Origin of the sequence: Amycolatopsis sp., assembly GCF_036008905.1 — a bacterium.
Lineage (GTDB): Bacteria > Actinomycetota > Actinomycetes > Mycobacteriales > Pseudonocardiaceae > Amycolatopsis.
Genome location: NZ_DASYMU010000144.1, coordinates 1 through 56705, shown reverse-complemented (window position 1 = coordinate 56705; position 56705 = coordinate 1). Strand labels below are relative to the sequence as shown.

Sequence of the window (56705 nt, the reverse complement as noted above, 5' to 3'; positions counted from 1 at the left end):
CGGGACGCCAACGCGCTCGCGGAGAAGCTCGAAGCGGTCGAGGGCTCGATCAGCCTTGAACATCAGGACGTGCTCGCCGAGCTGAGCAAGCTGCGCGAGGAGTTCGAGGACGTCAAAACGCGGTGGAAGGATCTCAACCGGGAGCTGCACTCGCTGTCGACGAAACTGGGGTCGCTCGACACCCAGCGCTCCATCGACGAGGAGAACCGGAAAGCCGCGGTGGCCGCCCGGAACGAGGCCGCGTCCCGCTTCCGGCACCTCTCGGCCGGCAGCTTCCCCGCGGACTCCGGCATCGACCTGGTTCCCGGCGAAGGAATCAAGGCGAGCCTGGAAGGTGCGAAGGCGGTCGCGGCGAAATGGCCGAACCTCCCGCACGGCAACAAAAACCTCGGGGACGCCCTGCACCGGCTGACCGAAGAGGTCTACAACTGCCGGGACATCCTGAGCGACCGCGCGGATCTGGACCTCGAAACCGACGGCGATGTCGGCGTTTTCAGCGCGACAGTCAACGGAATGCGCGTCGGTGCCTCGGAACTGCTCGACCTCCTGCGCGCCGAAGCCGAGCGCAGCCGCGGTGAGATCAGCGGCGCCGAACGCGACCTCTTCGACCAGACCCTGACCGGCAACACTCGCCGTCACCTGGCCTCCCGCATCCGCCAGGCAGGCGGGCTCGTCGACACCATGAACGAACGCCTTGCCCAGGTCAGGACGGCGTCGAACGTCGCCGTGCGGCTGGTCTGGCAGGTTCGCGACGACCTTCCGACCGGTACCAAGGCCGCGCGCGAACTGCTGCTCAAGGACCCGGTCCGGCTCAGCGACACCGACCGCGAGTCGCTGCACCTCTTCTTCCGCGACCGCATCGAGGAAGCGAAAGCCGACGACACCGCGACCAGCTGGGAACAGCAGCTCGCGCAGGTCTTCGACTACACCAGCTGGCACCAGTTCGTGGTCAAGATCGACCGTGCGAACGGCGCCGGCTGGCAGCTGCTCACCAAGAAACTGCACGGCGCTCTGTCCGGTGGCGAAAAGGCGATCGCACTGCACCTGCCGCTGTTCGCCGCCGTCGCCGCGCACTACCAAGCCGTCGCCAAAGCACCGCGGATCATCCTGCTGGACGAGGTCTTCGTCGGCGTCGACACCGCGAACCGCGGGCAGATCTTCGGGCTGCTGGCGTCACTCGATCTTGATTTGCTGCTGACGTCCGATCACGAATGGTGCGATTACCAGGAGCTGCCCGGGATCGCGATCCACAAGCTCATCACCGGCGGCGACGGCGACGACGCCGTCACCACCGTGAGGTTCGTCTGGGACGGAGCCGACCTGCTGGCCGACGACGCCTGAGCTACTCGGGTACGTAACCCTTCTCAGCCAAGGCGACCATCGGCCCGATCAGGTCTTCGGGGAGCTTCGAGTTCTCGCCGAGCCAGCGAATCCATTTGGGCAGCAACAACTTCGCCTCGATGGTCGCCTGGTCTTCGTCGACCCAGTCGGTCATCAGGCCGAGGATGACGCTAACCCGGCCAGGCGAAACGCCGAACCAGGTTTCGGGAAGGTGGCCTTCCATCCAGTCCTCGGCGAGGCCGTCGACCGCTTCCAGGAACGGCACGGAACCGTAGGTGTCTTCGTGCCACTTCATGAACGGATCAGCCATGGTGGCGGTGTTGAACTCGTACAGCCATTGCCTTTGTGGCAACTTCACCACGACGTCCAGGTCCTGAACCCGGCGCCGGGCGCGGAACAAGTTGTCCATCAGGTTCCGTGATTCGTCACCCACGACAGTGCGTTCGTCGTAGGTGAACTGCGCCAGCTCCTCCAGCTCCGCGGAGTCTTCGACGCGCACCAGCTCCGCGTCGCCCGCGGTCTTCCGCCAAGCGTCCGCAGCCTGCTCCACGCCGTCGTAGACACCCGCTCCGGCGAAAGCCGGGATACCGGACAGGTCCAGGTCGAACAGGAATACCTCGGAGGTTGTACGTTTCGGATAAGCGAAACCCGCGATCACCGCGACGCGATGCCCGTAGACGTCACGAAGCCTCCATACCTCACCGGTGGCCACGACTCGCTGGTCCAGCCACTCGGGTGCCTGCGCGGGCACCCGGCGCAACCACTTGGCCGCGCGGGTGATGCCGGTTTTTGCCGCGGCCTCGATGGTGGGCGTGCCCAGCGCGTTCAACCCGTGCAGAAGCCGTAGTGGAGCTTCCCAAGTGTCGTCTTGATCGGCCGCGGCCTTCTTGATCCGAGCCGTCGCGGCGCTCGCGACGTCTTCGGCGAACTCGTGGAAAGCCAGCCCTCCGGCCTCGTGCTCGAGTCGGTAAGCCAGCTCAGCACCCAGCAACTCGGCCGTCGCCTGCTCGAGTTCACGCGGCCCGTTCGCCGCCATGAGCACCGAAGCCCCGTCGAGGGCGGCCGGGATCGCCTCGTCGAACCATCCCGGCCGCGCTTTGTCTGGTTGCCTGGCCGCTTTCTTCTTGTTGTTCTTGGGCTTACGGGTGCGAGAAACCGGCGACATGCGACGCAGAGTAACGCGTCGGAGTGCTACTCGCAGCCGACGCCGTCGCCATCGCGGTCAAGCTTGCGACTGTAGCCGGGTTGCCCCACGTGGATCGGGTCCTTGCCTGCGGCTCTGACCGCGTCGCAGTTCGCGTAGTACGCGCTGCCGGTGTCAGGGGCGGGCGGTGCTTTGGTCGTGGTCTTCGGCGGCGCCGGGGCTTTCGTGGTCGACTTCTGCACGGGAGCAGGCGGAGGCTCGACCGGGACCGCCGGGACGTCGACCTGCGCCGGGGCGTCGATGTTGCCCTTGCACGGCTCACCCCAGAGCCCGATACCCGCGTTGCTCGCCAACGATTCGGCGGATTGGAGTGCCGCGCCCGCTGAACTGAGTACGCCTTCGACCGAGTACTTGGCGTATCCGGCCTTCAACGCCGAAGTCGAATAGTCGTCACCGTTCGCCAGTTTCACGTAGGCGAGGACGGTGCCTGCCTGGTCGGCCATGTTCTGGAGCGTGACCTTCTGGCCGGTCAGGATCTGCGTGGCCCACGCCATCGTCTCGGTCGAGAAACAGCTGGGCCCGCTCTGCGGCGCGGTCCGGATTCCCAGCACCCGAACGGTTTTCTCGAGACCGGCGCTGATCACCTTGACCGTGTTGCCGTCCACGACACCGACCACGGTGTACGTGTCGACCGGCGGAGCCGTTGTCGTCGTGCTCGTCGTCGTCGCCGAGGTCGAGGTCGGCGCGGCCGCGACCGGCTGCGGGGTTTTCTCCGGTGACTTACCGAAAATCGCACCCAAGACGAACAGCACCCCGAACACACTCAAGGTGATCTTCAGCCATTTCGGAAATCGCCGTCTTTGGGCAGGCTGATACGCGGGAACAGCGTTCATGGGGTGCTTCCTCGAAGCTCGGTGCGCCATGGACGGCGCTCTTGTGCACCCTTCTCGCTAAGTCGCTTCGCAGTGTTACCGACAGGAGACAGGAATTTTCGTTCATCACTCTTTCGGGCTATAGAGTTTATTTGGTAAATCACGGACTGGCCACGAACGTGAGTCGAATGGGCCGCGCAAGCGCCAGAGGTGTCACGTTTTTCACGGCGATCCGATGCATCGACCATGGCTGACTTGTTCGACACCCTGACCCTGTCCCGAGACGGCCAGGTGTCCGCCGCCTCGCTCGAGTTCACCGCCATCGACTTCAAGACCTCCGGCCTGTACCCGGGGCATATCGTCGAGTTGGCCGCGGTACGGGTCCGCGCGGACGGAACAGTGCTGCGCGAGCTGTCCACACTGGTCAGACCGAGCGGTGAGGTCGATGCCGGACATATTCGCATGCACCATCTCACGCCCGACCAGATCGCCGCCGCGCCACCACTTGACGAAATACTCGGCCACTTCGTCGAATTGTGCCGAAACAGCGTGATCGTCGCCCATAATTTGCCGTTCGAAGGTCGTTTTCTCACCGAGGAATTGGCGCGGCTCGGTGTCCGTATGCCGCAACTTCCCGGAATCTGCATGCTCGCCTCGGCGAAACAGGCCCTGCGATTGCCGAACTACCGCCTCGCCACGGTCGCGGGTGCATTGGGTATCGCCGATTTCCCCGCCCACCTCGCTTTGGCGGACGCGCGAGTGTGTGCCCGCATCGCGGCGACGCTGGTCACGACCCACGGCTTCGGCCTCACCAGCCAGCCGCGTTTCCCCAAACTGCCGCGCCTGCGCGACACCGGCCGCCCGCTTCCCCGCCCCGAGGCCGCCCCGTCCGGCTCCACCAGCTGGATGGCGGGCTTGGTCGACCGCATGCCGGCGGCCGGCGTCGGCGCCCTCGAAGACGCCTACCTCGAAATGCTCAGCGACGCCCTGTCCGACCGGAAGATCTCCGAACAGGAGTCACACGCCCTGGCGTTGCTCGCCGCGAAAGCGGGCATGTCGAAGGACGACGTCCGGCGCGTCCACAAAGGTTTCGTCATGGCACTGCGCGCCGTCGCCGAAAACGACGGCATCGTCACCGTCGACGAAGAAAGCGACGTCCGCCGGGTCGCCGACGCCCTCGGTGTCCCCGAAGTGGCCCACGACCTGCGAGCCACCAACGCCCCCGCCCGCCCGGCGTCGACCCGGGTCCTCGTCCTCGGCCACACCGCCTACGCCGACGAACTACGGGCGGCGGTCCTCAGCTCTGGAATCCAGCTCGCCAAGAAACTCACCGCTTCGGTCACACACCTGGTCGTCGACCACACCGTGCCCGCCAACGAACCCCGCCTGGCCCGCGCCCGTGAACTCGGCATCCCCAGCCTCGACATCGAGTCCGCCCAAGTCGCGCTGGGCTTCGTCGAACCCCCGGACGTTGTCCCCTTCGACGAGCCGACGGAGGTCTTCCGGCCTGTTGCCCCGGTCCCGCCGCCCGCTCCACTCGTGCCCGCCGCTCGCGACGCCCGCTTTTGGGTGAGCCACGGCCTCATGGGCGTCGGCCTGTTCCTGATGTTCATCGCCGTTATCGCCCAGTTCGGCGGCTCCGGCTTCGGTGCGGCCCTGTTCATGGCCATCCTGGGCCTCGGCAGCCTGCTCGGCGGCTGGTACGCCTCCCACGACCCCGCCGCGACCATGTCGTCGCGCCACTAGCGATTCAAGTTTATGGTGTTAAACTTGAATCGCTGTCTGATTGATGCAAGGAAATCAGCTATCTGCGCTGCCTTCGTCACCCCTGGGGTCCGGCGGGCACGGCGCGGAGGGGCTTTGACTTGAGGGTGTCCCAGTGAGCGCTGGCCAGGGCACGTTCGGCGAACGTGAGCAGCTCAAAGACCTCGGTGGCCAGGTAGGCGGTTGTTCCTCGATCCACCTGCTTGCGGCTGAGTATCTTCGCCTCGGCCAGTTCTTCCAAGGCTGCTCGGGCCGACGTGAACGACACACTGACCGCGTTTTCGGCAGTACGAGCGGTCAGAACAGGGATCTCGGGAAGCGCCAGCAGCAACTTTGCCTGTGCTGAGTCCGCTCGAGGTTGACTGCGAATGTTGTGACCCTGCCGGTAGGCGGCCAGGCGGTCGTGCCACTGCTCCGTGAGTTCTTCGACGACGTGGCTGAACTGATCGGCCTGTTCGGTCGCGACGGACACGGCGTCCAAAAAAGCAGCCAGCCAGGCTGATACGCCGTCGCGGGCGTCCGAGGAGGTGGATGAGCCCAGGTAGCGATACGCGGTGAGCCCGTCGACGTACTCCTGAGAGCGCGTCAACAGGACCATACTGATGGGAAGGATGGCTGCCGGAGTTAGCCCCCGCTTCACCAGGACTGTGTGAATGAGTGCTCGTCCGACTCGGCCATTTCCGTCCGCGTACGGGTGGATGGTCTCAAACTGCGCGTGAACCAGCGCTGCTTGGACAAGGGGTGCATGGACGCCACCGCACAGATAGGCGCAGAGATCGTCCATCAAGGGTTGCACATGATCGACGGGCGGCGGCACGAACTCGGCATCGAGCGGATTCCAGTTGTTGCCGCCAATCCAGTTCTGGACCTTGCGGAGTCCCTGGTACTTGTCTTCGGGAAGCAGCGCTTTGTGCAGGCCGTCGATGCTGGAGACGCCGATGGCGGTCGAGCCGGCCAACGCCGTGGTTGCCTGCCTCAGCGTGGCTATGTTGTTGGCGACCAGCGCTGCGTTCTTGGTGAATCCCCTGGTCACCGAAGCATCGTTGTCAGCCAGTTCGGCTAGGGCGACGTGCTGTGCGGACACTTGAAGGCCTTCGATCTTGGACGACGCCAAGGCCTCTGACCGAAGGAGAAAACGAGCCAGCCCCGCCAGGCTGCGCGAGCGTGGCGACGTCGCCAGCAGCCGGACTTTTGTCTCAACCTCGTGGGCGTGACGAGACAGTTCGGGGGCGATCGTCAGTGGGCGATCCGCGAGCATGTCGGGAAGATAGGGGTGAAAACGACCGCCTCGCCGCGAACGGACGCCAGTTGACCAGTTGCGCGTGCTTCGCTGGGTAATGGGAAGTTGAGGGACGGACTTTGACGGTCGACGAATCGGCTCTTGCCGACGCGAAAGCCAAGATCGGCGCCGAAGCACGCCGCACGATGTCGAGCCTGTCGATGCTGCGAGCGCGAGCGCAGGCGTTGATGGCCGCGCCCGCGCAGCTGCGCGAACTGGCTCGCGAGCGGACGGCGGGACTGACCGACAGCCAGGTCAGGCTGCGCCTTCGGGCCATGCCGGTGTCGTCCCTGCGTGAGGTCATGGGCAGAGGCGCCCGGCTGGGCCAGCTCGAAACCGCCGGTTACACCACTGTCGATGCCGTGGCGTCGACGACGTTGACGCAGTTGCTGGCGATTCCCGGTGTCGGACCGTCCAGTGCCCAGCAGATCGCGACGGCCGCCGAGGCGCTGCGGCAACGGGTAGCCGCCGATACGCAGGTCCGATTCGACGCCGATCGCCGGTCTTCAGGTCAGGCCGAACTGCTCGCCATCCTCAGTGCCATCAAGCAGGCGGACAGCGTCACCTCGTCGATCAGGGAACCGCTCGAGCGGCTCGACGCCGAGGTGACCCCGCTGCTCGACGACGCCAAGCGGGCGGGCAGCCGGTGGTCGATGACGTTCGCCGGGCGGGCGAAGAAGCGGGCCGCGTTGTCGGCGCTGGCCAGGCTCGACGCGATCCTCGCGCAGACCGGATCGCTGCGGAAGATCCTGGAACAAGGCACGAAGGCCGCGGACCCGGCGAGCTATCGGTCGGAGCGGCTCTGGCAGGACTACCGCACTGATGCCGCGACTTTCAACGCACTGCTGTCGACGGTCGGTGGCGCCGGGGAAAGCAAGGACAAGGAAGCGGTCCAAGGGTTTGTCTCCGAAGACCTGCGGAAGAAGATCTCCGAGACCCCGCTCGACACCAGCCTGCTGACCGCGACTCTGCGGGGCTACCAGGTTTTCGGTGCGCAGTACGCGATCCATCAGCGGCGGTCGATCCTCGGCGACGAAATGGGGCTGGGCAAGACAGTCCAAGCGCTCGCGGTCCTGACACATCTGGCGGCGAACGGGCAGAACCGGTTTCTCGTGGTGTGCCCCGCGAGCGTGCAGATCAACTGGCTCAACGAGATCGCCAAGCACACCAAGCTCGCCGCACACAGCCTGCACGGCACAGACCGCGATGCCGCCGCGGCTCGGTGGAATCGCGACGGCGGAATCGCGGTGACGACCTTCGGCACGGTCGCCAAACTCAGCCTGGCCGCGCCCACGTGCGTCATCGTCGACGAGGCCCACTACGTCAAAAACCCTGGGGCGAAACGGTCCCAGGTGGTCAAGTCCCTGACCGACCAGGCGCCGCGGGTGCTGTTCCTCACCGGTACCCCGATGGAAAACCGGGTCGGCGAATTCCGGAACCTGGTCGGCTATCTCCAGCCCCAACTGACCGGGCGGGTGGTCGCGAGCGACGCGCTGGTCGGCGCCACGGCGTTTCGCCGCGTGGTCGCGTCGGTCTATCTCCGGCGCAACCAGGAGGACGTGCTTCGGGAACTGCCGGACAAGATCGAAGTCGAAGACTGGGTCCAACTGAGCCCTCGGGACTACGTCGAATATCGCCGGGCGGTCGAGTCGGGCAACCTGATGAAGGTGCGGCAAGCCGCCTTCGCGTCCGAGCAGTCCACGAAACTGGAGCGGCTGCACGAAATCGTCACCGAAGCGGGTCAGGACGGCCTGAAGGTGTTGGTGTTCTCCAACTTCCTCGGCGTGCTGAACACGATCAGCGAACGAATCGGCGAAGCGGTCGTCGGCCAGATCAACGGCTCTGTCGCGCCTGCCGCACGGCAGAACCTGATCAACACGTTCACGAGTCACCAAGGCCACGCGGTGCTGCTCAGCCAGATCGAGGCAGGCGGCGTCGGCCTGAACGTGCAGGCCGCGTCCGTGGTCATCCTGGCCGAGCCGCAATGGAAACCGAGCACGGAAGAACAGGCCATCGCCCGCTCACACCGGATGGGCCAGACCCGCAAGGTCCAGGTACACCGCCTGCTCGCCAAGGACAGCGTCGACGAACGCATCCGCGAGATCCAAGAGGGCAAAACCCTGCTGTTCGACGAGTTCGCGCGCAAGAGCGACGCCAAGCACGTGGACGGCCGCGCGATGGACCCCGCCGAGCACCGGCCGGAAGGCCTGGAACAGCGGGTCATGGAAGCCGAACGAACCCGTCTCGGGCTATAGGCGTCGTGCCGACTTTGCCGCGGCCTGCGGAGTGGCCCAGCCGAGGTGGTTTGAAGGACTACTCCGCGGTGGTCCTCGCCGTGCTGCTCGGTGTCGTCTCGATTCCGATTGGATTCGGGTTCGTCGCCATCGGAAAACCAGGCGGCTTGAAGTACGCCCTGCTGTTCGCCGCCATCCTCTTGCTCACCGCCGTACTCGGCTACCGCACGAAATTCCGGCATGGCGGTGACATCAGGACAGTACGGGTCGACGGCAAGCCTGGCACTGAGGTCCGGTACTCGGTGTTCGCGTTCTGGGCCCAGGTCGTTCTGATCGCGCTCCTCGCCGCTGTCTTCCTGCTCGCTGCTTTCGACTTCTATCTCAGCATCCCCCGCGGCGACGTCACGGCTCCGCAGGCGGCGGCGATCGTTTTCGGATTGATCGGATTGGGCCTGGCAAGCCTCCCGGTTTTGGTCGCGGCTGGACGGTTACGCCGAGGCAAGTTGGTGTTGTCCCAAGAAGGCATCCACCAGCGGGGTTGGGCCTTTTCGTCGTTCCTGCCGTGGGAGAGCTTCGCCGGAGTCAAGGCTGTCTACAACGGGCGCCCGTACGTTTTGGTCATCGCGTACTCGAACGCGCCATGGGAGCGGCGGCAGATCGTCAAGTTCTGGAAGGTTGACAAACTGCCTCCCGCGCCGATGATCGAGGTCAACTGCCTGTCGATGGCGATCGACCCGAACCTCCTGTACTGGCTTCTGAAGTTCTACGTCGAGAACCCTGCTGCCCGTGCTGAATTGGGCACCGAAGCGGTGATCCAGCGGGCACAATCGGGTGTGTTCTCCTAATTTTCTGGGACCAGTCGGAGCTTCTGTCAGTCCGGAAGACGGCCAAGACCACGGGCGGCGAAGATGTTTTCGCGGGGTACAACCAGCGCCAGACCGAGGCCAGCTACTCGTGGGTCGCGCAGTTCAACGCTGGTCGGGGCGACTCAGCGGGTCGGCTCCAGCACCGAGACGGCGTGGATTCGCTACTACGCGGAGATCAAGGATCTCATCGCGACGCTGAACCGCGCTGGCTTCGACACCTGGGTCGTGTCGGCGTCGCCCAAGGAGTTCGCGGACGTCTGGGGCTCTGAGATGGGGGGATCCGCCGAGCCGCACGCTCGGGATCGAGTCGCTGATCACGCGCGGCCGTATCATTGGCCATCTCGAAGGCTGCGGCGGCATCCCCGACGGCGCGGACGCGATCATGACCTACATCGACGGCAAACGGTGCTTCATCAACAAGAAGATCTTCGGTATCAAGGGTGCCTCGCAGCTCGAAGCCGCTCCTGCGTCCAAGCGGCAGGCACTCTCCGGCGGTGACGCGACCACTGAGGTCACCATGCTGAAGGACGCGACCGGCGTGCACATCGCGCTCAACCGCAACAAGGACGAGTTGATGTGCCACGCCTACGACAACGCGGACGGCAAGTGGGTGGTCAATCCGATGTTCATCCAGCCACTGCCCAAGCTGAACCGCTCCTACCCGTGCTCGACCGCGGCGTACGAGAACGCCGATGGCTCAACCGGGCCGGTGCTGCGTGACAACGGCTCGGTCATCCCGGACCAACAGGACACCATCCACGGCTGAGCACCGTAGATTCCTCAGCGTCGGCTGTCGTCGTCAGCTACTTAGGATTCGCCGGTGGGTCGGCGCTTGCCCAATGCATCGCGCAGTTGATCCATCCTGTTATCGCTAAAGTGCGTCTGCCATGAGTTCAGGAGTGACTGGCGCATGTCCTGCCTGGCGAAGTCATCGGCTTCATTCATCATTTGATTCACGGCATGGCGAAGCGGATCCTCGCTGCTCAACGCCGCCCGTCCGATGGGGATCTCGTTGGTCCGGACGTAATTCAAGACTTTCTCGACGTCTGCTTTGTTGTTGCTCAGCATCATGGCCAGCAGGTTCACATGGCCCGACTGGATCACGTCTGCGTAGAAGTTGATTCGTTCTTCATCCATACTCCGCTGTTCCCGGTCGACGATTCGGGCTCGGCGGATGGATTCGAGGGAATGTCGATGTAACGCTCCCAGCCCGGTGAGACGGAACAGGGCTTCTCCCTCGCCCCACGAGATAGCTCCCTCTGACAGTGGCCGCCAAGGTGCGAGCGCGATGTCTCCCTTCTCGTCGAGAGTTTCAACCGTCTCGACGGTTACGCGACTGATGATGGGTCGCAAAATGTCCTCAGCGGCCTCGCGGATCGCTGTCAGATGATCGAACCGCGCTCTGGTGAGCAACGCGACGGGATCGCTGACTCGCCATAGTGCGAAGATCTCGCCTTCTACGACAGCGCCCTCGGCATCCGTCTCGAAGAAACTGGAGAAGCGCAGTCGACGCGCTGAAACATCCACCTCGTACAACCGCTTGATGCCTCGCGCCAATGCGGTGCTGAGGGTCAGACGTTGAACCTGCCTGGTCGAACCCAACTCGATCCTGGTGCTGGCCCACAAGCCGTCGTGGCGTTCGGCGACAAGCGCGATGTCGTTGGTTCTGCGTGCCATATGGCGCAGGATCGCTCGCACGTGTGCCGCACGTTGACGTACCGGCCACGAAATGTTGCTGCCTGAGTGGTTAGTACTCATTGTTCTCCTCAAACGCTCTGACCAGAATTTCTTCCAGTGGGGTCGCATCGGTTCGAGTCTCGATCGCCTTGTGAAGGCAGAAGCTCAGACGGTTGACAAAGTTTCTATCGGTACTGGCGAGCAGTGTGCGGAGGAGCGCAGTCAATCCTGCGTCAGCCTTGGGGTCTGTTTCGGCTCGTCGTGCCCATTCGACGAGCTTGTCGATCACTCGGACTTGCTTAGCCTGATCCAGGACGAGTGCCGCGATCAGTGCTCGGAACAACTCCTGTTCGCCTTCGTCAAGCTCTAGGGGGAGGCCTTGATTACCGAGGGTGTCGATCGCGCTGTCTCGCGCGATTCGTTGAGCTGTCGGTGAACCGGTTTTGATCAGTTCTACGAGAAAATCCCAGACCAGGGAGCGATTTCGTGGTTCCTTAATTAAGGTTCGAATAATTTTCGAGAGCTGCCCTTTAAGAACAACGTCAGGATTTTTTGCTAGTTTGCGCACTTGGCTGAGAACAAAGACGGGATCCTCTTCGGCGAATTTTCCTTGGCAGATCAACGCTGCAGTTGTTCGCAAGGTGAGGGGGTGTGTTGGCCTGCTCCAGGCTATCAAATATGCGCGAACCTGTGGCAGAAAAGCTTTATTTTTGGTTAATCCGTTCAGTGTCATTGCGGCCATTGACTGGCGGTTAAAAGAGTCGCTTCTTGCCCAGTCTCGTACCCAATCAATCGTGTCGATCTCGGCGGAATCGGCAAGCAGCGCGCCGAATCGCGTCATTGCCCTGTCGCGACTTTCTCTTGTGATGATATCTTGTTCCGCCAAGTCGCTGAGCCATGTTTGCAAGATTGGTCTAATTCGTTCGTATTCTTTCCAGGTGTAGCGCAGAAGTCTTTCTCCCCAGGTCGGTCTCGTGAACAGCACCAGTTCTGGGTCGATGCGACCCTCGTTCAAGTCTTCGTTTACTTTTAGTTTTGCGGTAGCAAGGTTCAGTCGATCCGTTCGGGTGTACTCGAAAAAGTTGGGTGGATCATACGGCCAGATGTCTCCGTTTTCCGGATTATCGAGGATATCCTCAAGCATTTTTGCGGCTTCTGAAACCCTTCCATAAGAACTGAACTCCAAAAACGCGATCGCGATGGCCAGTGCCCGCACTGTGATGTCTTCAATTGTGCTGAACCACTCTTCTACATCGTCGTCTGCCCTCTGTTGTAGATCTGCCTTGATATCGGCGAATTCGTATCCGTTGCCGACCTTCAGGAGGAGCTTGGCCACTTGAGCTCCTCGTTGTGGTGCGGTATAGTCCAATAGAGTCTGCTTCATGTCGATTTTGTTCAGTAAGTCTTCGCTCCTTTGATTGGTGGGATCTGCAGCGAGATGTGCTCGTGCCACGGCTTCTGTCGAAGGTGCGAAGAGCTCCACGGAATATGGCTGAGTCGATCCTCGAAGTACGTCTCGATTTTCGGCCGTCACGACGAGAAATGCTTCGCTCTTTCTTAAGGAATCATCCAGCTGATCCAGGTCGCTGTTGCTCATTTCCTTGAGTCTTGGACTGGAAATTCGATCCCATAGATAGCCAGTCTTCGGGACTACCTCTTCGGGCAGAATTTTGTCGATCGGTCTGGAGAAGTCGAGAATCTGAAGATGATCCACTCTCTTGTCTATAAGTAAACGAACCGCTGCGAGTGTTCGTCCTGAGCCGGGTCCGCAAAGAATTAGTAAGTTGAATTTCGTGAATATCAGTGAAGCTTTGTTAAAATCTCCTGGAGGTGCGAAAGCGTACATCGCATCATTGCGCATCCTATCCGGAACGGGACGATCACTGTATATTCTTATCTCTTTGTCTGAGACCCACATATTTTCGACATGGCTAATCATTTCGCCGTTGTTGTCTCGGCCTGCGTTATTTCCTTGAAAATCAGGTCGCTCGGGCTCAGTCATGGTCGACGATCCGACTCTCCGAACCGGGCTACCATCGAACCCGAGTTGTCGCCGCCGACCGAGTTTCCTTGGAAATAGCCCGGCGTCGACGGTGGCGTCGGTCGTGCGCCTGTGGGTTTGTCGATCACAGGGTCAGGGTGGGACAACTCCCTGACCCGCTCACGGTCGATCCCCGGCACGTGGACCCAGCACCGTTCGTTGAACTCCTTGTTGGCGATTTCCACGTCGCCGAAGTTGTGCGACCGAAGGCGTTCGGTGTAGCCGCCCAGCACTGCGACACGGTAAGCCTGATCGGAAAGGATCACCGCGACGGTCGACGGTGCGAATCGGTCCATCCTGCGGACGATCTCCTTGAATGTGCTCGCGTCGAGACCGCGGGCAAGTTCGATCGTCCGCCGTTGAAAGGTTTCTTCGTCGGAGATGCGTACAGGACCGGTATGAATCGATACGCGTAGGCGCACCGGAGGCAGGTACCTGCGGTTGTGACCGTGCAACTTCCCGTCGAGGTGGTAGGTCGCGTCGATCAACTGCGGCAGGCTTGTCTCCGGATAGCAGGCCAGTGCACCGTCGCCGGTCGGTGAGTAGTTGGTCCTGTCGTTCACTTCGACTTTGGCCAGATCGAGCGCCTCAGTGACGTATTTGGCCGCGTAAGCGCGTACTTCGTCGAGTTTGTCGTCGTCGTTGGCTGACGAGCCGATCACGTCGTAGCCGAACATGGCCTTGGTAGTCGGCATCTGATTCATGCCTGAATTCCTCTCCCCGTTGGATCATTTTGGGGAGAGTGTTGGGTTTTTCGTTGCGTCGCACACCCGGAAATCCGGTAGACAGCTCAGCGACGAGATTTCTCGAGTATCCAGCTGCTCAAGCGTCCGGGATCGACAAGATGGAACAGTTGGCGACCTGTCTTGAGCAGACCTGCGTTACTCACGCTGGTCAGTACGTCGTCGACAGTCTTCTCCGAGGCCGCGACGCTCTGTGCGAGCTCCTTGCGGGTAAAGTTGTGGATCTTGATGCTTCCGTCGGCGTGTTTATCGCCATACTTGGCTCCCCAGTCGAGCAAGGTGCGCCCCACGCGGACACTTACGTCGTCGGATAGATAGGACAGTCGAGCTTGATCGGCGCGTCGCAGCCTGAGTTGGACGATGCTCAGCACGTGCGTCATCGCGGCCGGCGTTCGCCCGACAAATGCCCGGAAGGCATCACCACGGATCTCCGTGACGCAGCCGCCTCGACGTGCCCGTCCACTTGCAGACTTGGGCTCCCGCCCCAGCGCGCTCATCTCACACAGCAACTCACCTTTGCCGTAAATGCCGAGGATGAGTTCCTTGCCCTGCTCAGCCGTGACGAAGACGTTCACGATTCCGGATTCGACCAGGAGTACGTTGCCGTCCGGTTCGCCCTCCATGAAGAGCAAATCTCCGGGCTTGAACCTCTTGCGCGTTCCGGCTGCTCGTAGTTGGCTCAGCGCCTCAGGACCGATGCTCGCGCCGAAGGACGTTTCGGCGATGTAGTTCACGCCGTCGAGTATCACTTGCACAGCGTGATTCGTGTATCGGCCAACCGGTGACTAGTGAGTCCGAGTGAACGCCCTGAGCAGCGACAACGGCATATGAACGGCAGTCCAGTTACGGCTCTCGGTTGATGGCGCCTTGGTTGGTCAGCCGCGGGAACCGGTGTTCGTTCCGGTCGATCTTCGCGTTGGCCGCGGCCAGCAGGTCCAGCCCCAGCACGTCCGACAGCCGCACCAGGTACAGCATCACGTCGGCGATCTCGTCGAGGACGTTCGCCTCCAGGGTGCCGTCTTCGCGCCAGGCGGCGCACTGTTCCGGGGTCAGCCATTGGAACAGCGAAATCAGCTCGCCGACCTCGCCGGACAGGGCCATGACCAGGTTCTTCGGGGTGTGGAACGACTCCCAGTCGCGGGCGGCGGCGAAGTCGCGCAGGCGCTGGATCAGCTCTTCGAGGGTCACTCGGCCAGTATGTCGTGGCGGTTTGGGACGATGACGCGGTGAGTCCAGTGAGCCGAGGTCGCAAGAAGAAGAGCAAGTCTGGACGTCCGCAGCGCAACGTCTTCGAGGACGTGTTGCGCGGGTTCGAGGCCTTTGGCGGGGTGTCGGATCCGTTGCTGGCCGAGGTCAGCGTGGCCGGGACACTGGAGGTATTGGCGGCGGAGCAGGTGATCGAGTACGCCGGGGGCAAAGCGGATCCGGTGTCGCTCGCGTTCCTGCGCGCGCTCGAAGCCGTCGGGACCGGCGAAGCGCGGGTGGTCGCGGATCGGCTGGCGGAGGCTGGGGTCGCCGAGCCCGAGTGGGTCGGGGCGCGGGTGAGCTTGGGGGAGTGCTGGGAGTTCTCCGACGCGCAGAGCAAGGCAACGATCACCGTCGTGATGTTCGAGCGGGCCGGGGTGCGGCACGCGGTGGTGGCGTCGGGTGGCTCGGTGGACGTGGCGCAGGAGCCCGAGTTGCTGCTCGCCGGGTTGCAGGCCCGGGCGGCGGAGGGCGAGCGGTACACGCTTCGTGAGGTCTCGCCGGGGCGGGCCCGGCGGCTGGTCGAGGAGAGCCTCGGCGACACGGACGGGCAGTTCCTGGTCAAGGCGCGGTTGCGGTTGATGCCCGCGATGCAGCCGTATCTCCAGGGGCTGATGCCGGGCGCCAGCCAATCAGAGATCGTCGACACGCTGGCGCGACGCAGGTTCGCGAGGCCGGGGGACGACGATTCGGCGGATCCGGTGGTGGCGGCGCGGCTGTGGGACAACGAGCCGCCGGAGCTCTGGGAAGTGGCGAAGCGGATGCTCGACGACGGGCAGGATCGGCAGACGATCTTCGCCGAGCTGGGCAGGTTGTAGCGCCCGGCACCCACGGGGGGTACCGGGCGCGTCACAAACTAGCCGGTTACCAGGCCCAAGCCGTAGACCTGCAGGATCTCGTTGACCGGCTGGAACCAGGTCCGGCCGCCGCCGCTGCAGTTGCCGTACCCACCGGACGTGACGCCCTGCGCCTGGTCGCCGGTGATGAACGAGCCGCCCGAGTCACCGGGTTCGGCGCAGACGCTGGTGCCGGTCATCTGGTACACCGCGCCCTGGGCGTAGTTCACGGTTTCGTTCTGGCCCTGCACGACCCCGCAGTGCCAGTGGGTCGTCGAGCCCGAGCGGCACACCGACGTCCCGACGGGCGCGACCCAGGAGCCGCGCACGATCGAGTCGCTCACGGTGCCCCAGCCGAGGACGACCGGTGCGTTCCACCAGCCGTTGCCGGTCCGGATGAACGAATAGTCGTTGTTAGGGAAGGAAGAGCCCGCGAAGCTGCCCATCGCGGAGCCGTCCCAGCCGACGACCGAGCTGCCCGTGCCGCCGCAGTGGCCGGCGCTGACGAAGCCGCCGTGCACCGAGAAACCGATGGAACAGCGGGTGTTCCCGTTGATGTAGTACGGATCGCCGCCGACGGTTCCGGCGGCGAAGGTCTGCGGGGTCTCGCCTGCCTCGACAGTGACCGGGCCGGCCTGCTTGGCCTGGTTGACGAACGCGTCGACGTCGGCGCTCTTCGCGCCGGGCCGCACGGTGATCACGACGCTGCCCGACTTCGGGTCGGCGCGCCAGCCACTGATGGCGGCCGGGGCGGCTTTCGCCTTTGAGTAGGAGTCGATCGTGGTCTTCGTGGAGTCGAGGGCGGCCGCGCTCACGGTGGACACCGTGGTTTCGGCGCCGGTAGCGCGGACGGCATCGGCTTTGCTCTGGTCGGTGAGGCCGACGACGAGTTTGCCGCTGTTCGCGTCGAACCAGGCACCGCCGAACGCGGAACCCGCGGCGGCTTCGGCGGCGGGCGCGGTTTTCGTGGCCGCCGCTTCTTGGGTGACGCGGACGGCTGCCTGGTTCGCGGACAGGCCCAGATCGCGCTGCATGGCGCTCACGAGGCCAGGGGAAAGCTCCTGCGCGGCGGCAGTTCCCACCCAGGAAAACGAGCTCAGGGCAAGGACGGCGGCGGCGCCTATACGGAGAAGAACTGTGCGTTCCATCTGTTCTCCATGCTTAGACGGGGAAGGGGAGGAGGGCGCGCGCTGCCACCGAGTGTGTGCGACGCACCACACTGCGTCCAGGTCTAGACCAAAGGTTGGCCTGAATCGGACATTGATTACGTAGTGCGAGCGGCCATATGGCGGATCCTCGTTGACCTGCAAATTGCAGACTGCATAGTGTTGGCGGGAGTCGGGAACGGGGTCCCACGACCGATAAGGGGTGCCGTGAAGTATCCGGACGTCCGCGCCAGAGCTTGGACGATCGCGCTCGTGCCCAGTGCGGCCTTGGCCATCGTCGGTCTCGCGCTCGGGGGATTCCTTGTCCACCACGGACATCAGGCCCAGGAGTTCGCCGGCCGCGCGGCCTCGGCCACGGCGTCGGTGACCGATCTCGTGACCACCGTCCGGCAGGAACGGCGCCGGATCGACATCGGGCATCCGCGTATCGACTCCTCGCGCGACAAGATCGTCGACAACGCCATCGCGGGTTTGCAGCGCTCCGCGCAGGAAGCGCCGGATGCCGAGGTCGGCTACCAGCAGCTGGTCGCCGCGCAGTTGTTGACCGCGGTCGACGGACTGTCCCGGACCGACGCGTTGGCCGCGGGCGGGACCGGCTTCACCCCCGACCAGCTGTCCGCGTTCGTCGCGGCTTTCGGTTCGTACCACGCCAATCTGGCCGCGGCCGCGGGGAAACTCACCGATCGCGGGCGCGAGCTGTATTCGGCGCTGGTGCAAAGCGACGCCTGGTACCGGCTGGGCTCGGCGGAGCGGGCCCTCGTGGCAGGCGACCGATCCCCGATGGACGAAGGCGATTGGCGGGCGTCCGCGCGGCATGTCGCGGATGGACTCGAAGCGCTCTCCGCGCAGCAGAGCGCGTATGCGACGCAACTCGCGGAAGAAAGCGGCCGCCGCACTTTGGCCGGCGCACTGTCCAGTACCGCGGCGATCTTGATCCTGTCGGCACTCGCCTGCTTCCTGGCGATCCGGCTGGCCCGGCGCCTCGGCACGGAAGCGGCGAACGCCGTGGTGTTCGTGTCCGAGCCACGTCACCAGGCCTCACCGCCGACGCTGCGCGTCACCGATATCCGGCTGATGGAGGCCGTGCTGGCCGGTATCCGCAAGCGGTGACCTCGGTTTACTCTGCGTCGCGGATTAGGCCGAAAAGACTACGCAGTTGGCCCACACGGGGGGCTGACGTCGTGCGGCAAGATAGCCAAGGTGAGTTTGACGACGGACCTGCGCCCCTACCTGCGCTCCTTGGATCGGGAGACGCTGGCCGAGCTGGTGCACCAACAAGCCGAGCGTGACCCTGAGTTACGGCAAGCGCTCGAGGCACGCGCCATGGCGGCCCCTGGCGACCTCGCCGAGGCGCATCGGCTGCTGGACGCCGCCGTCACCGGGGGCAACTTCGAGTACGCCACGAAGGTCGGCTCGGTGCTCGACACGCTGCAGCGGCTGCTGGACGCGGGCAGCCGGGCGGACCTCGCGCCGCTCGCCCGGCGCACGGTCGACGACATCATCGCCATGCTCGAACAGGTCGACGACGCCTCCGGGATGGTCGCCGATGAGCTCGACCGTGGCATCGAGCTGTACGCGCGTGCCTGCGCGGCACACCCGCCGAACCCGGAGGAACTGGCGGACTGGATTCTGGCCGTCGAGTTCGACGGGCTGGAGATCGATCTCGCCGAATTCGCCAAAGCGCTGGGCGACAAGGGAATCCAGCGTATCAAGTCCACTGTGGACAAAGTGCTGGCCAAGGGTGAGGAAGACGTCCGGTATCGCACCGCGTCGCGGCTTCAGGAGGAGCTGGCCGAGATCTCCGGGGACGTCGACGCGCTCGTGGCCATCCTCTCCGCGAAGCCGCCGCGTCTCGACATCAGCCTGAAGATCGTCCGCGTTCTGCGTGGCGCCGGGCGGCACAGCGAGGCGATCGCGCATGCGGCAAGGGCACTCACGCACGACAAGGGACCCGCGCGGGCGCCCGTGGTCGACGAACTCGCCGAGACCTATCAGGAAGCCGGTCAGACGGACGAGGCGCTTACCTTGCGCCACACCGAATTCGAGCGGAAGCCGACGCTGGAGTCCTATTCGGCCTTGAAGGAGGCCGCCACGGAGAGCGGCCAATGGCCCGCGCAACGCAAGGCGGCAATGGCTTTGCTGCGGGAACGCGCCGACAGTGACGTGGCCGTCGCGGACGAGCTCGTCCGAATTCTGCTCAGCGAGGATCGGCCGGACGAGGCTTGGCGCGTTTCGACGCGCTACGGCGGATCGCTGGAACTGCGGCTGCAACTCGCCGAATTGCGGGAAGTGGATCATCCCGTCGAAGTGATCCCGGTGTACAAGATCCATGTCGACGAATTGATCGCGCACAAAGATCCGCTGTGCTACCGCGAGGCCGCGAAACAGCTCCGCAAACTCCGGACGTTGCACAAGCGTGCCGACGTCGCCGAGGAATTCGGCTCCTATCTCGCCGAGTTGGTGGAAACTCACAAACGTAAGACGCGGTTGATTGCCGAAGTGCGGGCCGCACGCATTGCGATTCCTAAAGTTGCGAAGGGTTAGCGAGGTCGGAAGCACTTTTTGCGGATTGACGTCCGATTCCGTTATGTCTGATTTGTAACACCGCTGGTTGTGTCTCGATAAGGGGTGCACGTCGCTGTAAATCGCGACCACTCCTATCGAAAGGCGTCTCATGTCCCTAGTTCGTCGTGCCCTTTTGACGTCGGCCATCGTTTGCGGGGCGTTGTTCGCAGCCGCCCCGATGGCCATTGCCCAAGACAAAGACTGTGGCGACTTCACCTATCAGGAGGAAGCGCAGGCCGTGTTCGACGCCGTGCCCGGTGATCCGAATCGTCTCGACGCCGACAATGACGGCATCGCCTGCGAGAACCTTCCGCACCGGCCCGTCAGCCAGCCGTCGCCCACGCCGACCACCACTCCGGCGGACCCCACGCCCAGCACTTCCAAGGCCAAGCCGACCACCAAGAAGCCCAGCGGCTCGCAGGTGAAGGTCAAGCCCGTCGGCGGCGTCGCGACCGGCGGTGGCGGCAGCTCCTCGGACGACTCCGGCGCGTACATCGCCCTCGGTGGTGTGGTGCTCGTCGGTGCCGCCGCCGGAACCGTGCTCGTCGCCCGCCGCCGAGCGGGCCACTGAACCCATGTCCCGTATTTCCAAGCAGGCTGTGGCGGCCATCGGTGCCGCCACAGCCGCGGTGGCGACGATCGCGATCATCGTCGCGCTCCCTTCCCCGGCGGCGGAACCCGTGGCGGCACCCCAGACCAGCACCGCCGTGTCGGCCACGACCCCAGCCACCACCCCGGCCGGCCCGACGCCCGCCGAAGGCGCGCTGGCCGCGTCGAAACCGGTTTCCCTTGAGGTGCCGTCGATCGGCGTGCGCACCGGCAAGCTGATGGACCTCGGCCTCAACCCGGACGATTCGCTCGAAGTGCCGCCCGACGCCGTCACCGCGGGCTGGTTCACACAGGCCCCGACCCCGGGCGAAGTCGGCCCGTCGATCATCGCCGGTCACGTCGATTACCACCGCGTACCCGGCGTTTTCGTGCGGCTGCGCGATCTCAAGGCCGGCGCGGAGGCGATCGTCCACCGCACCGACGGCACGACAGCGATCTTCACGATCTACCGCGTCGACCACTACCCGAAGTCGTCCTTCCCCACGGACAAGGTCTACGGCGACACCACCGAACCCGAACTCCGGCTGATCACCTGTGGCGGCGAGTTCGACCAAGCGGCGCGTCAATACACGGACAACGTGGTCGCATACGGCAAGCTGGCACGCGCGTTGAAAGGGTAGAACCGCGGAGGAGCTTGCGTGCTGGGCTATGCCGTCGTCGACCTCGAGACGACCGGCCTCGACCCCAACAGGCAGCACCGGATCGTCGAGCTGGCCGTAGTGCACGTGTCGCCGACAGGCGAGATCACCGGGCAGTGGGAGACCCTGGTCAACCCGCGGCGCGACCTCGGCCCGCAGCGCATCCACCGGGTCACCGCCGCACAGACGTCGTACGCGCCGACATTCGACAGAGTTGCCGAGGAGCTCGCTTCGCTGCTGGCCGGCCGGGTCGTGGTCGCGCACAACCTGCGGTTCGACGGCGGTTTCCTTGCCGCCGAGTACGCGCGACACGGTTATCGCGTGCCGCTCGGGCCGCATATCGGGCTGTGCACGATGCTGCTGGCGCCGAAATACCTGCCCGGCGCGGGCCGCAGTCTCGCGGATTGTTGCGCGGCCATCGGGGTCACCATTTCCGACGCGCACCGCGCGAGCGCCGACGCATTGGCCACCGCACACCTGCTCGCCGCGTATCTGCGCAAAGATCCGGGCGGACCGTTGTGGGCGCAGGAACTCGCGTTGGCGGGTGAACATCCGTGGCCGGATTTCGTGCATCCCAGCGGGAAATGGGTCGCCAGGGAACACGCCGCCCAACAAGGACACTTTGTTGAACGACTGAGTCTCAAAAGAATGGACAACAAAAGGCATCCCGTGTCCACCGAGCACGCGAAATACCTCGCGCTGCTCGACCACGCCATGCTGGACCGGCACATTTCCGTCGCCGAGGCGGACGCGCTCGTCGCCCTCGCGGCGGAACTCGGCATCGGGCGCACCACCGCCGTCGCGCTCCACCGGTCGTATCTCGGCCAACTCGCCGGTGCCGACGCCGATCCGGCGGATCTCCGCGAGGTCGCCGTGCTGCTCGGCTTGGCGAAGTCCGACGTGGACAAGGCGCTCCGGAGCGCTCCCGCCGAGCCGGTCGTACGCCGGTTCGCGCTCGCCACCGGCGACAAGGTGGTCTTCACCGGGGAGATGCGGTGCGAGCGGCCGGAGTGGGAGCAGCGAGCCGTCAACGCCGGGCTGCTGGTGCATCCGGCGGTCACGAAGACGGTCAAACTGCTGGTCGCCGCGGACCCGGACACGTTGTCGGGCAAGGGGCGCAAGGCCCGCGACTACGGCATCCCGGTGATCACCGAGGACGCGTTCGCGGGGATGCTCGCGCGAATCAAAGAGCCCACGTGAGAGGCCCGGGCGGCCGATGGAAACATGTGGGGAATGAGCCCGGTCAGTCGCGCGCGCAAGAAGAACCCTGAGCCCACCCCGCAGAGCATGAACGGCCTGTTCAAGGACATGCTGCGGGACTTCTCGTCGTTGGGCGCGGAGCCGGAGCCCCTCGAGGTCGATCTCCTGGCTTCCGAGGTCATCGGCCAGTGGTGGGATCTGCCTGTCAACGAGGAAGAAGCCGAAGACTTCTCGGTCGCCCTGGACCTGGTCGCGTTCGCGAGCCGCAAGATCACGCCGGGTGCTGCCGCGCTGCTGGCGGCGCTGCGAGTGCTCGCCGAGACGCTTGAAGAGCGCGAAGCGGCCGGTACGGCGCTGGACACCGTGCTGGGCCGCGGTATCCCCACGCCGGACTGGGCCGACACGCTCGGCCAGGTCAGCGTCGGCGAATGCTGGCGGACGGGCGACGTCTACGGCGACGAGTCGTCGCTGCTGATCGAGTTCGGCTACGGCGAAGCGAAGCACGGGATCCTCGCGCTGCTCGACTTCAACGAGCTCGGGGGCCGAGTCCGCGACGTCGTCGTGGTCGACGCGCCGCACGAGGTGCTCGCCGCGATGCGTGAGCAGGTCGTGGAGGACGGCGACCTCGTCAAGATGGAGCAGGTCACCCCGGCCCGCGCGCACCAGCTGCTCGCCGACGGTCTCGCCGCCACGGACGGCCTTGACGAGCCCGAGGTCAGTGAGGACTTCGCGCGCTTCCGGGCGCTGGCGCTGGCTCGCACCCGCGCGCTCCCGGAGCCGGAGGCTTCACCCGATCAGGCGGAAGTTTCCGACGCCGACCGTGACGCGCTCGTCGCCGAGTTCATCGGCGCTTCGGACCTCGAAGACACCGAAGCGAACCGCGCCTGCGCGCACCTGATCGTCGCCTTCGGCGCTGAGCACGAACCCGCCGATCCAGCCCGCGTCGGCCCGGAGAAGCTCGCCCGGTTCCTCGAAGCCGTGCTCGACGGCGAGGTCGAGGTCAACGAGGAGCACGAAGACGGCTTGTCGCCGGTGCTGCTCGCCTGGACGGCCTGGTCCGCGAAGCGTGCAGGGCTGACCGACGCCGCCGTGGCCGCGCTGATCGAGGCCGTCGGCGAGTACCTGACGGAGTTCGAGCAGGACGACACCTCGGTCGACGTCTACCTCGACGGCACCGAGGAGTTCGACGGCCCGGACGAGCTGGCCGAGGCGCTCGACCGGCGCATGTTCGCCATCCCGTCGGTCTACACCGAGCTCGGGGACGAGGAGCTCGACCTCGAGCCGACCGACCCGCAGCAGCGCCGCCTGCTCGTCATCGGCGAGTACCCGGAGTACCACGAGGCGATCGCCGCGGAGACCTTCGACGGCCAGCCGCAGGAGGACCTGGAGCTGCGGGTCAACCTCGTCGACCAGCTGTGGGACAACGAGCCCGCCGAGCTCTGGGAAGCCGCGCAGCGCCTGCTCGAAGCCGGCCAGGAGCGCGACGAGATCCTCGACCTGCTCGCCGAGGTCTTCGCCAAGCAGCTCCGGCCCGCCGAAAATGACGAGATCACCTACGACATCGACGAGTACCGTGAGGCGCTCGCCGCGATCGACTAAAGGGCTCGCTCACTCACACGGGTGCCTCCTTGGTCACGGGGACCGAGTTCTGTCTAGACTGTCTAGATGGAGCGCGGAACCCCGTGGCAAGTTCAAGATGCGAAGCAACGGCTCAGTGAGCTGTTGCGCAAGGCCGAGGCAGAGGGACCGCAGTTCGTCACTCGGCATGGGGAGGAGGTGGCCGTAGTGCTCGACATCGCGCATTACCGGCGCCTGACCGGTGTCGATGTGCGGCTTGATTTCAAGCTCGCCTTGACCGATTTTCACGAGTACGACGAGCAGTTGGCCGCGGTTCTCGACGACGTCGTGGCCGAGCGGGGCGCAGACCTGCCCCGGGAGGTCGAACTAGGGGTAGCGACTTGAGATTTCTCCTGGACACCAACATCGTGTCCGAGGCGCGCAGGCGCAAGCAGAACCCGGGCTTCGCGGCCTGGTGGAAGGAAGTTCCCGCCACTCGTCTCTACGTCAGCGCATTGACGATAGGCGAGATCGAGCGGGGGATCGAAAAGCTTCGCGGCCGTGGTGAAGGCGCGCGTGTGGCCACCCTGAGCGAATGGGTCGCCGGTTTCTCGAAGCAGTTCGCGGATCGCATTCTGGATGTCGATGTCCAGGTCGCCGCCGAATGGGGGCGGCAGAACACCGGACGGAAAACGCCGACCATCGACGGTCTCATCGCCGCGACGGCCCGAGTACACGATCTGACCCTGGTCACCCGCAACCTTCTGGACATGGAAGGCACGGGCGCCCGGCTCCACAATCCCTTTACTTAGGTCAGCGGCGCGCTTTCCGGGACTTCGGGAGCGGCTTTTTTGCGACGCCCCCGAAACGCGTCGTCGAAGTCGAGAGCGACAGCGCCGATGGCTGTCGCCACGAGCACGCCGAGACCAAGTACCGTGCCGATCCAGGTAAGGACGGTAGCGAACATTTGGACCTCCCCGCAGGTCACAGGTGTGATTCCCTGTCTCATTCAAGAGTCGCTGGGGGAACCGGTCCCCGGTATCGGCCAACCGGTTAGTGCTCAACGGGGGTGGTCGGCCGATCGGCCGACATTCTGGCCTCCGAATGTTGCTCAAGGGAACAGTGTGAAACCGGTCGGTCTCCTACGGTGAGAACTTGGGGCAATCGGGTGAATTCGTCACGACCGGACCGGTAACTGCCCGAGTGCGGCGCGGGTGTCGAAAGATTCGCGCGAAGCCAGGATTTCCTCGATGTTCTCTTCGGACCACTTGCCGATACTCCCCAGCAATCGGCCGGCGTCGACGCCGAGTTTCGTCAGGGCGTACTCCACGCGCGGCGGCACGGTCGGGTACACCGTGCGGCTGATCAAGCCTTCGCGCTCCAGGGTGCGCAACGTCTGGGTCAGCATCTTCTGCGTGACGCCGTCGAGGGCGCGGCCGAGCTCGTTGAACCGGACGGGACCTTCGCGGCCGTGGAGGTTGACCATGACGAGCACGGTCCACTTGTTGGCGAACACTTCGAGCACGGTCCGTACCGGGCAGCCGCGCAGGTACTGCTCGACCTGGTTCGGCTGTGCCTGGCAATCGACGGTATCCATGAGGTACCTAACTACCAAAAAGGTGCCTTCTTCACAATAGGTACCGACCGCGATCAGGATGGAAGCACTGATTCCGGCAGATCCAGGAGCTTCCATGACGACTCGCATGCGTGCGGTCAGCCAGCGTGTTTTCGGCGGTCCCGAGGTACTCGAACTCGTCGAGGTCGACCGCCCGTCACCAGGACCGGGCGAGGTACTCCTCCGGGTGCGCGCGGCGGGGGTGAACCCGGCCGACTGGAAGGTCCGCTCCGGGCTGATCCGGCCGTTCGAGCCGCCGTTCACACTCGGCCTCGACGTCTCGGGCGTGGTCGAGGAGCTCGGCGCGGAGGTGGACGGCTTTCGCCTTGGCGACGCGGTTTTCGGCCTGCTGCTGTCCCCGGCCGGCGCGTACGCCGAGTACGTGGTGATCCCGGTGCAAGCGCTTGCACCGCTCCCGCCGAGCCTCGACCACGTCCAAGCCGCCGCGTTGCCGGTCGCGGCGCTGACGGCGTGGCAAGCGCTCGCCGAGCTGCGGCCGGGACAGCGGGTGCTGATCCACGCGGCCGCCGGCGGGGTCGGCCATCTTGCGGTGCAGATCGCCAAGGCTCGTGGAGCGCACGTCATCGGCACCGCTCGGGCGGAGAAGCACGCGTTCCTGCGTGACCTCGGCGCCGACGAGCTCATCGACTACACCGCGGTCGATTTCGCGGCCGTGGTGAGCGAGGTCGACGTCGTGTTCGATCTCGTCGGCCAGGGCTACGCGACGAGATCGCTCGCCACACTCAAGCCCGGCGGGCTGGTCATCGACGCGATGGGCAGCGAGCAGGACCTCGCCGACGCCGATGGATTCCGGATCGTCCGATTCCACGTCAGCCCGTCGGGCAAGGACCTCGAACAGCTCACCGGACTCGTCGAGGCCGGCAAGCTTCGTGTGTTCGTCGATCAGGTCCTGCCGCTGGAGCAGGCCGCCAAGGCACACGAACTCAGCGAAACCCAGCGGGTGAGCGGAAAAATCGTCTTGAGTGTCTAGAGCTTCCGCAGTCGCACCCGGTTGATCGCGTGGTCGCAGTCCTTGCGCAGCACCAAGGTCGCCCGTGGCCGGGTCGGCTTGATGTTCTCCACCAGGTTCGGCGCGTTGATCGTGCGCCACAGATGCCGGGCTTCGGCGCGGGCGTCGTCGTCGGATAGGCCGGCGAAGTGGTGGAAATGCGATTTCGGGTCGGCGAAGGCGGTGTGGCGCAGCTTCAGGAACCGCTCGATGTACCAGTGCTCGATGTCGTCGTTGTTCGCGTCGACGTAGATCGAGAAGTCGAACAGGTCGGACACGGTCAGCCGCGGGCCCGGCTGCAGCACGTTCAGGCCCTCGATGATCAGGATGTCCGGCTTCTCCACGACCTGTTCCTGGTCGGGGAGGATGTCGTACGCGAGGTGCGAATACACCGGCGCGGTGACGCGTTCGGCGCCGGATTTCACGTCGGTGACGAAGCGCAGCAGCGCCCGGCGGTCGTAGCTCTCCGGGAAACCTTTGCGGTGCATGATGCCGCGGCGCATCAGCTCGTCGCGCGGGTACAGGAAACCGTCGGTGGTCACGAGGTCTACGCGCGGGTGGTCCGGCCAGCGGGCGAGCAGCGTCCGCAGGATCCGGGCGGTGGTCGACTTGCCGACGGCGACGCTTCCGGCGATCCCGATGATGTACGGCACTTTCGTGTCGCGACAGTCCTCACCGAGAAACGTGGTGGTCGCTTCGTACAGCTGTTGCCTCGCCGCGACCTGCAGGTTGATCAACCGCGAAAGGGGGAGGTAAACCTCCGCCACCTCGACGAGGTCGACCTGCTCACCGAGACCGCGCAGCTTGAGCAGTTCATCGGCCGTCAGGGGCAGTGGCGTGGAACTTCGCAGTTCGCGCCACTGTTCCCGGTGCAGTTCCACGTAGGGGCTGAGCTCACGGACCCGTGGCATTTGCTCTCCTCGCCCGCCGGTGGGCTGGTTACCGTACGACTGCGTAACGCTCCTCCAACGGTAGGGCCTACTGGCCGTGAACGCGCTGTGATGTTCTGCACCTTGGTGGACATATCACCCAGAGTCAGTGCGCGAAGACTTCTTCCCACGCGGCCGCGACCTGGCGGGCGCAGGTCTCCGGGGCGACTCCGCCGACCCCGGTCCCCAGGCCGGGCATGGCGATGGTGTCCACCACAGTGCGGACGCGGATGCCCTGCTCCAGGCGTCCGTCCCGCCATTTCAGGAACACCGCGCGGGCCGCGAGGTACGGATTCACCGTGTCGGGAGGCAGCTTTTCACCCGGTTGCCGCATCGTCGGTGCGCTGAACAGCCACGCGGGCACGGTTTCGCCGGTCGGGACGATCAAGGCCTCGCCGATCGGCAACTCGCCACCGTGGAGCGCGAGCACCGCGCTGCGGACGCTCTGCTCGACTCCGGGGTACGCCCTGGCGTAGACGGCGTCGATCCCGCCGCGCATCCAGCCGAACGAGTTCGCCGGGCTGACGATCCCCTGTGCCACGACGTCGAGAACCGACCCGCGGTGCACCCTGATCGACCCGTCCACCTTGTCGAGGACGGAAAGCCAGGCGCGCGCGAGTGGTTCGTCGACAGCGCACAGCACCAGCTCCGGTGTGCGGGAAGAGACCGGGTGTTCGACGCCGGTGTGTGTGCCCGATTCAGCGGTCACCGGACCAGCATGGCAAAAAACGGAACGTGAAGTAACCAGTTTCTTCCCCGGTACGCCTGAACAGAGCATCAATGATCCGTGACATCCAGGCACCGCCACGGCCATGGACGCACCTATGCGTAGCCTGACCGGGTGTCAAGGATCGCCTATTTCGGCCCGCAGGGAACGTTCACCGAGCAAGCCGCGCGCGGGCTCGCCTCCGCTGCCGACGAACTCGTAGCCGTCGAGACCATTCCGCAGGCGCTCGCCGCGGTCCGAGAGGGCCGGACAGACGCGGCGTGCGTGCCCGTGGAGAACTCTGTCGAAGGCCCGGTGACGGCCACCCTCGACGGCCTCAACCAGGACGAACCGCTGGTCGCCGTCGCCGAGGCGTTGCTGCCGGTGCATTTCAGCATTCTGACCAGGCCCGGCGGTGGCGAAATCCGTACGGTCGCGAGCCACCCGCATGCGCTTGCGCAGGTGCGGTTGTGGCTGGACGAGCACCTCCCGAACGCCCGCCAGGTGGCCTCTTCGTCGACGGCCGCCGCAGCTGTCGGGGTGGACGCCGGTGACTTCGACGCCGCCGTGACGGCACCGGTCGCCGCCGAGCACTACCCGCTCAAGATCCTCGCGACCGGCGTCGCCGACGTCCACGACGCCCGCACCCGGTTCCTGCTGGTCCGCAAGCCCGGCATACTGCCCAGGCCGACCGGTTCGGACCGGACCTCGATCGTCGCGTCGACCCCCAACCGCACCGGCACCCTCGCCGAGCTGCTCACCGAGCTGGCCTTCCGAGGGATCAACCTGACCAAGCTCGACGCGCGGCCGACCAGGAACAACTTCGGCGAGTACCACTTCTTCATCGACTTCGAAGGCCATATCGCGGAGCCGCGCATCGGCGACGCCCTCGCCGCGCTGCGCCGCCGCTGCCGCAACGTGCGCTTCCTCGGGTCCCACCCGCGCGCCGACGGCGTCGCGGCGACGATCGAGCCGAGCGAGGGCAACGACGACTTCGTCCAAGCCGCCGACTGGGTGGCGGCCGTTCGCAAAGGGGAGCTCGCTTGAAGCTTTATCTCATCAGGCACGGTCAGACCGAAGGAAACATCCGCGGCGCGCTCGACACCGCGTTGCCGGGGCCACCGTTGACCGAGCTGGGCGAAACGCAGGCCCAGGCCCTGGCGGACGCCATCGGTGACGAGCCGATCGTCGCCGTCTACGCCTCGCAGGCCACCCGCGCGCAGCAGACGGCGGCGCCGCTCGCCTCCCGGCTCGGCCTCGACGTCCAGGTCATCGAGGGCGTCAAGGAGGTCGACGCCGGCGACATCGAGGGCCACACCGACCGCGATTCGATCGTCATCTACATGGACGTCGTGCGCGCCTGGACCCACGGCAAGCTCGACGTCGGCATCCCCGGCGGCGAGACCGGCGAGCAGGTCCGCACCAGGATGCTCGACGCCGTCGGGCAGCTGCGCGCGAAGCACGAGCAGGCCGACCCGGACGGCATCGTCGTGGTGGTCAGCCACGGCGGGGCGATGCGGCTCAGCGCCGAATGGCTCGCCGACAACGTGCCGCCCGAGGTCGCGAACTCGGGCCTGATCCCGAACACCGGCATCGTCGAGCTCGACTCGCTGCCCGGCGGTGGCTGGCACTGTGTTCGCTGGGCCGACACCGTCATCTAGCTGAAGAGTCAGAGCCGGAACTGCGCCGTCGGCCAGTTTTCGAGCTGGTAGGCGCTCTCCCAGAAGAGCCACTCGTACTCGCTCGCGCGCGTGAAGGCGGCCAGCATCCGCTGCCTGGTCGCTTCGTCGGCGTTGGCCGCGGCACGGTCCACGGCTTCTTTGCAGGTCTGGACCTGTGCCGCGAACTCCTCGTCGGCGTAGGTCTCGATCCAGGTCCGGTAAGGGTTGTCCTCGACCTCCTGGCGCTTGAGGATGTCGCTGCCGACGTGCTGGTAGACCCAGAAACACGGCAGCAGAGCCGCGATCAGTTCCGCGTAGCTCCCCGTCTGCGCCGTCGCGAGCAGGAACGACGTGTACGCGAGACAGGTCGGTGAGGTTTCGATGGCCGTGAGGTCGGCTTCGCTCAGCCCGAACCGCTCGAAGTAACCCTCGTGGAGGGCGCGCTCGACGACGACGGCCTCGGTGGCGGCGCGCGAGAAGAACGTCAGCTCGTCGGGGTCCGGCGCCCGGGCGGCGGCGATGGCCAGCGTCCGGCCGAAGGCGATCAAATAACGTGAATCCTGTGCCAAATAGAACTGGTATTGTTCCCGGGAGAGTGATCCCTTCGCCAGCTCGTCGTTGAACGGGTGGTCGAGCACGGCTTGTTGTAGCTTCACAGTATGGGCCCACGCCTCGTTACAAAATCCCGTCATGACTGCCTCCTGGTGTGTTAACAATTCACTTGGCGGGTGGCGCCGACGCAACCGTGGCCGTGGACCGCGCGTCTACTGACTAGTAGAGCAAGTTGCAACGGAGGTGCATGACCATGGTGCGCATTAGCTTCACGCACGTCGGGGTGGTCGCGGCCGGTGCGGTGCTGACGGTTGTTCTCGCCGGGTGCGGGAGCGATTCGGGAAACTCCGCACAGCCGGCGCCAAGCCCGACAACGGAATCCTCTTCATCTGCCGCCCCGTCCTCGTCGGAAACACCGAGCCCGCTGGCGGGCAGTTCGTCCAGCACGCCGGCGCCACCGAAACCGGATGACGGCTTCTGCAAGGCCGGCGACGTCAGTCTCTCGCTGGGCCGCGGCGACGCGGCAGCGGGGACGGTCCACCGGCCGCTCGTGATGACCAACGTCAGCGATCACCAGTGCACGATCCAGGGTTTCCCCGGGATCTCGTACGTCGCCGGTGCCGATGGTCACCAGGTCGGCAAGGACGCCTATCGCGACGGGACCAAAGGTGACCCGATCGTGTTGAGCAAGGGCCAAAGCGCCGCCGCCGACATCGGTTTCGTCAACGTCCAGAACTATGACCCCGCCCAGTGCGGCCCAACGGAGATCAAGGGGCTGCGGGTCTACCTGCCGCAGGAGACCGCGTCGAAGTTCGTCGAGGCGCCCGGCACCGGCTGCGCGAGCGACAAGATCCCGGGCAACCAGCTCACGGTGCAGACCGCGCACCGCGGCTCGGGCGAATAACCAGTGGACGGGCCGTTCGTGACGGACGGCCCGTTCCAGGCACTCAGATGCGGGCGCAGATTTGTTTTGCCTGTTCGTAGTGGCGGTGGCCGGACAAGTCGTTGAAGTGCAGGCTGATGACCATTCTGGCGACACTGTCGATGTGGTCCGCGAGTTCCTGGTAGTTCGGGTTCGCCGCGGCGGCCGACGCCGCGAGTTCGCGTGCGGCCGAGATCCGCGAGACCAGGCCGTCGCCCAACAGTGCGGCGCCCACCACTTTGCCGTCGCCTTCGACGGTCACCGGCAGGTCGCCCGAGCGGTCGAGTGCCTCGCAGGCCGCGACGGCGTCTTCGTTCGCCCCGGCGTGCGCGTCGGAAACCCCCCAGAGGACGCCGATCAGCGTCGCGCCGACGGCGAAACCGGCCAACCCGCCGACGACCATCGGCCGTCTCAGCGGCCGGACTTCTTCGGGCACGGCGCCCGAGTCGAGTGAAGCTGGAGAGTGCACGGCGACCTCCCGGCCCGAGCGGCGATTCCGTGGCTATTCCAGCATCAATGCCCGTGGATTTCACCGATTCTTGGCCGTTGGTTCTAGCGCGAGACGCTTTCGTGATGCGTTGTCCCCATCGCGAACCGCCGCAGCGAAAGCGCCGCGAACATCGCGACCACGACGAGCAGCGCCCCGGAAACGAGAAATGTCCCGCTCGCCGTGCCGAGAACGGCTGTCAGCAAACCGCCGAGCAGCGCGCCGACCGGGACCGCGCCCCACACCACCGTCCGCCAGACGCCGAGCACCCGGCCCAGTAATTCATCGGGGACCAGGGTGTGCCGAATGGTGCCCAGTACGACATTCACCGAAACGACCGCTGCCGCGAAAACTCCGAACAACAGCGCAGAAAGCACCGGCTGCCCGCTGAGTCCCATGCCGCCGAAACCGATCGCGCAGAACACGATTCCGCCGACGAGCACCGCACGCCGGCGAAATCGCCGGATCAGTCGTGGCGCCACCGCGGCGCCGAACAGCCCGCCGATTCCGCCGACGAACGCGAACAGTCCGAAGGCGGCTTCGCTCAATCCCATGTCCTCCAACGCGTAAAGCACCAACTGGGCTTGTGCGAGCTCGGTGATGAGGCTGACGAGACCGGCGATGACGACCAGTCGCAGCAGCACCGGGCTGCGTTTCAGCCAGCTGATCCCGTCGGCGAGATCGGTGCGGAGCCGGGTGGGTCCGGCAGGTGTCCTCGGCCGGTAGGTTCCGGCGAGTCCGAGCAGAAGTACCGCCGCCACCACGAATCCGGCCGAATTCAGCAGAAACGGGAAAGCCGCGAAAAGGGCGAAGGTGGCGCTGCCGATCGGGCCGCCGAGAAAGGTCTGCCCGACGATTTCGCAGGCCTGGAGTTTGCTGTTCGCGTCTTCGAGACTGCCTTTGCCGACGACTGCCGGGATGAGCACGTTCGCGGCACTGTCGGCGACCGTCTCAGCCGTGCCGATCAGCAACGCGGCGGCGTACACCAGCCAGATCGTCACACTGTCGAAGTACACCAGCAGGCCCATGCCGCCGACCACGACCGCGCGCGCGAGATTGGCGACGATCATCGCCTTGCGCCGATCGACCCTGTCGATGAGCGTGCCGGCGACGAGCGCGAACAGCAGCCACGGCAGGAACTGGGTCGCGGACAGTGCGGCGATCTGCAGCGGGTCCCGGGTCAAGGTCGCTGCCAGCAAAGGAAAAGCCACCTTGCCGACACCATCACCGAGATTCGAGACGGCACTGGACGTCAACAACCAGTTCAGCCTGTTGCGCGGTGGGCCGATCACCGCTTTCCGGCGTTGTTCACGGGGCCTCCCCGGGCACGATCCGCAGTCGACTGATGCCCGTGCGTGACATGCTACCAAGCGTTGAAGATCAAAAACGGGGATATATCAAGAAGTTCCCGTCAAGGCGGCCGGGATGCATGGCGTGCACGGCGATCCCGTCGTTTTCCGGCCGGCGGCCAATGCCCGCCCATGCGCCGCAGAATGGCGAGTTTCAGCCCCAGCCGAGTTCGTGCAACTTGTGGTCGTCGATACCGAAATGGTGACCGAGTTCGTGAATCACGGTTATCAGCACTTCTTCGACGACTTGTTCCTCGGTGTCGCACATCCACAGGATCGGTTCGCGGTAGATCGAAATCCGGTCGGGGAGCACACCGCCGTAATCGGAGTTGCGTTCGGTGAGCGCGATCCCGTGGTAGAGCCCGAGAATGGTCGGCTCCTCCTCGTTGTGCTCCTCCACGAGCACGACGACGTTGTCCATCGCCTGCGCGAACTTCGGCGGCACTTGGTCCAGCGCGTCCGACACGAGTTCCTCGAAGCGCTTCAGCGACATCTCGACGGGCATCGGTCCTCAGCCGCCGGACTTGCTGGTCGACGTGGCGGGTGGCTGCCCGGCATCCGGGCCCGCGGCCGGGGAGTCCCCGACACTGCCCGCAGCGACCTTGAGACTGCCCGTGACCGAAGCGAGGCCCGTGCCATCCGGCAGCTTCGCCGCGACCTTGCAGTTCACCAGCGTCGAACCGGCGTCCCAGCTTTCCTGCTCCCGCAGGTCCCAGGTGAGGATCAGGTTCCTCGCGGTGAGGTCGGCACCGTTGGTGTATTCGCCGGCCGCCTTCGAGCACTCGGTGTCGAGCCAGGTCTTCTGATCGTCCTGTGAGGGGTAGCCATCGGTGAACTTGGACTTCAGATCCAGTTTCGTGATGATTTCGTAAGAATGCGGCCGGCCGCAGTCCACCGGGTCGCCGACGGACTTGCCGTTCAGCCCCAGACAAGTGCCCGGTTCCCACACCATCGACTGCTGCTGTTCGGCCGCCGGTCCGGTCGTCGGTTGCAGTCCACCCGCAGGTCCAGCCCATTGCAGCCCGCAACGCAACTGCCTGTCGCCGTTGTCCCACTGCGCCGCTGTCGGCCGCAGCAGGCTGACTGTCAGACGACCGTATGGATCGAGCGCGCGCCCGAGGTAGGTCTTCACCGCCTCACCACACCTGGCCTGCGAAATCTGCTGCCAGATCTCCAGCGAAGGCACCGGAGCGCCCTCGGGATACTCCGACGAAAGATCCGCTTCGCTGGTCACTTCGAACAGGTGCGGCAGGGCACACTCCACCTTGTGCACGTCGCTCGCGTCCGGTTGTGCCCAGGTCAGGCAGGTATGAGGGGGCGAATGGAACGCCTCCACCGCCGCCGCGGACAACCGGCCGGTGCCGCCACCGATCCCACCCTGGGCGGCATCTCCCCAGGAGAACGTGACGTTGAGGGCCAGCGCCAGCAGTGCGCCGAGGAACACGCCCGCCATTACCACCTTGGTACGCAATGCGTGCAAAGGTGAACGAAACCGTCCAGGAGTTTGAGACATCTACTCCATGATGCCCGCGCCGCCGTCACCCGGCACGCGCTGGGTTGGATAGTCTGGACTCGGGCCGATTGCTCGAGTTCGCGGTGCCTGCGATTACGGAGTGCTCGATGACGGAAGAGAACCCCCCGGAGGGGCAGAACCCCCCTCCACCTCAGCGCGGATCCATGCGGTTCCAAGACGAGAACACGACAGCGCGCCAGCCTTCGCTGGGGGAGCAGCGCGCGCGTCGGCAAGCGTTGATCGAAGAGGAAGAACGCGAGGTGACCGAGCGGCAGAATGCCGAGGTCGCGGCGCGCAAATCCTCGACGAAGCGCAAGATCCTGATCGGCAGCGGTGTGACCGTCGGTCTGGTGGGCCTGATCGCCACGTACTACACCGTGGCGCAACCCGAAGAGGTCACGGCGTCCTGCACGGACAGCAATGGCGTCGTCGTCGCGGACGACGACCTGTGCGACGTGAACTATGCGAACACCCACGGTGGCTACTCCAGCGGTGGGTTCATGTTCATCCCCATCATCGGTGGCGGTTACAACTCGTATCGCTACAACTACGGTGGGCAAGGCGCAGTCGGCAGCCCGGTCTCGGGTGGTTCGTACACCGCGCCTTCGAACGCCAACGTCAACACGAAGTCGGGCAAGTCCATCCAGCGCGGTGGGCTGGGCATCAGCAACAAGAGCGGCACCGGTACCGGCACGAGCGGAAAGAGTGGGGGCTCGTAGGTGCACAGGGATTCCAGTACCCCTAGGCGGGACTGGCAGCGCATCGTCGAGGAGCAGGGCATGGTGTTCGGCACCCCGGCGCGCGACGCGTCGGGGAAGTCGAGGCCCTACTGGGACGAGTCGGTGCACTACGTCTTCGAGATGGACGAGGTCCTGTCCGTCGAAGCGGACGTCGAACTGCTGCACTCCATGTGCTTGGAAGCCGTCGACAACGTCATCCTGACCGAGCGCTACCGCGACTTCGGCCTCCCGGAATGGGTGTGGCCGCATATCGCGGAGTCGTGGAAGCGACAGGATCCGCACGTCTACGGCCGGTTCGACCTGCGCTACGACGGCAAGAGTCCGGCGAAGATGCTGGAGTACAACGCCGACACGCCGACGTCGCTGCTCGAGGCCGCTGTCCTGCAGTGGCACTGGAAGACCGAGGTGTTCCCCGAGGACGACCAGTGGAACTCGATCCACGAGAAGCTGGTCGAGCGCTGGGCCGAGATCGGCGAAAAGCTGCCCTCGAAGGAACTGCACTTCACCTGGTCCACCGCGGACCCCTCCGGTGAGGACCACGTCACCACGGCGTACCTGCAGGAGACCGCGGCCGAGGCCGGGCTGGACACCGTCGGGCTCTCGATCGAGGAGATCGGCTGGGACCCGGTGCTCAAGCACTTCGTCGACCTCGAAGAGGCGCGGATGAACACCGTGGTCAAGCTCTACCCGTGGGAATGGGTGGTGGAGGAGGAGTTCGGCAAGTTCGTGCTCGAGTCCCAGCCCAAAACACTGTGGATCGAGCCGACCTGGAAGATGCTGCTCTCCAACAAGGCGCTGCTGGCGATCCTGTGGGAGCTCTACCCCGGGCACCCGAACCTGCTGCCCGCGTTCATCGACGACCCCGGCCTGCTCACGGAGTACGTGCGCAAGCCGAAGCTGGGCCGTGAAGGCGCGAACGTGCAGATCGTGGCCACCGGGTACGAGACGCAGACAGGTGGCGTCTACGGCGCCGAAGGCTACGTCTACCAGGCGTTCGACCCGCTGCCGGAGTTCCAGGGCTTCCGCCCGGCGCTCGGTGCGTGGATCGTGGGTGATCAGTCCGCGGGCCTGGGCATTCGCGAAACCGCGGGTCTCGTTACGGACGACGGTGCCGCATTTGTCCCACATCGCATCCCCGGCTCGTGATACAAGGTTCGCGACGGGCACAATCCACACGCGACCCTTGCCTTGAGCCCACCCGTCGCCCACCGCCACCCTCAACGGAGGCGCAAGCGCCGCCATTTTGATCTTGGGAGACCCCTGTGACCACCACCCTTGCGCTTTCTGACACGTTCGGGACCGATCTGGTCCGGGGGATCGGCGCCATCCTGTTGTACGGCGTCGTCGGCCTCGTGCTGATGTTCGCCGGCTTCTGGGCGATCGACTGGACGACCCCGGGCAAGCTCGCCAAGCTGGTGAGCCGCGGCCTGCCCAACGCCGTCATCGTGACGGCGTCGGGCCTGCTGGCGATGTCGTTCATCATCGTCGTGGCCATCGCCAACTCGGCCAGCGACCTGACCGAGGGCCTGATCACTTCGCTGGTCTACGGCCTGATCGGGATCGTCGTCCAGGTCGTCGCGGTGCGGCTGCTCGAGTGGGCCACCCGCATCGACGTCGGTTCCACGATCGAGAGCGAGAAGTTCGCCCCGGCCAGCATCGTCGTGGCCGCCGCGCACATCGCGCTGGGTCTCGTCGTCGCTGTGGGCGTCTCGTAACGCACGTCTCGTAGTCGCGGCGGGTGTCCGTTTGCCACTAGCGTGGGTCACGTGCGCCTACTCCGGACACCAGACGACCGGTTCGACAGCCTGACCGACTTCGACTACCCACCTCGGTACGCGGACATCCCGGACCCGCTGGGCGGCACGATCAGAGTCGCCTACGTGGAGTCCGGGCCCGCGGACGGGCCGCCGGTGCTGCTGTTGCACGGTGAGCCCAGCTGGTCGTACCTCTACCGCAAGATGATGCCCGTCCTGGCCGCCGCCGGGTTGCGCGCGATCGCGCCCGACCTGGTCGGCTTCGGCCGCTCGGACAAGCCGGGCAACATGATCGACCACAGCTACGCGCGGCACGTCGAGTGGATGCGCGCGCTGGCTTTCGACGCGCTCGAGCTGAACGGCGTCACGATCTTCGGCCAGGACTGGGGCGGGCTGATCGGGCTGCGCCTGGTCGCCGAGAACCCCGAGCGCTTCGCCGGTGTCGTCGCTTCGAACACCGGCCTCCCCACCGGCGACCACGACATGCCGAAGATCTGGTGGAGCTTCCGCGAAGCCGTCGAAAAGGCGCAGATCCTCGACGTCGGCCGCTCGGTGAAGGCCGGGTGCAAGCGCGGGCTCTCCGACGAAGCCCGTGCCGCGTACGACGCGCCGTTCCCCAACGAGATGTACAAGGCGGGCCCGCGCGCAATGCCCGGCTTGGTGCCGACGCGCCCCGACGACCCGGCGAGCGATGCCAACCGTGCCGCGTGGTCGAAGCTCACCGAGCTCGACATCCCGTTCCTGTGCGCCTTCGCCGACTCGGACCCGATCACCGCCGCGATGGGCCCGATCCTGCAGCGCTCGATGAAAGGCGCGGCGGGGAGAGAGCACCCGACGATCGCGAACGCGGGGCATTTCGTCCAGGAGGACGCCGGGGAGGAACTCGCCGCCGTCATCGCCCAGTTCGTGCTCTCCAGCCGGTGAAGGGAAACTGCCTGGAAGGGGCTTAACCACTGCGGTTAGGCTTTGGTGTGTGATTGACCCCAGGACTCTGCGCGACAACCCGGATGCTGTGCGCGCTTCGCAGCGCACCCGTGGCGAGGACGAGGGAGTGGTCGACAAGCTGCTCTCTCTGGACACCAGCCGCCGGTCCGCCATCGCCAGGGCCGACAAGCTGCGTGCCGAGCAGAAGCAACTGAGCAAGCTCATCCCGAAGGCCCAGGGTGACGAGCGTGCCGTGCTGCTCACCAAGGGCAAGGAGTTGGCGGCCGAGGTCAAGGCCGCCGAGACCGAGCAGGCGCAGGCGTCCGAGGAGTTCGACGAGCTGCACCGTTCGGTCCCGAACGTCGTGCACCCGGACGCTCCCGCCGGCGGCGAAGACGACTTCGTGGTGCTCAAGCACGTCGGCACCCCGCGGGAATTCGACTTCAAGCCGAAGGACCACCTCGACCTCGGCGAGGCGCTCGGCGCGATCGACATGGAACGCGGCGCGAAGGTTTCGGGCTCGCGGTTCTACTTCCTGACCGGGATCGGCGCGCAGCTCCAGCTCGCGCTGCTCAACATGGCGACCTCGCAGGCCATCGAAAACGGCTTCCAGCTGATGATCACGCCCGCGCTCGTGCGGCCGGAGATCATGGCGGGCACCGGGTTCCTCGGCGCGCACTCGAGCGAGGTCTACCGCCTGCGTGACGAGGACCTGTACCTCGTCGGTACGTCGGAGGTGCCGCTCGCCGGTTACCACGCCGACGAGATCCTCGACGTTTCCGCGGGCCCGACGCGCTACGCGGGCTGGTCGTCGTGCTTCCGCCGCGAGGCCGGGACGTACGGCAAGGACACCCGCGGCATCATCCGCGTGCACCAGTTCGACAAGATCGAGATGTTCACCTACTGCGACCCGAAGGACGCCGAGGCCGAACACGCTCGCCTGCTGGGCTGGGAAGAGCAGATGCTCGGCAAGATCGAGGTCCCGTACCGGGTCATCGACACCGCCGGCGGGGACCTCGGCTCCAGCGCGTCGCGCAAGTTCGACTGCGAGGCCTGGTTCCCGTCGCAGGAGCGCTACCGCGAGCTCACGTCGACGTCGAACTGCACCACCTTCCAGGCGCGGCGGCTTAACGTCCGCTACCGCGACGAGAACGGCAAACCGCAGACGGCCGCGACCCTGAACGGCACCCTCGCGACTACTCGGTGGATCGTCGCGATCCTGGAAAACCACCAGCAGGAAGACGGCTCGGTGCGGGTTCCCGAAGCACTTCGGCCCTATCTTGGCGGTCGCGAGGTGTTGACCCCTAAAGGGAAGTAGGGTGCGGGCCGACTGGGGAGGTTTCCGCACATGAAGCTCAAGTTCGCAGGTCTGGCGTTCGCGGCCGTCGCATTGACGGCCGCGTGCACCACGACCGTCACGGGTTCGGCGGGCCAGGTGCCCGGCCAGACACCGGTCAAGAAGCCCGTCGACCCGTGTGCGCTGCTCACCCCGGAACAGACCGCGTCGCTCAATCTCGAAACGCAGGGCAAGCTGACCGCGGGCAAGCCGGAGCAGCTCCTGCCGCCGAACTGTGCCTGGTCGCCGGGCGACCCCGACGCCCGCACCAATCCGCTGTACGCGTCGTGGACCGAAGAGCTTTCGCTGGACGACTACGTCCTCGGCGCGCTGCCCGGCGAGAAGTTCGAACTCGGCGGGCTCACCTGGACCCGCTATGGCAGCATCCTCGGCAAGTCGCACTGCGACCTGATGGTGCGGCTCGGGGGAAAGTCGTTCGTACAGCTGTCCTCGTACGACTCGCAGGACGAGGACAAGGCCTGCGATCTGTCGAAGCGCGCCGCGCCGCTCGTCGCGTCCCACCTCGAAGGCGGCGACCAGTCGCCCACCCTGCCGACGCCGTCGCGGCCCCCGGTGCCTTCGGGCCCGCTGGTTTCGGTGCAGCCGTGCTCTTTGCTGACCGCCGAGCAGGCGACGTCGTTGACGCTGAACTCCACCCCGATAACCCTCGGCACCACCACCGACATCAAGCGTCCGCCGGGCTGCGAGTGGGACGACGCGGACGGCGACGGCGGGGTTAAGGCCCTCGACGTCTACGTCGGCGCCGCACGGCCGGTGAAGGAGTGGCCGCTCCTGGAGGAGGCCGGCGAGCCCTTCGAAGCCGGCGGCAAGAAGTGGGAGCTCTACCCGGACGGCAAAGTTTGCTCCGCGACGTTGTCCGTGACGGAAACTTCGTCGGTGATGATCACCAGCGGCAACCTGGACGACCCCGCGAAGAGCTGCGACCTGGTCAAGACCGTCATCCCGATGCTCTCCGCGAAGCTGCCCTCCTGAGGTTAGTGGTCACGATCGGAACCACTCAGCCGACCTGGTCGGCCACGTACTTCGCGATCTCCAGCGCGCTCGTGGCGGCGGGTGACGGCGCGTTGAGGACGTGGACCTGGTTCGGCGCCGACTCGATGAGGAAGTCGTCGACAAGCGCGCCGCTGGGCAGTAGAGCCTGCGCGCGGACGCCGGAGCCGTGACGCACGATGTCTTCGGGCTGCACGGCCGGAACGAGCCGCGCGAGACTGGCGGCGAAGCGGCGCCGCGAGAACGAGCGGCGCACCTCGTCGAGCCCGGTCGGGTACGCGTACTTCTTCGCGAGCTTCCAGACCCCGGGGAACCGCGCGACCTCCGCGAGGTCCTTCGCGGAGATGTCGCCCCAGCCATAACCTTCGCGGCTCAGCGCGAGGACCGCGTTCGGCCCGGCGTGGACACTGCCGTCGAGCATGCGGGTGAGGTGGACGCCGAGGAACGGCAGCGACGCGTCGGGTACCGGGTAGATCAGCCCGCGCACCAGATGCCGCCGCTCAGGGCGGAGTTCGTAGTACTCGCCGCGGAACGGCACGATTTGCGCGCTCGGCGTCAGCCCGGCCAGCCGCGCGACCCTGTCCGACTGGAGCCCCGCACAGTTGACCAGCGCGTCGGCGTGGATGACGTCGTCGCCGGTCGCGACCTCGACCCCGCCTTTTGAGCCGGCCCGGATACCGAGCGCCGGTGTGTTCAGCCGCAGATCCGCACCGGCTTCGTCGAGCAGACGGACCATCGCGGTGCAGACGGCGGGGAAGTCGATGATCCCGGTGGACTCCACCCGCAGCGCCCCGACACACGCGACCTCGGGCTCGTACGCGGCCGCTTCACCCGCGGAAATCATCTTCGCCGGAACCCCGTTGGCCTCCGCACGCTCCGCGAGGACCCTGAGCGCGGGCAACTCCGACTTCCGCGTCGCGACCACCAGCTTGCCGCACACCTCGACCGGCACCCCGTACTGCCGCGCGAAGTCCACAATGGACCGATTGCCGGTGGTCGACATCCTGGCCTTGAACGACCCCGGCTTGTAGTACAACCCGGCGTGGACGACGTTGGAGTTGTGCCCGGTCTGATGGGCCGCCCAGCGGTCTTCCTTCTCCAGCACGGTGACGTCCGTACCCCGCCTGGTCAGCTCCAACGCCACAGTCAGCCCGAGTATCCCGCCACCGATGATCACCACGTTACGCACCGCTCGAGGCTACCCGGGGCGAGGGCGATGACAGGGACAAGTTGTGCGGAAGGCGCGGCTTGGGTGGGTGGCTCGTGAGCGGCAACAAGTGTTCTAACACTCTTTGCCACTCACGACCCCACGCGCTCAGCCCGCCCGTTGTGCCAGACGGTCTGGATGCGGCGTTCGACATCGCCCAGCCCGGTTCCCCGCAGCAGCACCAAATCCGCCCGCAACCCGGCCTCGATCCGCCCGCGGTCGTGGTCCAGCCGCAGCAACCGCGCGGCCTCCGAAGTCGCCGCCCGCAACGCCCCCGCCTCACCCAGCCCCGCCTCGGCGAGCAGGCGAAGCTCGGTCAGCAGGTCGACATGCGGCCGAGGCGCCATGTCCGACCCCGCCGCGATCGGCACCCCGGCCGCCATCGCCAGCCGCACCGACTCACGATGCGCCCGAGCGTGCTCGTCCGGAATCGCGGCCAGTGTCGGCACATACCAACATCGGTTCGCCCGCATTGCCTGCGCGGCCTCGGCATCCAGGAAAACGCCGTGCTCGATGCTCCGCGCACCAGCCATCGCCGCCGAGATCGCCGACCGCGAAGTGTGCGCGTGAGCGAGCACGTCCCGCCCACAACGCCGGGCTTCGTCGACGAGCGCACTCAGTTCCGCATCCGTAGGACTGACGTCGCGGCGTTCGGCGAGTGACCACATCGCCCCGCTCGCGCCCACCTTGATCCAGTCCGCGCCCGCGCGCACCATTCGGCGGACGGCGGCACGCGCGCCGTCCGGGCCGTCGAACAGCGGGTCCGGCAGCGAAGGGTCCTCCAACGGAGTCCCGGCGTCCGGGTCCCAGTTGTCCCCGAGGCCGCCGGTCGGCGAGAGCTGGCGCAAACTCACGAGCAGGTCCGGGCCGGTGATCCAGCCTTCCCGCAGCGCGTGCACGAACCCGGCGTCGGCGCCCCACGCGTCGCGGACCGTGGTGACGCCTCGCGCCAGCAGTCGTCGCAGGACTGGCACGGCTTCCAGGATCCGGGCGCTGCGCGGCAGGCTTTCCGGACGCGGGAAAGCGACGTGCGCGTGGCAGTCGATCAGGCCGGGGATCAGCACGCTGCCGGTGCAGTCGATGTGGTCGGCGGCGTCGAGGCCGAGCCCCACCGCGGCGATCCGCTCGCCGTCCAGCAAGACGTCGGCGCGAGTGGTGGTGCCACTGTCCGGATCGAGGACCAGACCACCGGTCAGAAGCGAAGTCATTCCCCGAGACTAGATGCCCCCCGGGCCAGGCTGACGAGCCTCTATACACTTCAGCGCGTCCCTCTGCAACGGGACAGGGGCAACGGGAGAGGTATGACTGACATTATCGCCCTTGGCCAGCCGACCGTCGGAGACGAGGAGCTCGCCGCGGTGGCGGAGGTCTTCCGTTCCGGGTGGCTGGCCGGCGCCGGGCCCGCGTGCCGCCGGTTCGAAGAGCGGTTCGCGACGGTCGTCGGCACGCAGCATGCGCTGAGCACCAGCAACTGCGGGTCCGCGCTGTTCCTCGGGCTCAAGGTCCTCGGCGTCAAGCCGGGCGACGAAGTGATCGTCGGTGACTACACCTTCCCCGCGACCGGGCACGCCGTGCTCCAGGCCGGGGCGACTCCTGTCTTCGCGGACGTGCGCCCGGACATCTGGAGCGCCGACCCGGCCGCGATCGAAGCGGCCATCACGCCGCGCACGGTCGGCATCCTGGCTGTCGACGTCGCCGGGCAGCCCGGTGACTTCGACGAGTACCGCGCGATCGCCGACAAGCACGGCCTCTGGCTGTTCGAGGACGCGGCCTGCTCGGCAGGCGCGACGTACAAGACGCGGCCCGCCGGGAGCCTCGCCGACATCGCGGCCTTCTCGTTCCACGGCCGCAAGGGCATCACCGCCGGTGAAGGCGGCGCGCTGGTCTCCGACAACGAAGACTTCATGGCGCACGCCCGCAAGCTGCACACCTACGGCATCGAGCCCGCCATCACCCGCGAGGGTTCCGGCGAGCTGCCGATCCCGAGTTTCCACGAACTGGGCTACAACTTCCGGCTTTCCGACATCCAGGCCGCGATCATGGGCGTCCAGCTGACCAGGCTGCCCGATCTCCTGGCGGCCCGGCGCTCGGTCGCGAAGCGCTATCACGAGGCTTTCGACGACCTCGCCGGGGTGACCGTCCCGGTCGCGCTGCCCGATCGCGAACATCCTTGGCAGGCCTACATCCTGACGATCGCGCCGGAGATCAGCCGTGACGCCGTCGCGCTGCGTCTGCGCGAACAGGGTGTCCAGTGCAACTTCGGCACGTACGCTTCGCATCTGCAGCCGTTGTACGGCAAGACGGAAACGCTGCCGGTGTCCGCGGACATCTTCAAGCGCCACCTCGCCATCCCGATGCACGCCAACCTGACCGACCTCGAGGTCGAGCGGGTAGCCGAGACCGTCCGCACCGCTGTCACCGCACTGTCCTGAAGCCACAAGGGAGAAACCGCAACACATGTCTGACAAGAAGGTCTTCTTCACCGGCGGCGGCGGGTTCATCGCGGGGCACGTGATTCCGCTGCTGCTCGACGGCGGCTATTCGGTGCGCATCTTCGACAACATGACCCGCGGCGACCGCGCCCGCGTGAACGAGTGGGTCGCCGGTGGCAAGGTCGAACTGATCGAGAAGGACGTCCGTTACGGCGGCGGCGTGCGTGAGGCCATGCGCGGCTGCACCCACGTGGTCCACTTCGCGACGGTGTCAATCAACAAGTCGATCGCCGACCCGCACGAGTCGGTCGACATCAACATGACCGGTAACCACAACGTGTTCGCCGCCGCGGCCGACGAAGGTGTCGAGCGGCTCGTGTTCGCCTCGACGGCGTCGGTCTACGGCGAGCCGAAGACCCTGCCGATGCACGAGGACGACGAGCTCCGCCCGCTGACGCCGTACTGCATCACCAAGCGTGCCGGCGAGGACCTGCTCGGCTTCTACGAGCGCCAGAAGGGCTTGTCCTGGAACGCGTTGCGCTTCTTCAACGTGTACGGCCCCGGCCAGAAGAGCGAGGCGTACTACACCTCGGTCATCAACCACTTCATCACCCGCCTGCGCGCCGGCCAGCCGCCGATCATCGACGGCCGCGGCGACCAGTCGATGGACTTCGTGCACGTCCACGACCTCGCGCGGTCCGTGGTGGCGGCGCTGGAGTCCGAGCAGTCGAACCTGCCGATCAACATCGGCACCGGCATCGACACCTCGGTCGCCACGCTGGCGCGGATCCTGATCGACGCGGTCGGCGTCGACGTCGAGCCGCAGTTCAACGAGCGTGACGTGCTGGTGTCGCGCCGCGCCGCCGACATCACCCGCGCCCGCGAGGTCCTCGGCTGGGAGCCGAAGATCGCTGTGGAAGACGGCATGCGCCAGCTGGTCAAGGACTACAAGTGACTACCGCCGACGTACTTTTTCCCGCGGAGGCGTCATGACTACGGCCGGGCCCGCTGACGGCCGCGCGATGCGCATTGTGGTGGTCAACAACTTCTTCCCGCCTCGCGTGGGCGGAAGCGCGCACATGGCCGCGTCGCTGGCGGAGCAGTACGCCGCCAGCGGCCACGAGGTGCTCGCGATCACCGCGGCCTACGACGGTGCTCCGGCCGACGAAGAGCGCGATGGTTATCGTGTGGTCAGAATGCCGGCGATGAAGATGCCGCAGCTCGGGCTGTCGATCGACTTCGACATGACCTTCGCCGCGGTGCGTCCCGGCAACTGGCGCAAGCTGTTCAAGCTGCTCGACGAGTTCCGGCCGGACGCGATCCATCTGCACGGCCAGTTCTTCGATCTGTCGTGGATGGCCGGGCTGTACGCGCGGCGGCGGAAGCTGCCGACGCTGCTGACCATCCACACGCTGCTGATCAGCGACAACAAGCTGTACAGCGGGGTTTTCCGGTTCTTGGACGCGGTGCTGGTGCGCCCGCTGCTCGGCGTGATGAAGCCGCGGTACGTCATCCTGGACAAGCTCGGCGTGGATTACTGCGTCGAGAGGTACAAGACCAGCGACGCGAACTCCGACTACTTCCCGATCGCGGTCGACACCGGCAACTTCGACAAGCCGCTGACCAAGGACGTCCGCGCCGAGCTCGAACTCGGTGACGCCCCGCTGATCGTCTCGCTCGGGCACGTCATCCCGCTGCGTAACCGGTTGCCGCTGATCGAGGCGCTTCCGTCCATTTTGGACAAGCACCCGGCGACCAAGGTGATCATCGTGGGTCACGTCTACCACGACGGTTTCCTCAAGCGGGCCGAGGAACTGGGCGTCAAGGACGCCCTGATCCTCACCGGTTTGGTGCCGAAGGCCGATGTGCCGTCGTACTTCGCGGCCGCGGACATCGTCACACACGACCTGAACGGCGGCTGTGGCACGGCTTCGCTCGAAGCGATGCTCTCGGGCACGGCGACGATCGCGTCGGTGACCGAGGACAACTACCCGGGTATCGAGCTCCGCAATGGAGAGAACATTCTCCTTGTCCCGCCGGACGATTCGGCCGCGGTGGCCGAAACCGTGCTCGGGCTGCTCGACGACCCGGAGCGCCGCGCGGCCATCGCCAAGCGGCAGAGTGCCATGGTGCGCGCCAACTTCAGCCTCGACGTCGTCGCCGACGAGCACCTGCGCACGTTCGAAAAGCTGGTCGCCGACGCCGCTCCGGTGCGTTCGTGAACATGTTCTTCGACGACGAGCGCAGCAACAGGCTGCGTCCGCAGATCCTCAACGACCTCGTCGGCCAGTACCTGAACGACGCCGAGCGCGCGAAGTTCTACGGCCTGCCCGAAACCACGCGGGTCCGCGAGCGCGTCAAGATCGTCAGCCCGGAGAACCTGACGATCGGCGAGCACTGCTGGATCGGCGAAGGCGCGGTGCTCGACGCCAGTGGCGGCCTGGAAATCGGTGAGCACACCAGCATCGGGCTCAACACGCTCGTGTTCACCCACTCGAGCTGGCTCGCGAACATGACGCTGCAGAACCACTCCGGCAGTGACCTCATCGAGCGCAAGCCGGTCAAGATCGGCAAGGGCTGCTTCATCGGCGGCCTGGTCGTGATCATGGCCGGGGTGACGATCGGTGATTTCGCCACCGTGCAGCCGAACTCCGTGGTGGCCAAGGACGTTCCGGCGCGTTCGCTCGTCGCGGGCAACCCGGCGCGCGTGTTCCAGCGCTACGACGACGAGTACATCCAGTCCGAGGTCGAGCGCGTCCGCACCGAGAACGAGCGGCGCCGCAAGCTCGCCGAAGAACGCGGTGCCGACACGACCACCTGGGGCGCGCCCTCCGGAGACTTCACGGAACCAAAGGACGACCGTCGCACCGAGGGTCCTTAGCCCGCCGGGTTTCCTTGGCCGGCAACAACCACTGCAACGCCGACTGCTCGATCGACCACCGTTGCACCTCCACCGCGCTGTTCGGAATCGCTTCCGCCCCAGGGCAAAGCACCTTCGACGCCACCCGCTCGTTCGGCACGAACCGCACGGCGCCGTCGTTGTCCAGCAGTGTGGTCATGGTGTCGTCCACCGTCACCACACTGCCCAGCACGACCTCCGCCCGCTGATCAGGACCGTGTTCCAGCTCCATCGCCACCGTCGGCAGCACGGGCGCCCGCAGGAACACCGCCACGAGCAGGAACGGCGCCAGCAGCGCACCCGCGGCGGCCGGTGCGTGCGTGGACACGCGGGCGAAGCGCGGCGGGATCGGCCCAGTGAGCAGCGGTGCCAACGCGGGCGGCACCAAGAGAATCAGCACGAGCATGCCCTCCCCGCGGGAGAACGCGTCCCCGATCGCCGGGAACAGCCAGACGTACTCGAACAGCGCCATCGCCACCGGCAACCCGATGCACACGGCCCAGATCAGCCGCGGCCGATCGGGATTGCGCAGCCGTGTCGTGAGCCCGACGATCACCACGGTCACCATCGCGAGCGCCGGCAGGAACCGCAGCTGCCACGACGTCGCCGCCCACATGACCGTCACCGCGATCGCCCAGTCCGGTGTCCGCATGGCCGTCTTGGCCAGCCAGGAAGACCTACGCCGTCGCTCTTCGCGGGTGCTCACGAGGTACAGCAGCCCCAGCGCCTGCCCGGCCAGCACGAACACCGGCGGCACCCACATCAGCGTGATCACCAGCGAACTGACCAGGTCGAGCGGGCCGACGTTCTGCACCAGCAGCAACATCGTGTGCAGGTCCTGTTTGCTCAGATGCCACAACCGCAGTACGAGCAGCAGGATCGGGAACGCCGGTAAGAGCGTCAGCGTCCACTGGAAGCCGTGCGCCTCCGACGTCGATCCGTTGCTCCGATCGGGCGGATCGTCCCCGCGAGCCTCTCCCACGGCCATTGCCGAACCTCCACCTCGTCCACGTCCGGCTGTTTGTCGTTGGCCACGGGCTGCGGGAAGCTGGCCCGTTCTTCGGCGCGCAGGTTCCGGTCGTACGCGTCCTCCCAGCGCTTGTCCTCGGGATCGTTGTGCGAGCGGTAAAGCGAAAGGTTGACCAGCTTGGTCAGGTTGTCGTTGCCGCCGGTGTTGACGCCCCACTCCTCGGGGACGGCGAGCCCGATGTCGTGGTGCTGGAACACTTCGGGCTCCAACGCGACGTATCCGGCGAGGATCGCGGCGTCGGTGGTGACCGCGTCGAACTCGTGGTTGCGCAGGCCGGGCAGGCATTCGCTGATCCGGCGCTTGCCGACCACCTTGGCACCCGCGTCGCTGGCCGGGTTCCTGGACGTCGACGTGGTGATCGTGCACACCGTCTTGCCCGCGAGATCGCTCATGTCCTGCACGGCCGGAACGCCCTTGAGCGTCATGACCGACTGCTCGGTGTCCAGGTAGGGCGCGGAAAAGCTGACACTGCGCTCCCGCTCGCGCTCTTCGGTGATGCTGTAGGTGGAGATGACGAGGTCGACGGTCAGGAAATGGCCCTGTTCGTCCGCGGCCCGCATCCGGTTGCGGTCCTCGTTCTCGATGGTCAGGAACCGGACCTCGTTGGGCCGGAAGCCGAGATCAGCGGCGATCAGATACGCGATGTCGATGTCGAAACCGGTGTAGCTCCCCGTTTTCGGATCCTTGAGCGCGACCCCGGGATTGTCGTCCGCGACACCGACGAACAGCTGCGCCTTGCCCTTCAGCCCGGCCTGCTCGCGCAGGTCGTCCTCCGAAGGCACCTGCTGCCACCAGAAATACAGGCCCGCACCGACCACCAAGAGGACCGCGACCAGCCACGCCACCAGCCGGACCACCGACCCTTTGGCGCGTTTGGGCGCCGGAAGTTCCACGTCTTCGTCGGCCAAGAGAGCTCCCCCATCTGCACGCCGTGCAGTTTCGTAAGCAATCTTTTCTACCCCACCGGACCGCTTTCGAACAGTCACAATCCGCTACCAACAGTGGCAGATCAACTCAGACCGGCAGCGCCGCCTGCTTGAGGACCTGCGCGACGACCCGGTGCGAAGGCAAGATCGTATCGCGCTCGGCGGCCGCGTCGACCTTGCCTTCGAGCAGGTCCACGAACCTGTCCAGCTGGGTCGCCAGCGGCTCGCGGGCGCTGATCAGCTCCGGGATCTCGATCACGGTCTGCTGGCGGTAGCCGAGGCCGTCCGGGGTGACGGAGTCGTGCGAGATGTGCCGGTAGATCGTGACGTCCCGGCGGAGCAGGTCGATCTCGATCATCCTGTCCAGCTCGGACACCACGAGCGAGCGGACCTTCTTCTGGCCCAGCCGTGAAGCCGACACCGTCGCCAGTCCGGTCGGGAACGAGAGCACGGTTTCGATGGTGTCTTCGGCGCCCTCGACCGACTGCGGGTGGAAGTAACCCGCGCCGGAGCTGACGCGCGCGGGCGTGGCGCCGCCGAAGAACTGGATCGCGATGTCGACGTCGTGCACCAGCAGGTCCCACGCGACACCGGTCTTGATGCGCGGCGCGTACGGGCCGTGGCGGGTGGCCATCAGGTGCACCGGTTCGTTGACCAGCGCGAGGGCCGTCATGACCGCCGGGTTGTAGCGCTCGAGCAGCCCGCACATCAGCGGGACGTCCTTGGTGGCCGAAAGCCGGACGATCTCCTCGGACAGGTCAAGACTGTTCGCGACCGGCTTCTCGATCAGCAACGGCTTGCCCTGGCCCAGAATCTCCTGTGCCAGCTCGTGATGCACCTCGGTCGCCGAAGCGAGCACCACAGCGTCCACATCGGACAGTGAGCCGAGTTCCGGGCTCCACTGGGTTTCGAAGCGCTCGGCGACCGCGCGGCCGACGTCCTCGCGCGGATCGATGATGCGGGTCAGCTGGACCCGGTCGTTCCCTGACAGCACGCGGGCGTGCAGCGTGCCCATGTTGCCGGCCCCAACGAGGGCGATGCGGTGACTCAAGCGCCGAGTACCTCACGAACGGTTTCGATGATGGTGTCCACGTGGGACTCCGTCAGCTTCGGATGTACCGGCAGCGAAAGTACTTGGGACGCAACGGAAGCGGCCACCGGGAAATCGGCGACCGAAGCACCGGGGATCAGCGGGTGCCCGCGGTAGCAGTCGTAGTCGAAGACGATCTTCGGGTAGTAGATCCCGTTGCCGATGCCCTTTTCGGTGAGCGCGGCGGCGAGTTCGTCACGCTCGAGGAAGGCGTGCGGGCCGACCTGCACGGTGTACTGGTGCCATACGTGCTCGCGGCCGGGAAGCACCTGCGGGACGTCGAGGCCCGGCGTGCCGGCGAGCCCGTCGGTGAGCCGTTTCGCGTTGGCCTGGCGGGCGGCCGTCAGCTCGTCGAGCTTCTCCAGCTGCGGGATGCCGACGGCGGCGTGCAGATCGGTCATCCGGTAGTTGTGCCCGGCGACTTCGTATTGGTAGCGGGCCCGCATGCCCTGGTTACGCAGCACGCGCAGCCTGTCCGCCAGCTCGTCGTCGTCGGTGGTGATCACGCCACCTTCGGCGGTGGTGATGTTCTTGGTCGCGTAGAGCGAGAAGCAGCCGATGCCGAACGAGCCCGCCGGGCGGCCGTCGTAGGAGGCGCCGATCGCCTGCGCGGAATCCTCGACCACGTGCAGGCCGTGCTCGGCGGCCAGCGGCGCCAGCTTGCCCATGTCGGCGGTCTGGCCGTACAGGTGCACCGGCATCAGGACCTTGGTGCGCGGGCCGATCGCGGCGGCGGCGGCGTCGGGGTCCATCGCGAAGTCGTCGCGCCGGATGTCGGCGAAGCGGACCGTCGCGCCGGCCTCCAGGATCGCGTTGAGCGTCGCGACGAAAGTGAAGGGCGAGGTGATCACCTCGTCACCCGGCCGCAGGTCCAGGACCTGCAGGGACGCCACCAGCGCGGTCGTCCCGTTGTTCACCGCCACCGCGTGCTTGGTCCCGGCCACACCGGCGAACGCGTTCTCGAACCGCTTGACCATCGGTCCCTGCGCGAGGGAGCCCGAACGGAGCACCTCGACCACAAGGTCCTCGGCGTCACGGACGTCAACCACGGAAAGGGGGATCATCGGCAGTCTCTCGCTAGTCGCGGGCGGTTCTTCGAATCGGGCGGAGTTTGAATCGGGCAGAGTTTGAATCCGGCAGAGTTTCGCATCGGGTAGATTGAGCCGCCGGTCGGTGCGCCCGGACACCCATTCGTGCCGCAGGCAAAAACCAGCAGATCAAAAGCCAATAGCGGGCCACACGTTACCTGTCGTACGCGGCCGCCCTTGACCCCAGGCTGACTCGGGCACTCGACGAGCAGCCACGACGAATGGACTTCCCCGTGGTGAACCGCATCCACCCGAGCGCCGTCATCGGCCCGGGTGTCGAACTCGGAGCCGACAACGTCATCGGCCCGTTCGCGGTGATCGTCGGCCCCACGGTGATCGGCGACGGCAACTGGATCGGCCCGCACGTCACCATCGGCACCCCCGGCGAAGACCGCGGCGGCCCGCATCCGGTGGCGTGGGACGACGAGCCGACGGGCGATCCCGCCCAGGACGGCCACGGCGTCCGCATCGGGGATCGCAACCGCATCCGCGAATACGTCAGCATCCAGCAGGGCACCTGGCGCCCCAGCCGCCTCGGCAACGGCAGCTACCTGCTCCGCGGCAGCCACCTCGGCCACGACGTCGTCGTCGACGACGAGGTCACCCTCGCCTGCAACGTGCTCCTCGGCGGCCACACGCACGTCTGGTCCAAGGCGAACCTCGGCATGGGAACGGTCGTGCACCAGAAGTGCCGGATCGGGCCCGGCGCGATGGTCGGCATGGGTTCGGCGGTGCGCCGGGAGGTGCCCGCGTTCACCATCAGCGTCGGCAACCCGGCGCGCGTTTCGGGGCTCAACGTGGTCGGCCTGAGCAGGTACGGCCTGGACGAGCCCACGATCGAGACGCTGTCGCCGTGGTTGAAGGGTAAGGAGGGTCTCCCCGGTGACGGGCTGCTCGACCGCCTCGCCCCGGACTTCTCTACCTTGGTGAAGGCGTGGGACGAGCGTCCGCGCTCTGTCGAGCCCTAATTAAGGATCGTGATGGCGGAAATCGCTGGCAAGCTGCGTGAGGTCTTTGTCGAGGCACTGGACCTCGACGCGGACGTCGAGGTCGAGAACCTGAAGTACCGGGAGATCGAGGCCTGGGATTCGGTCGGCCACATGGCGCTCGTCGCGGCCATCGAAGACGAGTTCGACGTGCAGTTCGACACCGACCAGGTGATCGACATGAGCAGCTTCAAGGTCGCCGCCGACATGATCAAAGAGCTGCAGAGCAACGGTGTCTGACGCTCTGGCCGCGAGGCCGGGAACTGATCTCACCGGGAAAGTCGCGCTGGTCACCGGCGGCACCCGAGGGATCGGACTGGCGACGGTCCGCGCGCTCGCCGAGGCGGGCGCCACCGTCGTGCTCACCGGCCGCGACGAAACGGGCGCCAAGGAAGCCGCGGCCTCGGTCGGCGGCACGGTCAGCGGGCAGGCACTCGACGTCACCGACGCCAAAGCCGTCTCGACGCTCGTCCGCGGTGTCGCGAAGGAGCACGGCCAGCTCGACATCGTCGTCGCGAACGCCGGCGTGATGGAAGACGCCCTGCTCGGCATGATCCGCGAGGAACTCGTCGACAGGATGCTCACCACCAACGTCGCCGGCACGATCCACACCGTGCAGGCGGCCGCGCGCGCGATGATGCGCAAGAAGACCGGGGCCATCGTGGTGCTGGCGTCGATCGTCGGCGAGCACGGCAGTGCCGGTCAGGTCGCTTACGCCGCGTCGAAAGCCGCTGTCGGCAACGTGGCGCGCTCGGCGTCGAAGGAGCTCGGACGCTATGGCATCCGCGTCAACGCGGTCGCTCCGGGCGTGATCGAGACGTCGATGACAGCGCACCTCAGCGAAGAGATCCTGGCCGGACGGGTGGAGGACACCTCGCTGCGCAGGCTGGGTACGGCGGAAGAGGTCGCCAAGGTGATCCGGTTCCTGGTCAGTGACGAAGCTTCCTTCGTGACCGGGCAGATTCTCGGTGTCGACGGAGGCTTGGTCCTGTGACTTTGGTGGGTGTTGGCGCGCGGCTGATCGAGGTCGCGAGCGGGCGGACGTTGTCGGGTGAGGAGCTCGACAACGAGGTCAGCCGTATCGCTTCGGCGCTGGGCGAGCTCGCGCCGGGCGTGGTGTTCACGCGGATGTCGGTCGATCTCGACAGCGTCCTGCGGTACCTCGCGGCGTTCGAAGCGGGCCGGGCCATCGCGTTGATCGACCCGTCGCTGGACGTCGACAAGCTCACCGAGCTGGTCGAGCGGTTCCGCCCGGTCGCCGTGCTGGCCGCTGATGGTCCGGCCCCGGCGGGGTACGCCCTCACCGACGGCAACTGGGTGCGTGAGTCCGCCGATTGCGTGATCCCGCATCCCGATCTCGCCGTGCTGCTGCCGACCAGCGGCTCGACCGGGAACCCGAAGCTGGTCCGGCTTTCGCGCGCCGCTGTTCTGGCCAACGCCGACGGCATCGCCGAGGTCCTCGGGATCGACGCCGACGAGGTCGCGCCGACCAGTCTTCCGCTGCACTACAGCTACGGGCTTTCCGTGCTGAACTCCCATCTCGTGCGCGGCGCGACCGTGGTCATCGAGCCGTCCGGCGTGCTGGGGCGCGAGTTCTGGGACGCGGTGATCGAACACAAGATCACCTCGCTCGCGGGCGTCCCGTACCACTACGAAATGTTGCGGCGCCTCAAGTTCGCGCCGGAGAAGTATCCGAGCCTGCGCACGCTGACCCAGGCCGGTGGCAAGCTGCGGGACGAGCTCGTCGCCGAGTTCGACGACAAGATCCGCGCGGTCGGCGGCCGGATGTTCGTCATGTACGGGCAGACCGAAGCCGCGCCGCGGATGACGACGATGCCCGCCGAGCGGCGTTCCGACAAGCCAGGATCGGTCGGGCCGCCGCTGCCCGGCGGGAAGTTCGCCGTCCGGCGCGACGACGGTTCCGAGACCACCCACCCCAAGATCACCGGCGAGATCGTCTACCGCGGACCGAACGTGATGATGGGCTACGCCGAGGACGAGTCGGCGCTGGCCGCCGGGCACGATTTTGGCGGCGTGCTCGCCACCGGCGACCTCGGCTACCTCGACCAGGACGGGTTCCTGTTCATCACCGGCCGGCTCAAGCGCATCGGCAAGGTGTTCGGCCACCGCGTCAGTTTGGACGACCTGGAGCAGGCCGCGCGATCCGCTTCGGCGGAGATCGACGTCGTCGCCGCGATCGCCGCCGGGGACAAGGTCGTGCTGTTCGCGGAGGGCGTCGACAAGGAGATCTGCAAGGCGACTTCGCGTGCGTTGTCCGAGCGGCTCCACCTGCACACGAGCGGGTTCGACGTGCGGCCGATCGACAGCGTCCCGTTGCTGGCCAGCGGCAAGATCGACTACCGGTCGCTGGAGGCCAAGTTATGAGCGTGTTCAGCCTTTCGCAGGCCGAGCGGGAGTCGACGTTGCTGCCGCAGCTCGCCGAGCTCACCGAACACCACCGGGCCCATTCGCCAGGGTACGAACGGATCCTTTCGTCCCTCGGCATCCCCGCGGGCGGCCCGTTCGCGACCATCGCCGACCTGCCGTGGCTGCCGGTGCGGATGTTCAAGACCCACGACCTCAAGAGCGTGCCGGACGAAGAGGTCTTCAAGACGCTGACGTCTTCGGGCACCACCGGCGCGGGTGCGTCGCGGATCTACCTGGACAAGGCCGCGGCGGGCGCGCAGACCAAGCAGCTCGGCGCGACGCTGCAGGAAGTGCTCGGCGGCGAGCGGCTGCCGATGCTGATGGTCGACACGATCGGCATCATCAAGAACCGGCGCTCGTTCTCCGCCCGAGGCGCCGGTGTACTCGGGATGGCCAACTTCGGCCGCAAGCACGTCTACGTTCTCGACGAGAACGACCAGCCGGACGTCGAGGCGGTCAAGAATTTCCTTGCCACCTATGGGGACAAGCCGTTTTTGATCTTCGGTTTCACCTTCATGGTGTGGCAATACCTTTACGAAGTCGCGCGTGAGCACAAACTCGATCTGTCGAACGGAATTCTCGTGCATTCCGGCGGGTGGAAGAAACTCATCGACCGCGCGGTGGACAACACCGAATTCCGCCGCCGGTTCAAAGAAGACACCGGGCTGCACCGGATTCACAACTACTACGGGATGATCGAGCAGATCGGCACGGTATTCCTCGAAGGCCCGTCCGGGAATTCGCTGTACTGCCCCGATTTCGCCGACGTCGTGATCCGTGATCCGCAGACCTGGCGGGAGCAGCCAGTCGGCGTGCCGGGCGTGATCGAGGTGGTCAGCACGCTGCCGCGATCGTATCCGGGGCATGTGCTGCTGACCGAGGATCTCGGTGTCTGCAACGGGATCGACGACGGCGACTGGCCGGGTAAGCACTTCTCGGTGCTGGGCAGGCTGCCCAAGGCCGAAGCCCGTGGCTGCTCGGACACACTGGATCTCAGTGGGACACCCACACCCGGGCTAGGCGCGGCGGCATGAGCCTCACGCAGCGATTCCCCGAGGGCGCCGACGTCGACGTCGATTTGCTGGTCAGCGAGCTGCGCGCGGAGCCCGACGGTGGCCGGCTGAAGGTCGGCGACCCGCGGGTGGTCGAGTTCCTGACGAAGTTCGCCCGAAAGCTGCTCGCTCCGGCCACGGCTCGACGTTATCCCGAGCTCGCGTCGCTGGGTTTCTTTCTGCGTAAGGGAGAAATCGCCAAGGCTCTGTCCAAATTGGACACCGTCGACAACGTGTTCCGGTTCCCGCGCGGACTCGTGTTCCATGTGCCACCGGCCAACGTGGACACCATCTTCGTCTACTCATGGGCGTTGTCGGCGCTCGCCGGGAACCACAACGTGGTGCGGGTTTCGTCGCGTTCGGCTGGGGCCGCGGAGACGGTGATCGAGGCGCTGAACGCCGCGTTGTCCGACATGGACCCGGCGACGGCCCGCGCGATCACGCAGTCGCAGCGCATGGTCACCTACGACCGCAGCGACGAAATCAGTGGCGCGCTGTCTAAGGCCGCTGACCTGCGGGTCATCTGGGGTGGCGACAGTTCGGTCAACGCGTTGCGGAAGTACCCGCTCGCGCCGCACGCCCGTGATCTGACCTTTCCGGACCGCTCGTCGTTCGCGATCGCGTCGGTCCGTGGCTGGCAGGAGGCCTCTGACCAGCAGCGCAGGGTCGCGGCCGAAGGTTTCTACAACGACTCGTATTGGTTCGACCAGGCCGCCTGCTCGTCACCGCGCGCGGTGTTCTGGGTCGGTGACGCCGAGGGCGCGGCCGAAGCCGGGAAGCAGTTCCGCCAGCATCTCGCCGCCGTTCTGGCCGAGAAGCAGCACGTCACGGATGCCGCGATGGCCGTCCAAAAGCGAGTCTCCGCGTATGGCGCGGCCGTGGACGGGCTGATCTCCAAGATCTCCTTCGACGGTGCCGGCGCCGACACGAACGGCCTCGCGACGCTGGAGCTCGTCGATCCGGCGTCGATGCCGCGGGAATGGCTCGGCGCGGGCACCTTCGCCAACGCCCAGGTCGCGACGCTCGCCGAGCTCGTGCCGATGGTGGTGCGCAAGGACCAGACGGTCGGCCAATTCGGTTTCTCCCAGGAGGAATTGGTCGAATTCGCGGCCGAATTGGCGGGTCGAGGCGTCGACCGGATGGTGCCGTTCGGCTCGGCTTTGACCTTTTCCGCGATCTGGGACGGCTACGATCTGCTCGCCGAATTCAGCCGCCTGGTGACGGTCCAAGCCTGAACAGCACGTATCGTGCCCGCGAAGGCCCGTTAGGAGATCGAAAAGCCG

Annotated in this window: 58 protein-coding genes (1 of these 58 running past the window's edge); 34 read left to right on the top strand and 24 right to left on the bottom strand. The window is 66.1% G+C overall.

The genetic code is table 11. From position 1 onward, the window contains the following. Positions 1-1341 carry the end of a TIGR02680 family protein gene (locus tag VGP60_RS25475; protein ID WP_327550611.1) on the top strand. It extends 2670 nt beyond the left edge of the window, so 1341 of the gene's 4011 nt are visible here — the last part of the coding sequence; the start codon falls outside the window, past its left edge; the stop codon is at positions 1339-1341. 1 nt (position 1342) lies between these two features. On the opposite strand, the gene VGP60_RS25470 is transcribed toward VGP60_RS25475, so the two are convergent. Beyond that, positions 1343-2506, bottom strand: coding sequence for a hypothetical protein (locus tag VGP60_RS25470; protein WP_327550610.1), 1164 nt, complete (start codon positions 2504-2506; stop codon positions 1343-1345). Between the two features lie 26 nt (positions 2507-2532). Further along, a complete protein-coding gene (locus VGP60_RS25465) occupies positions 2533-3378 on the bottom strand; it encodes a thermonuclease family protein (RefSeq protein ID WP_327550609.1) in 846 nt (281 codons plus the stop codon). Positions 3379-3603: 225 nt separating this feature from the next. On the opposite strand from VGP60_RS25465, the gene VGP60_RS25460 reads away from it, so the two are divergent. Further along, a complete protein-coding gene (locus tag VGP60_RS25460; RefSeq protein WP_327550608.1) occupies positions 3604-5103 on the top strand; it encodes an exonuclease domain-containing protein in 1500 nt (499 codons plus the stop codon). A 76-nt stretch (positions 5104-5179) separates the two neighbouring features. On the opposite strand, the gene VGP60_RS25455 is transcribed toward VGP60_RS25460, so the two are convergent. Then, positions 5180-6379: a Fic family protein gene (locus VGP60_RS25455; RefSeq protein WP_327550607.1), complete on the bottom strand. Its 1200-nt coding sequence runs from the start codon at positions 6377-6379 to the stop codon at positions 5180-5182. Between the two features lie 101 nt (positions 6380-6480). Here VGP60_RS25455 and VGP60_RS25450 point away from each other — a divergent pair, with 101 nt between their 5' ends. The 3 genes from VGP60_RS25450 to VGP60_RS25440 all read left to right on the top strand — a co-directional run bounded on the left by VGP60_RS25450 (position 6481) and on the right by VGP60_RS25440 (position 10266). Further along, entirely contained in the window at positions 6481-8655 is a 2175-nt protein-coding gene (locus VGP60_RS25450) for a DEAD/DEAH box helicase (protein WP_327550606.1), read from the top strand. Positions 8656-8705: 50 nt separating this feature from the next. Then, positions 8706-9479, top strand: coding sequence for a hypothetical protein (locus VGP60_RS25445; RefSeq protein ID WP_327550605.1), 774 nt, complete (start codon positions 8706-8708; stop codon positions 9477-9479). A 403-nt stretch (positions 9480-9882) separates the two neighbouring features. Next, positions 9883-10266, top strand: a complete 384-nt coding sequence (locus tag VGP60_RS25440; protein WP_327550604.1) for a hypothetical protein — start codon at positions 9883-9885, stop codon at positions 10264-10266. 41 nt (positions 10267-10307) lie between these two features. On the opposite strand, the gene VGP60_RS25435 is transcribed toward VGP60_RS25440, so the two are convergent. The 5 genes from VGP60_RS25435 to VGP60_RS25415 all read right to left on the bottom strand — a co-directional run bounded on the left by VGP60_RS25435 (position 10308) and on the right by VGP60_RS25415 (position 15149). Further along, complete coding sequence (locus VGP60_RS25435; protein WP_327550603.1) at positions 10308-11198, bottom strand: SPFH domain-containing protein; 891 nt, start codon at positions 11196-11198, stop codon at positions 10308-10310. Positions 11199-11247: 49 nt separating this feature from the next. Next, positions 11248-13179 (bottom strand): hypothetical protein, encoded by a 1932-nt coding sequence (locus tag VGP60_RS25430; RefSeq protein WP_327550602.1) that lies wholly within the window; start codon positions 13177-13179, stop codon positions 11248-11250. Beyond that, positions 13176-13922: a hypothetical protein gene (locus VGP60_RS25425; protein ID WP_327550601.1), complete on the bottom strand. Its 747-nt coding sequence runs from the start codon at positions 13920-13922 to the stop codon at positions 13176-13178. The genes VGP60_RS25430 and VGP60_RS25425 overlap by 4 nt, the downstream gene beginning before the upstream one ends. A gap of 86 nt (positions 13923-14008) precedes the next feature. Continuing rightward, positions 14009-14695: a Crp/Fnr family transcriptional regulator gene (locus VGP60_RS25420; RefSeq protein WP_327550600.1), complete on the bottom strand. Its 687-nt coding sequence runs from the start codon at positions 14693-14695 to the stop codon at positions 14009-14011. A 109-nt stretch (positions 14696-14804) separates the two neighbouring features. Beyond that, positions 14805-15149, bottom strand: coding sequence for a nucleotide pyrophosphohydrolase (locus VGP60_RS25415; RefSeq protein ID WP_327550599.1), 345 nt, complete (start codon positions 15147-15149; stop codon positions 14805-14807). 38 nt (positions 15150-15187) lie between these two features. Here VGP60_RS25415 and VGP60_RS25410 point away from each other — a divergent pair, with 38 nt between their 5' ends. Next, entirely contained in the window at positions 15188-16024 is an 837-nt protein-coding gene (locus VGP60_RS25410) for a hypothetical protein (RefSeq protein WP_327550598.1), read from the top strand. Between the two features lie 38 nt (positions 16025-16062). On the opposite strand, the gene VGP60_RS25405 is transcribed toward VGP60_RS25410, so the two are convergent. After that, entirely contained in the window at positions 16063-17190 is a 1128-nt protein-coding gene (locus tag VGP60_RS25405; protein WP_327550597.1) for a S1 family peptidase, read from the bottom strand. Between the two features lie 225 nt (positions 17191-17415). On the opposite strand from VGP60_RS25405, the gene VGP60_RS25400 reads away from it, so the two are divergent. From VGP60_RS25400 to VGP60_RS25365, 8 genes are all read left to right on the top strand, one after another. Continuing rightward, positions 17416-18318, top strand: a complete 903-nt coding sequence (locus VGP60_RS25400) for a nitrate- and nitrite sensing domain-containing protein (protein WP_327550596.1) — start codon at positions 17416-17418, stop codon at positions 18316-18318. A gap of 90 nt (positions 18319-18408) precedes the next feature. Continuing rightward, positions 18409-19752, top strand: a complete 1344-nt coding sequence (locus tag VGP60_RS25395; RefSeq protein WP_327550595.1) for a tetratricopeptide repeat protein — start codon at positions 18409-18411, stop codon at positions 19750-19752. 199 nt (positions 19753-19951) lie between these two features. After that, positions 19952-20344, top strand: a complete 393-nt coding sequence (locus VGP60_RS25390) for an excalibur calcium-binding domain-containing protein (RefSeq protein WP_414640403.1) — start codon at positions 19952-19954, stop codon at positions 20342-20344. A gap of 4 nt (positions 20345-20348) precedes the next feature. Next, the gene (locus tag VGP60_RS25385; RefSeq protein WP_327550593.1) at positions 20349-21002 is read left to right on the top strand and encodes a class F sortase; all 654 of its coding nucleotides are present in this window, start codon (positions 20349-20351) and stop codon (positions 21000-21002) included. 18 nt (positions 21003-21020) lie between these two features. After that, a complete protein-coding gene (locus VGP60_RS25380) occupies positions 21021-22220 on the top strand; it encodes an exonuclease domain-containing protein (protein WP_327550592.1) in 1200 nt (399 codons plus the stop codon). A gap of 33 nt (positions 22221-22253) precedes the next feature. Beyond that, positions 22254-23819, top strand: coding sequence for a hypothetical protein (locus VGP60_RS25375; RefSeq protein WP_327550591.1), 1566 nt, complete (start codon positions 22254-22256; stop codon positions 23817-23819). A gap of 66 nt (positions 23820-23885) precedes the next feature. Continuing rightward, positions 23886-24182, top strand: a complete 297-nt coding sequence (locus VGP60_RS25370) for a type II toxin-antitoxin system Phd/YefM family antitoxin (RefSeq protein ID WP_327550590.1) — start codon at positions 23886-23888, stop codon at positions 24180-24182. Next, positions 24179-24589, top strand: coding sequence for a type II toxin-antitoxin system VapC family toxin (locus tag VGP60_RS25365; RefSeq protein WP_327550589.1), 411 nt, complete (start codon positions 24179-24181; stop codon positions 24587-24589). The genes VGP60_RS25370 and VGP60_RS25365 overlap by 4 nt, the downstream gene beginning before the upstream one ends. Here VGP60_RS25365 and VGP60_RS25360 read toward each other — a convergent pair. Both VGP60_RS25360 and VGP60_RS25355 read right to left on the bottom strand, forming a co-directional pair. Further along, the gene (locus VGP60_RS25360; RefSeq protein WP_327550588.1) at positions 24586-24744 is read right to left on the bottom strand and encodes a hypothetical protein; all 159 of its coding nucleotides are present in this window, start codon (positions 24742-24744) and stop codon (positions 24586-24588) included. The genes VGP60_RS25365 and VGP60_RS25360 overlap by 4 nt on opposite strands. 210 nt (positions 24745-24954) lie before the next feature. After that, entirely contained in the window at positions 24955-25374 is a 420-nt protein-coding gene (locus VGP60_RS25355) for a helix-turn-helix domain-containing protein (protein ID WP_327550587.1), read from the bottom strand. A gap of 94 nt (positions 25375-25468) precedes the next feature. Between VGP60_RS25355 and VGP60_RS25350 the strand changes: the two genes are divergently transcribed. Further along, complete coding sequence (locus tag VGP60_RS25350) at positions 25469-26383, top strand: NADP-dependent oxidoreductase (RefSeq protein ID WP_327550586.1); 915 nt, start codon at positions 25469-25471, stop codon at positions 26381-26383. On the opposite strand, the gene coaA is transcribed toward VGP60_RS25350, so the two are convergent. Both coaA and VGP60_RS25340 read right to left on the bottom strand, forming a co-directional pair. Further along, positions 26380-27312: a type I pantothenate kinase gene (gene coaA, locus VGP60_RS25345; RefSeq protein WP_327550585.1), complete on the bottom strand. Its 933-nt coding sequence runs from the start codon at positions 27310-27312 to the stop codon at positions 26380-26382. The genes VGP60_RS25350 and coaA overlap by 4 nt on opposite strands. 124 nt (positions 27313-27436) lie before the next feature. Beyond that, positions 27437-28039 (bottom strand): macro domain-containing protein, encoded by a 603-nt coding sequence (locus VGP60_RS25340; RefSeq protein WP_327550584.1) that lies wholly within the window; start codon positions 28037-28039, stop codon positions 27437-27439. 132 nt (positions 28040-28171) lie between these two features. On the opposite strand from VGP60_RS25340, the gene pheA reads away from it, so the two are divergent. Beyond that, positions 28172-29083 (top strand): prephenate dehydratase, encoded by a 912-nt coding sequence (gene pheA / locus VGP60_RS25335; RefSeq protein ID WP_327550583.1) that lies wholly within the window; start codon positions 28172-28174, stop codon positions 29081-29083. After that, positions 29080-29697 carry a histidine phosphatase family protein gene (locus VGP60_RS25330; protein WP_327550582.1) on the top strand — a complete coding sequence of 206 codons (618 nt, stop codon included), beginning with the start codon at positions 29080-29082 and terminating at the stop codon, positions 29695-29697. The genes pheA and VGP60_RS25330 overlap by 4 nt, the downstream gene beginning before the upstream one ends. 8 nt (positions 29698-29705) lie before the next feature. Here VGP60_RS25330 and tenA read toward each other — a convergent pair whose 3' ends face one another. Next, a complete protein-coding gene (gene tenA / locus VGP60_RS25325) occupies positions 29706-30353 on the bottom strand; it encodes a thiaminase II (RefSeq protein ID WP_327550581.1) in 648 nt (215 codons plus the stop codon). A gap of 149 nt (positions 30354-30502) precedes the next feature. Between tenA and VGP60_RS25320 the strand changes: the two genes are divergently transcribed. Then, positions 30503-31153, top strand: a complete 651-nt coding sequence (locus VGP60_RS25320; RefSeq protein WP_327550580.1) for a DUF4232 domain-containing protein — start codon at positions 30503-30505, stop codon at positions 31151-31153. 43 nt (positions 31154-31196) lie between these two features. Here VGP60_RS25320 and VGP60_RS25315 read toward each other — a convergent pair whose 3' ends face one another. The 4 genes from VGP60_RS25315 to VGP60_RS25300 all read right to left on the bottom strand — a co-directional run bounded on the left by VGP60_RS25315 (position 31197) and on the right by VGP60_RS25300 (position 34520). Beyond that, complete coding sequence (locus VGP60_RS25315; RefSeq protein WP_327550579.1) at positions 31197-31640, bottom strand: hypothetical protein; 444 nt, start codon at positions 31638-31640, stop codon at positions 31197-31199. A gap of 83 nt (positions 31641-31723) precedes the next feature. Beyond that, positions 31724-32917 carry an MFS transporter gene (locus tag VGP60_RS25310; protein WP_414640402.1) on the bottom strand — a complete coding sequence of 398 codons (1194 nt, stop codon included), beginning with the start codon at positions 32915-32917 and terminating at the stop codon, positions 31724-31726. A gap of 244 nt (positions 32918-33161) precedes the next feature. After that, a complete protein-coding gene (locus tag VGP60_RS25305; RefSeq protein WP_327550578.1) occupies positions 33162-33512 on the bottom strand; it encodes a metallopeptidase family protein in 351 nt (116 codons plus the stop codon). Between the two features lie 6 nt (positions 33513-33518). Next, positions 33519-34520 carry a septum formation family protein gene (locus VGP60_RS25300; RefSeq protein WP_327550577.1) on the bottom strand — a complete coding sequence of 334 codons (1002 nt, stop codon included), beginning with the start codon at positions 34518-34520 and terminating at the stop codon, positions 33519-33521. Positions 34521-34684: 164 nt separating this feature from the next. Between VGP60_RS25300 and VGP60_RS25295 the strand changes: the two genes are divergently transcribed. The 6 genes from VGP60_RS25295 to VGP60_RS25270 all read left to right on the top strand — a co-directional run bounded on the left by VGP60_RS25295 (position 34685) and on the right by VGP60_RS25270 (position 40267). Beyond that, positions 34685-35239 (top strand): hypothetical protein, encoded by a 555-nt coding sequence (locus VGP60_RS25295; protein WP_327550576.1) that lies wholly within the window; start codon positions 34685-34687, stop codon positions 35237-35239. Then, a complete protein-coding gene (locus VGP60_RS25290; protein ID WP_327550575.1) occupies positions 35240-36406 on the top strand; it encodes a glutathionylspermidine synthase family protein in 1167 nt (388 codons plus the stop codon). It begins immediately after the preceding gene. Between the two features lie 116 nt (positions 36407-36522). Beyond that, positions 36523-36975, top strand: coding sequence for a DUF350 domain-containing protein (locus VGP60_RS25285; protein ID WP_327550574.1), 453 nt, complete (start codon positions 36523-36525; stop codon positions 36973-36975). Positions 36976-37017: 42 nt separating this feature from the next. After that, positions 37018-37938: a haloalkane dehalogenase gene (locus VGP60_RS25280; protein WP_327550573.1), complete on the top strand. Its 921-nt coding sequence runs from the start codon at positions 37018-37020 to the stop codon at positions 37936-37938. A gap of 49 nt (positions 37939-37987) precedes the next feature. Beyond that, on the top strand, positions 37988-39256 hold the full coding sequence (gene serS, locus VGP60_RS25275) for a serine--tRNA ligase (protein ID WP_327550572.1): 1269 nt from the start codon (positions 37988-37990) through the stop codon (positions 39254-39256). A gap of 30 nt (positions 39257-39286) precedes the next feature. Continuing rightward, positions 39287-40267 carry a DUF3558 family protein gene (locus tag VGP60_RS25270; RefSeq protein ID WP_327550571.1) on the top strand — a complete coding sequence of 327 codons (981 nt, stop codon included), beginning with the start codon at positions 39287-39289 and terminating at the stop codon, positions 40265-40267. Between the two features lie 25 nt (positions 40268-40292). Here the strand turns inward: VGP60_RS25270 and lhgO are convergent, their stop codons facing one another. Continuing rightward, complete coding sequence (gene lhgO / locus VGP60_RS25265; RefSeq protein ID WP_327550570.1) at positions 40293-41474, bottom strand: L-2-hydroxyglutarate oxidase; 1182 nt, start codon at positions 41472-41474, stop codon at positions 40293-40295. 110 nt (positions 41475-41584) lie between these two features. Further along, positions 41585-42700, bottom strand: a complete 1116-nt coding sequence (locus VGP60_RS25260) for an amidohydrolase family protein (protein WP_327550569.1) — start codon at positions 42698-42700, stop codon at positions 41585-41587. 93 nt (positions 42701-42793) lie between these two features. Between VGP60_RS25260 and VGP60_RS25255 the strand changes: the two genes are divergently transcribed. The 4 genes from VGP60_RS25255 to VGP60_RS25240 all read left to right on the top strand — a co-directional run bounded on the left by VGP60_RS25255 (position 42794) and on the right by VGP60_RS25240 (position 46805). Continuing rightward, positions 42794-43924, top strand: a complete 1131-nt coding sequence (locus VGP60_RS25255) for a DegT/DnrJ/EryC1/StrS family aminotransferase (RefSeq protein WP_327550568.1) — start codon at positions 42794-42796, stop codon at positions 43922-43924. A gap of 25 nt (positions 43925-43949) precedes the next feature. Continuing rightward, on the top strand, positions 43950-44879 hold the full coding sequence (locus VGP60_RS25250) for an NAD-dependent epimerase/dehydratase family protein (protein WP_327550567.1): 930 nt from the start codon (positions 43950-43952) through the stop codon (positions 44877-44879). Positions 44880-44946: 67 nt separating this feature from the next. Next, on the top strand, positions 44947-46146 hold the full coding sequence (locus VGP60_RS25245) for a glycosyltransferase family 4 protein (protein WP_327550626.1): 1200 nt from the start codon (positions 44947-44949) through the stop codon (positions 46144-46146). A gap of 2 nt (positions 46147-46148) precedes the next feature. Next, positions 46149-46805 (top strand): acyltransferase, encoded by a 657-nt coding sequence (locus tag VGP60_RS25240; RefSeq protein ID WP_327550625.1) that lies wholly within the window; start codon positions 46149-46151, stop codon positions 46803-46805. On the opposite strand, the gene VGP60_RS25235 is transcribed toward VGP60_RS25240, so the two are convergent. From VGP60_RS25235 to VGP60_RS25220, 4 genes are all read right to left on the bottom strand, one after another. After that, positions 46765-47811 carry a hypothetical protein gene (locus VGP60_RS25235; protein WP_327550566.1) on the bottom strand — a complete coding sequence of 349 codons (1047 nt, stop codon included), beginning with the start codon at positions 47809-47811 and terminating at the stop codon, positions 46765-46767. The genes VGP60_RS25240 and VGP60_RS25235 overlap by 41 nt on opposite strands. Continuing rightward, positions 47724-48761: a transporter substrate-binding domain-containing protein gene (locus VGP60_RS25230; RefSeq protein WP_327550565.1), complete on the bottom strand. Its 1038-nt coding sequence runs from the start codon at positions 48759-48761 to the stop codon at positions 47724-47726. Before VGP60_RS25230 ends, VGP60_RS25235 begins: the two co-directional genes overlap by 88 nt. Before the next feature lie 106 nt (positions 48762-48867). Continuing rightward, positions 48868-49830 (bottom strand): Gfo/Idh/MocA family oxidoreductase, encoded by a 963-nt coding sequence (locus VGP60_RS25225; RefSeq protein ID WP_327550564.1) that lies wholly within the window; start codon positions 49828-49830, stop codon positions 48868-48870. After that, positions 49827-50933, bottom strand: coding sequence for a DegT/DnrJ/EryC1/StrS family aminotransferase (locus tag VGP60_RS25220; protein WP_327550563.1), 1107 nt, complete (start codon positions 50931-50933; stop codon positions 49827-49829). The genes VGP60_RS25225 and VGP60_RS25220 overlap by 4 nt, the downstream gene beginning before the upstream one ends. 257 nt (positions 50934-51190) lie before the next feature. On the opposite strand from VGP60_RS25220, the gene VGP60_RS25215 reads away from it, so the two are divergent. The 6 genes from VGP60_RS25215 to VGP60_RS25190 are packed head-to-tail and all read left to right on the top strand — an operon-like array spanning position 51191 to position 56657. Beyond that, positions 51191-51925: a UDP-N-acetylglucosamine acyltransferase gene (locus VGP60_RS25215; RefSeq protein WP_327550624.1), complete on the top strand. Its 735-nt coding sequence runs from the start codon at positions 51191-51193 to the stop codon at positions 51923-51925. A 12-nt stretch (positions 51926-51937) separates the two neighbouring features. Continuing rightward, complete coding sequence (locus VGP60_RS25210; protein ID WP_327550562.1) at positions 51938-52183, top strand: acyl carrier protein; 246 nt, start codon at positions 51938-51940, stop codon at positions 52181-52183. Then, positions 52176-52937, top strand: coding sequence for an SDR family NAD(P)-dependent oxidoreductase (locus VGP60_RS25205; RefSeq protein ID WP_327550561.1), 762 nt, complete (start codon positions 52176-52178; stop codon positions 52935-52937). The genes VGP60_RS25210 and VGP60_RS25205 overlap by 8 nt, the downstream gene beginning before the upstream one ends. Continuing rightward, on the top strand, positions 52934-54328 hold the full coding sequence (locus tag VGP60_RS25200; RefSeq protein ID WP_327550560.1) for an AMP-binding protein: 1395 nt from the start codon (positions 52934-52936) through the stop codon (positions 54326-54328). The genes VGP60_RS25205 and VGP60_RS25200 overlap by 4 nt, the downstream gene beginning before the upstream one ends. Next, positions 54325-55404 carry an acyl-protein synthetase gene (locus VGP60_RS25195; protein ID WP_327550559.1) on the top strand — a complete coding sequence of 360 codons (1080 nt, stop codon included), beginning with the start codon at positions 54325-54327 and terminating at the stop codon, positions 55402-55404. Before VGP60_RS25200 ends, VGP60_RS25195 begins: the two co-directional genes overlap by 4 nt. Continuing rightward, positions 55401-56657 (top strand): acyl-CoA reductase, encoded by a 1257-nt coding sequence (locus tag VGP60_RS25190; RefSeq protein ID WP_327550558.1) that lies wholly within the window; start codon positions 55401-55403, stop codon positions 56655-56657. Before VGP60_RS25195 ends, VGP60_RS25190 begins: the two co-directional genes overlap by 4 nt. The last annotated feature ends 48 nt before the right edge of the window (positions 56658-56705 follow it).

What these genes read in the sequence shown, in the direction of transcription:
- VGP60_RS25470 (WP_327550610.1), bottom strand. Translation starts at nt 2,506, where the DNA reads ATGTCGCCGGTTTCTCGCACCCGTAAGCCCAAGAACAACAAGAAGAAA.
- VGP60_RS25465 (WP_327550609.1), bottom strand. Translation starts at nt 3,378, where the DNA reads ATGAACGCTGTTCCCGCGTATCAGCCTGCCCAAAGACGGCGATTTCCG.
- VGP60_RS25460 (WP_327550608.1), top strand. Translation starts at nt 3,604, where the DNA reads ATGGCTGACTTGTTCGACACCCTGACCCTGTCCCGAGACGGCCAGGTG.
- VGP60_RS25455 (WP_327550607.1), bottom strand. Translation starts at nt 6,379, where the DNA reads ATGCTCGCGGATCGCCCACTGACGATCGCCCCCGAACTGTCTCGTCAC.
- VGP60_RS25440 (WP_327550604.1), top strand. Translation starts at nt 9,883, where the DNA reads ATGACCTACATCGACGGCAAACGGTGCTTCATCAACAAGAAGATCTTC.
- VGP60_RS25430 (WP_327550602.1), bottom strand. Translation starts at nt 13,179, where the DNA reads ATGACTGAGCCCGAGCGACCTGATTTTCAAGGAAATAACGCAGGCCGA.
- VGP60_RS25425 (WP_327550601.1), bottom strand. Translation starts at nt 13,922, where the DNA reads ATGAATCAGATGCCGACTACCAAGGCCATGTTCGGCTACGACGTGATC.
- VGP60_RS25405 (WP_327550597.1), bottom strand. Translation starts at nt 17,190, where the DNA reads ATGGAACGCACAGTTCTTCTCCGTATAGGCGCCGCCGCCGTCCTTGCC.
- VGP60_RS25390 (WP_414640403.1), top strand. Translation starts at nt 19,952, where the DNA reads ATGGCCATTGCCCAAGACAAAGACTGTGGCGACTTCACCTATCAGGAG.
- VGP60_RS25385 (WP_327550593.1), top strand. Translation starts at nt 20,349, where the DNA reads ATGTCCCGTATTTCCAAGCAGGCTGTGGCGGCCATCGGTGCCGCCACA.
- VGP60_RS25375 (WP_327550591.1), top strand. Translation starts at nt 22,254, where the DNA reads ATGAGCCCGGTCAGTCGCGCGCGCAAGAAGAACCCTGAGCCCACCCCG.
- VGP60_RS25370 (WP_327550590.1), top strand. Translation starts at nt 23,886, where the DNA reads ATGGAGCGCGGAACCCCGTGGCAAGTTCAAGATGCGAAGCAACGGCTC.
- VGP60_RS25360 (WP_327550588.1), bottom strand. Translation starts at nt 24,744, where the DNA reads ATGTTCGCTACCGTCCTTACCTGGATCGGCACGGTACTTGGTCTCGGC.
- VGP60_RS25355 (WP_327550587.1), bottom strand. Translation starts at nt 25,374, where the DNA reads ATGGATACCGTCGATTGCCAGGCACAGCCGAACCAGGTCGAGCAGTAC.
- VGP60_RS25350 (WP_327550586.1), top strand. Translation starts at nt 25,469, where the DNA reads ATGACGACTCGCATGCGTGCGGTCAGCCAGCGTGTTTTCGGCGGTCCC.
- coaA (WP_327550585.1), bottom strand. Translation starts at nt 27,312, where the DNA reads ATGCCACGGGTCCGTGAGCTCAGCCCCTACGTGGAACTGCACCGGGAA.
- VGP60_RS25320 (WP_327550580.1), top strand. Translation starts at nt 30,503, where the DNA reads ATGGTGCGCATTAGCTTCACGCACGTCGGGGTGGTCGCGGCCGGTGCG.
- VGP60_RS25305 (WP_327550578.1), bottom strand. Translation starts at nt 33,512, where the DNA reads ATGCCCGTCGAGATGTCGCTGAAGCGCTTCGAGGAACTCGTGTCGGAC.
- VGP60_RS25300 (WP_327550577.1), bottom strand. Translation starts at nt 34,520, where the DNA reads ATGTCTCAAACTCCTGGACGGTTTCGTTCACCTTTGCACGCATTGCGT.
- VGP60_RS25295 (WP_327550576.1), top strand. Translation starts at nt 34,685, where the DNA reads ATGCGGTTCCAAGACGAGAACACGACAGCGCGCCAGCCTTCGCTGGGG.
- VGP60_RS25270 (WP_327550571.1), top strand. Translation starts at nt 39,287, where the DNA reads ATGAAGCTCAAGTTCGCAGGTCTGGCGTTCGCGGCCGTCGCATTGACG.
- VGP60_RS25260 (WP_327550569.1), bottom strand. Translation starts at nt 42,700, where the DNA reads ATGACTTCGCTTCTGACCGGTGGTCTGGTCCTCGATCCGGACAGTGGC.
- VGP60_RS25255 (WP_327550568.1), top strand. Translation starts at nt 42,794, where the DNA reads ATGACTGACATTATCGCCCTTGGCCAGCCGACCGTCGGAGACGAGGAG.
- VGP60_RS25250 (WP_327550567.1), top strand. Translation starts at nt 43,950, where the DNA reads ATGTCTGACAAGAAGGTCTTCTTCACCGGCGGCGGCGGGTTCATCGCG.
- VGP60_RS25245 (WP_327550626.1), top strand. Translation starts at nt 44,947, where the DNA reads ATGCGCATTGTGGTGGTCAACAACTTCTTCCCGCCTCGCGTGGGCGGA.
- VGP60_RS25240 (WP_327550625.1), top strand. Translation starts at nt 46,149, where the DNA reads ATGTTCTTCGACGACGAGCGCAGCAACAGGCTGCGTCCGCAGATCCTC.
- VGP60_RS25235 (WP_327550566.1), bottom strand. Translation starts at nt 47,811, where the DNA reads ATGGCCGTGGGAGAGGCTCGCGGGGACGATCCGCCCGATCGGAGCAAC.
- VGP60_RS25220 (WP_327550563.1), bottom strand. Translation starts at nt 50,933, where the DNA reads ATGATCCCCCTTTCCGTGGTTGACGTCCGTGACGCCGAGGACCTTGTG.
- VGP60_RS25210 (WP_327550562.1), top strand. Translation starts at nt 51,938, where the DNA reads ATGGCGGAAATCGCTGGCAAGCTGCGTGAGGTCTTTGTCGAGGCACTG.
- VGP60_RS25195 (WP_327550559.1), top strand. Translation starts at nt 54,325, where the DNA reads ATGAGCGTGTTCAGCCTTTCGCAGGCCGAGCGGGAGTCGACGTTGCTG.
- VGP60_RS25190 (WP_327550558.1), top strand. Translation starts at nt 55,401, where the DNA reads ATGAGCCTCACGCAGCGATTCCCCGAGGGCGCCGACGTCGACGTCGAT.